The sequence below is a fragment of the Bartonella callosciuri genome, from assembly GCF_014203215.1.
Taxonomy (GTDB): domain Bacteria; phylum Pseudomonadota; class Alphaproteobacteria; order Rhizobiales; family Rhizobiaceae; genus Bartonella; species Bartonella callosciuri.
In genome coordinates this window covers 173,014-230,684 of sequence record NZ_JACHIM010000001.1, presented here as the reverse complement: position 1 = coordinate 230,684, position 57,671 = coordinate 173,014, and the positions used below count along the sequence as shown (strand labels likewise).

The following is a 57,671-nucleotide window of genomic DNA, read 5'->3' as shown; positions in this document are numbered from 1 at the left end:
TCCTTGCTGCACTCATTCCAGCATGGCGTGCTGCTAAATTGGATCCTGTACAAGCTTTGAGGTATGAATAATGACAGCTATTTTAGAGCTTGTAGAGATTGAGCGACATTTTTTTGAAAGTAATAAACCTCTTATTATTTTAGATAAAGCGAATTTTATCCTTAACCGCGGGGAACTTGTAGCACTTGTTGCCCCCTCTGGTGCTGGAAAATCAACCCTTCTTCATATTGCTGGATTATTGGAAAAACCAACCGCTGGTGATGTAATGTTACGAGGTATTTCTTGTGCGAAGCGCTCTGATAGTGAGCGAACAGCTATCAGACGAAATGATATCGGTTTTGTCTACCAATTTCATCACTTGCTTCCAGAATTTACTGCTTTGGAAAATGTCATGATACCGCAAATGATAGCAGGATTCAAAAAATCAATGGCAGAAGATCGTGCACTTAAATTATTGACATATTTGCGTGTTTCTCATCGCGCCAACCATCGCCCATCGGAATTATCGGGTGGCGAACAACAACGTGTTGCAATTGCGCGTGCAGTTGCAAATGGTCCTTCAGTTCTTTTGGCTGATGAACCTACAGGAAATCTTGATCCTGTTACTTCAGCTTATGTATTTCATGCTTTATCTGCACTTGTTCGTCAATCTGGTCTTTCTGCTCTTATTGCAACCCATAATTATGCTTTGGCTAAGCAAATGCATCGTCGAATTACGCTTAAAGAAAAAAAAATTATTGAACTTCCTTAGGTAAATATAAAATGTACTCTACAAATTGAATACTATGATTTATATCATTTTTACTTAATTCAAGGAGATTTTTATGACAGTTTTTGTCGTTGATAGAAATCAACTGGACACACGTCGTCGCCGATTGGTTTTTCGTGCATGGCACCGCGGCATTCGTGAAATGGATTTAATTTTAGGGCGCTATGTGGATGCTCATATTGCCCGGATGAGTAATAAAACGGTTTCTGAACTTGAATATATTATGTCTTTTGATGACCGTGATTTATTGACGTGGGTTACGGGAGAGGTTTCACTGCCCTCTGAAGTTGATAGTCCACTTTTTCATGACATTGTCAACTATCATGTTTGCATAAATTTAAATTGATTTCGATGCCTATATTTAAAAAAAATTCCATTCCCAAAAACATTTCTGCTCAGATAATCTTTGATGGAGTTCCTGATGGATTTGAGGCTTTTGCGCTTTCTAAATTGCGTTCAGAAATTGCACAAGATAAACCACTTATCTATGTTGTTCGTGATGGAACAGAAATCGCTCATTTACAGCAAGCTTTAAGTTTTATTGAGCCAAATTTATCTGTACTTCAATTTCCTGCATGGGATTGCTTACCCTATGATCGCGTATCACCTGGAATTGCTGTTACAGCACGCCGATTATCAACTCTGGCTCATATAGCAAATTTGCGTCAAAATCCACGCGCTGCAATTATATTAACAACAGCGAATGCAATTATGCAAAAATTGCCTCCTCGTGAAATAATTGAAGCTCAGATTATTCACGCATCTATTGGCCAACGGATTAATATGGGGCATTTCATTCAATCTTTAGAACGCAATGGTTTTGAGCGTGTTACGGTTGTCCGAGATGTTGGTGAATTTGCTGTAAGAGGCGGAATACTAGATATTTTTTCTCCCATTGATGTTGAACCTTTACGGCTTGATTTTTTTGGAGATACCCTAGAAAGCATTCGTGTATTTGATTGCGAAACACAAAGAACAACAAATAAAAGAACTGAATTTTTGTTACACGCGATGAGTGAAGTTGTTCTTACGCCTGATCATATTAGTCGCTTTAAAAACAATTATATTCGTACATTTGGTGTATCACAAAAAAATAATGTGCTTTATGAAGCCCTTTCTCAAGGGCGACGTTTTGCCGGTATGGAACATTGGCTACCATTTTTTTATGAGAAACTTGATAGTTTTTTTGACCATTGTGGTAATTTACCAGTTGTTTTCGAGCATCTCATAGAAGAAGTACTCATCGAGCGCTCTCGCCTTATTAAAGATTATTATGAAGCACGCAAAGCGCATGAAAATGATAAAGAAAGTTCTACTTCTTATCATCCGATAGAGCCTAGCCTTCTTTATTTAACACCAGAGCGTGTTTTAGAGATCGCACAACACTCCGGACAACGCATTGATTTTACGCCTTTTAATGTTCCACAAACTTTTGGACAAACTGTTGTTCATGCGAACGTTAAACCGGGATATGATTTTGTACAAGAGCGTAATGCGCAAGAGAAAAATGTTTTCTCAAGTGTCGTTCATCATATTGCTTCGTTGCGTGCTTCTGGCAAGAAGGTGCTTTTAGCTTGTTGGAGTGAGGGATCTCTCAACCGTTTGGTGCAGGTTCTTGATGAGCACGGATTGCAAAAAATAGATGTTGCAAAATCATTACAAACTGTCAGAGCCACACCACGTGATCGTCTATCAGCAGCTGTTATAATGATAGAGCACGGTTTTGAGACTGAAGATTTTGCTCTCATAACAGAGCAAGATATTCTCGGTGATCGATTAATAAGATCATCAAAACGGCGTAAACATAATACAAATTTTATTTCTGAAATTGCAGCTTTAAATTCTGGCGATATCGTTGTGCATATCGACCATGGTATTGGACAGTTTGCTGGTCTTAAAACCATCATGACAACAGGAATTTTACGAGATTGTCTTGAAATTAAATATGCTGGAGGTGATCGACTCTTTTTACCTGTTGAAAATATAGAACTTCTCTCACGTTATGGATCAGAGGGAACAGACGTAACGTTAGATAAGTTAGGTGGTCTTGCTTGGCAAGCACGTAAAACACGGCTAAAAAAACATTTATTAGAAATGGCTGGCCAATTAATCCGTATTGCTGCAGAGCGTGCTACCCGCTCTGCACCTGCTTTTATTCCACCAATTGGACCCTTTGATGAGTTCGTTGCATGCTTTCCTTATGAAGAGACAGAAGATCAAATGGATGCCATTGATGCGGTTTTAGAGGATTTGGCATCAGGGAAACCGATGGATCGCTTAATATGTGGTGATGTTGGCTTTGGAAAAACAGAAGTTGCTATTCGAAGTGCTTTTATTGCAGCATTAAGTGGATATCAGGTTGCTGTTGTTGTACCAACAACTTTACTTTCACGACAACACTACAAAACTTTTATTTCGCGTTTTCAAGGCTTGCCCATTAAAATTGGTCATGCTTCAAGGCTTGTGAAAACTAAAGAACTTACACAAGTCAAAAAGGGCCTTTCAGATGGCACGATTGATATTGTCATTGGAACGCATGCATTACTCAGCGATGCAGTTAATTTTTTACGGCTAGGACTTCTCATCATTGATGAGGAGCAGCATTTTGGTGTAAAACACAAAGAGCGTTTAAAAGAGCTTAAAAGTGATATTCATGTTCTCACACTTTCAGCGACTCCCATACCACGAACTTTAGGATTAGCATTATCAGGACTACGTGAACTTTCATTGATAACGACTCCACCCATTGATAGAATGGCGGTACGTACTTTTATTTCTCCATTTGATGCACTTGTTATACGTGAAACATTATTGCGAGAATATTATCGTGGTGGACAAAGTTTTTATGTTTGTCCTCGTATCTCTGATCTTAGCTTTGTGGAAGAATACCTCAAAACGCATGTCCCCGAACTTAAATTCATTGTAGCGCATGGGCAAATGCCAGCTGGGCAACTTGATGATATTATGAATGCATTTTATGATGGACAGTATGATGTTCTTCTATCAACAACCATTATTGAATCAGGTCTTGATATTCCAACAGCCAATACTTTAATCGTGCATCGTGCTGAGATGTTTGGTCTTTCTGCTCTTTACCAATTGCGCGGCAGGGTAGGGCGCTCAAAACAACGTGCTTATGCACTCTTTACATTTCCTTCTGGTAAAGTTTTAACGCCTGCTGCTGATCGTCGTCTTAAAGTTTTACAATCTCTTGATACGTTAGGTGCCGGTTTTCAATTGGCAAGTCACGATATGGATATTCGCGGTTCAGGAAATTTTTTAGGTGAAGAACAGTCAGGACATATCAAAGAAGTTGGATTTGAGCTCTATCAAAAAATGCTTGAAGAAGCCGTTGTTGAATTAAAAGATGGCGAACAAAATGAGGATAAACAATGGTCTCCTCAAATTTCACTTGGTGCAACAGTGCTGATACCAGAAAGCTTCGTCCCTGATTTACCATTACGTATGGGGCTTTATCGTCGTTTAACCGAACTTAATGATTTAGAACAAATCGATGAATTTGCAGCCGAGTTAATTGATCGTTTTGGTCCTTTGCCACTTGAAGTTCAACACCTTCTTAAAGTCTTTTATATCAAAACATTGTGTAGAAAAGCACATGTGGAAAAATTAGATACTGGACCAAAGGGGCTTGTTATACAATTTCGCAACAATTACTTTGTAAATAGTGTTGCTCTTGTTCAATGGATTGGAAAACAAGGTTCAATGGCAAAAATTCGACCAGATCAAAGTATTGCTCTTATTCATAATTGGTCCACCGTGGATGAAAGGCTTGTTGGAGCAGCGAATATTATGAAACAGCTTGTAGAAATGGTAGACCAACATTCTGTTTAGAATCTTTCTCCGTTTTAAAGCCACCGGGCATTGTTTAATTCAACTTTTTCTGCAAAGAGGCTATACAGTTTAAAAACCTCATCTAGGAAGCACCATCATCGTTGCGTGAATTCGTAAATAAGATAAAAAAATTTTTTATCAGAGAAAAGTTCTCTTACAGTTATTCTAAAATCACCGATAACAAAGGGATTTAATCCATTCAATATTTCAACAAACACCATAAGTAATTTTACCTATTCGATTTGCATTAGGAGATGCATAAGAAAAATGTTCAAATTCATCCGACAATCTGGATGCTCCACGCATTGCAATATCTTTTGCTAGATTTTTATGAATTAAAAGAAGAGTTATATAAAAAAACTTTTAAATTAATAAGATATGTAGAGCAATGTATTAATTTACTTTAATTATATTGCAAGAGTAAATCTTTTATCTAACATTTTATTATTATATTGCACTAAATTACTTTATATTTAAGTTTTTTAAAAGAATAATATTATAAAATAACAATACTGTATATGCGGGCATAAGAGTTTAATTTGTTATTTATAAATTTTTTCTTCGAATTTGACTTTCCTCTTTATATTGAATTAAGAAGCATAAAAGAGGGTGTCATTTCATTGGTTCAATTTAATACACTTGATTAAAATTATATTTAATATTCATAATATTTGGGTTATTATAAAAGCGCGTTGAAAGGATTAACTTAATCATGTCGCATAAAAATTTCTATTCTGTTGTTTCAGTATTAGCTGGAGCGGTTGCCCTTTTTCTTACGGTCCATACTTTTGCGAATGCACAAACTTTATCTCAAGGTTGGTACAAGGTTTGCAGCAAGCAACACGATGTTGATGTATGTAATACCATGAACACTGTTGTATCAAATACTGGACAGCCTTTGACGGCTTTTAATCTTGTTGAAATAAAAGGCAAACAAAATGAAAGCCGTATAGGCATTCAAGTCCCTACTGGCCGTTTTTTACCAGAAGGTGTTCATATTCAAATAGGAGATAATTTCTCTAAAAAAATTCCTTATATTATTTGTAACGGGCCAAGTTGTATTGCCAATGATGTCTTAGATGATAAGCTCGTTGCTGCTATGAAAAGTGGTACGAAAATGGTTGTAACGACAATTAATTTCCGTGGTGCAGCTAATCCTATTGAATTTTCTCTTAATGGATTCACCGCTGCATACACAGGGCCTGGTATGGAAGAAAAAGATTTTCAACAAGAACGAATAAAGTTGCAACAAGCCATTCAATCAAAGCAAAAAGAGATTGAAGATCGCATGCGGGCTGAACAAGAAAAAGCTAAAAAAAAGTAATAAACAGAGGGTTATAAAAAGAGTATTTTTTAATTTTTTATGTTTACTTATTTAAACCGCCACAAATATTTTGTGGCGGTTTTTTTTATATTTAATTTTTGGAAAGAGTTCTGCGTTTCCACCAACCAATACGCTCAGTTCTAGGAGCATCTTCAGGCATCGATGATATAACAACGGGTTGGTTGGCTGTTTTCTCAACTTTGGAGGAAGTTTGTTCGATAGCTTCCTCTATTACAGCTTTTTGCTCTAATGTTCTTTTAATTTGTGTTGATTTTTTAGAGGGTGATTTCTTGCGTGTTTTAGGTGTTGACTTTTTACTATTTGCAGAATTTTTCTCTACTCCTTCATGAATAGATTCATTTTCTTTTTTTGTTTCAACTTTATGTATAGAATCGGTTGCAGGCTTTTCTTCAAGAGGTTTCGGTATTGCGATATCCTTATTTTTCTCAAAGGATTCCTGATTTTTCACTGCTTTTGAAGAAGATGCTTTGCGTTTTTTAGGTTTAACAATCGCATCAATTTTTACAGTTTCGTCTTGTTGTATATTGATGGATTGTGTATCGCTTTTTGCTTCCTCAAATAGACTAGATTTGGCAGCCGGAATATGATGCTTATGATGTACTGTTTTAATTCCTTCTAAGGACTGTTTAACAAAATCTCCAACTGGTTCTGCGTAAGGAACATGAAGTTGATAAAGACCATTATCTTGATTACGACGACCACCACGACGTCCTCGACGACGCCCTCGACGACGAGAATCATCATTTAATGTATTGTCTCTTTTATGCGTAGGAGAGAGAGCGTCGTCATTAATCTTACCTTGACTATTTTTACGCCGGCGTTTCGGGTTTGTTTCAACGGATACTTTATCTTCGATAGATCTTTTGTCCATTAAAATTGTAGTCTCAATTTCTTCTTTACTTTCATCTTCAAAGTCTAGTGGAGGTTGAGAAACTGCCTCTGCTATTGTACCCTTAGAAATAATAAGATGTTGCGTTCCAATGCTATCATCTGCTTCAATACTAATATTCAGTTTAAAGCGGGCTTCTAAATTAACAAGAATATTGCGTTTGTGGTTTAATACGTAAAGCGCTGTTGCGACAGGTGTGCGTACAATAATGTTGTGTTGCGGATTATGGAGAAGATATTCTTCAATCGAGCGCATGACATGTAAAGCAATTGATGATTCAGAACGGACACTTCCTGTTCCAGCACAATGTGGGCAGGGCTGTGTTGTGCTTTCTAAAACCGATATGCGAATACGTTGACGACTCATTTCTAAAAGACCAAAGTGTGAAATGTGACCAACTTGAATACGGGCACGGTCACTTTTTAAGCAATCTTTCAATTTTTTTTCGACAAGTTTCACATTGCGCTCTTCAAGCATGTCAATGAAATCAATGACAATTAAACCAGCAAGATCACGTAAGCGTAACTGACGTGCTATTTCTTCTGCAGCTTCAAGATTAGTTTGTAGTGCTGTTTTTTCTACAGAAAATTCTTTGGTAGAGCGGCCAGAGTTTACATCAATAGCAACGAGTGCTTCTGTTTGATTAATAACAAGATAGCCACCAGATTTTAAAGAAACTTGTGGGTGCAACATTTTATCAAGTTGAAGTTCAATATTGTTGCGTGTAAAAATAGGAATAGGATCGCGATAAGGTTGTACAATTTTTGCATGACTTGGCATGAGCATACGCATGAAGTCTTTTGCTTCACGATAGCCTTGGTTACCAGAAACAAGAATTTCATTGATATTCTTATTGTACAGATCCCGTATAGAGCGCTTTATGAGATTGCTTTCTTCATGGACAAGGCATGGTGCTGTAGATTTAAGTGTCAAAGTGCGAATAGTATCCCATAACCGCGTGAGATATTCATAATCGCGTTTAATCTCAGCTTTTGTTCTATTTGCTCCAGCTGTTCGTAGAATAACTCCCATACCCTTGGGAACTGCTAATTCTTTTACAATTTCTTTAAGGCGTTTACGATCTTGTACATTGGTAATTTTTCGTGAAATACCTCCACCACGTGCTGTGTTGGGCATTAAAACAGAATAACGACCTGCTAGGGATAAATATGTTGTGAGTGCAGCACCTTTATTACCACGTTCTTCCTTAATGACTTGCACTAACAAAATTTGACGCCGTTTAATCACTTCTTGAATTTTATACTGACGCCCTGGTTTCCGCTCATAGGTAGGAAGTTCTTCACGCACATCCTCAGCTCCTACCATTTCAATATCATCATGAGAAACACTTACGCTAAACGCTTCTTCTGCATCGTCAATTACTATTTCTTCAGACGTCATATGATTTTCAACATCTGCTGCCATAGTATTTTTATGCTCGTCTTTTTTTGTTTTTCTGGAGCGCTTTTTATTTTTGTTTATTTCTTCAGGAGGGCTATCTGTATAATTTTCCCCTATAGCAGCTTTTTCTTCTTCTTCAAGAAGAGCAAGACGATCAGCAATAGGGATTTGATAGTAATCAGGATGAATTTCAGAAAATGTCAAAAAACCATGGCGGTTGCCACCATATTCGACAAAAGCTGCTTGAAGTGATGGTTCTACACGTGTAATACGTGCTAGATAAATATTCCCCTTCAGCTGTTTTTTGTGTTCTGATTCAAAATCAAGTTCTTCAATTTTGTTGCCGTGAACAACAACAACACGTGTTTCCTCTGGATGAGAGGCATCTATAAGCATTTTGTTTGACATAAGTTAAAATCCTGAAGGCGACATGCGCAATTTTATTCAAACGAACAGCATGGCTATTCACGAACATAAAAAGTTGTCTGCCATAAAAGGGAACTACCAGCAAAACAGGATGGGATACTCTGTGCAGATGCATGAGCGCATTTACAGCATTTTTAATCGTTATCTCCACTTGTTTTGTATGACTCATACTTTTTGTAAGTCTCCGATAAAAACAATCTTTAAAATAATTCGGATAATCCGAACTAGTGAACCTTAAACAACGCAATTCTAGCTTTTATGACACAAAGAATTTTCATCTATAAAAAGCCTAAATGTATAACATACAACAAATTTTCTAAAAACAACTTAATATAGACTACAGATATTTAGATGGCTACTATTAGCTAGGAAGCGTAAATTTCCTTTTATGTTGATATTATGATTTTAGCAAGTAACAATATAAATACGTACCATTATAATGTTTTTAATGCGTTAATTTAGTTTTTTGGGTGTTTAAATTTGAAAAATTTTGCATTTCTTGAAAAAGATAGAGTAAATTTGAGCATCACTTATAGAGGTTTAAGATCAGTTATTGCTAATTTAGAAGATAAAGTATTTCGCTTATGATAAGATGGTTTCCTACCAAAAAGCCGAAAGTGGCGTATGGGGGTGTTATTTTATGCATCCCATACTGTTTATTGTTTTTTTTAATCTTCCATACGAATATCAAAGCAGCAGAAGCGATGAAACTTGTTAGTTTGCGAACTATTGGTGATAGTGCACACACGCGTATTATTGCAGTTTTTAATGCTAAACCAAATGTTCGTTTGCAGATTTTGGATAAACCTGCGCGTTTGGTTATCAATTTACCTACAGTTGATTTTTCAGCGCGAAGTGTGCCTTTAAAGCAACAGAATATATTATCAGCTATGCTCTCAGATGTGCGTTACAGTTTCTCTGATATACAGACTTCACGCATTATTTTGACAAGCAAAGTTACTTTTGTTGTTGAAAAAACTATAGTACAGGAATTAGAGAATGGTTCATGGCAATTGCTGATTGATCTTAGTAAAAGTACACAAAAACAATTTGATGAGGTACTTAAAAAGCAACAATTTGAAAAAAAAGAAAATGTCAATCTCAATACAAGAACACAATCAACCCCAATGCGTAATTTTCGTGTTGTTCTTGATCCTGGTCATGGTGGAATTGATGGCGGTGCACGAGGTATTACTGGAATTTTAGAAAAAGATGTGACACTCGCCTTTGCACGTGTATTGCGAGATGAATTAAAAAAAGCGCCTCATATCACCGTTGCTTTAACACGTGATTCTGATGTTTTTCTAAGATTAAGCGAAAGAGTTAAAAAAGCACAGGAATTTTATGCGGATCTTTTTATATCTATTCATGCTGATACCATTGATGTGCATTCTCTTCGTGGTGCTACAGTGTATACTCTATCGGATAAGGCATCTGATACAATTGCAGAGTCCTTGGCTGAAAGTGAAAACAAAGTTGATTTGCTTGATGGTTTTCCCGTAGAAGAATCGGTTGAAATTACAGATATTTTGTTTGATCTTACGCGACGTGAAACGGATGCATTTTCGGTAAATTTTGCTAATAATGTTATCTCAAATTTATCAAAAAGTAATATTAATCTCATAAATAACCCTCATCGATATGCTGATTTTCAAGTTTTAAGGGCTGCAGATATACCTTCTGTTTTGATAGAAGTAGGTTATTTATCAAATAAAGAAGATGAGAAATTATTAAACAATCCTCAATGGAGAAAACAAATGGCTGTCTCAATTGTTCATTCTATTTGTCAATTCGCTGAGTATAGACAGAAAATTATGCAGCCTCTTTAAATTTTTAGGAAAATAGAGTATCAATGTAAGCCTCTAGATAAAAGAGAGAAAACATTTTTCTTTATCTCAATTTGATGATGAAAGCCGCATTACGTTGGTAGGATAATGATTTTTTCTTTAATCAATTTTGCAGAAAGCGATAGCCATTTCTATGATAATTTTTTTTAGGTATCTTCTTAGTTTTGTTATAACTCTTGGGATTGAGGGAGCAGTAGCACAAGGTGCAAGAGCAAAGGAGCAGACAACTACACTTCCTGATTATGAAGTTCTTTCGCTCTATGAACCACCCGTGATGACACGCGTCCACGCTGCTGATGGTAGTCTTATGGCGGAGTTTGCAACAAAACATCGGCTTTATTTGCCAATTCAGTCAATACCAAAAACTCTTAAAGAAGCTTTTATTTCTGCCGAAGACAAAAATTTTTATCATCATTTTGGTTTAGATCCCGAAGGGCTTTCTCGAGCTTTGATCAATAATATTCGTAATATTGGTTCTGGAAAACGTCCGGAGGGCGCGTCGACTATTACACAGCAAGTCGCTAAAAATTTCCTTTTAAGTTCAGAGGCAACACTTGAACGTAAATTAAAGGAAGCTATTCTGGCGATGCGGATTGAGAAGACCTATTCAAAAGATCATATTCTCGAACTTTATCTCAACGAAATTTATCTCGGCCGTGGTACTTATGGGATTGCGGCTGCTTCTCTGACTTATTTTAATAAGTCCGTCAATAATCTTACTTTAGAACAATGTGCGTATTTAGCTGCTCTTCCGAAAGGGCCTGCGAATTATGATCCATTTAAAAACACACAACGTGCCATTAGTCGGCGTAATTGGGTTATAGATCGAATGGTTGCAAATGGGTATGTAACGCGTGAACAGGGAGAAAAAGCTAAAACAAAACCCTTAGGAGCAACGATACGTGGTAGCGATAGCTATGTTTTTGCTGCTGACTATTTTACTGAAGAAGTACGTCGCCGTTTAATGAATCGTTATGGTACTAAAACGCTTTACGAAGGCGGCCTTTCAATTCGTACAACGCTTGATCCGCATCTACAACTTCTTGCTCGTCGGGCTTTACACAATGGGTTAGTTAAATTTGATCATTCACAAGGATGGCGTGGAGCTTATGATCATATTGATAAGAAAGATGATTGGGGAATAGAACTTGCAAATATCACAGGATTAAGTGATGTTCCTGAATGGCGTTTAGCCGTTGTTCTTTCTAGTAACGCCAATAAAGTGGAGATTGGTTTACAGCCACAGCGCGAAACTTCAGGTTTATTATCAAAAAAACGGGAAACTGCTGTTCTGTCTGAAGAAGATTCAAAGTGGGCATTACACGTTGTAAAACAAGATGGTCATCGAAGAACTGTTCAGAATTTATCTCATGTTCTGCAAATTGGAGATGTCATTTTTGTTGAAAAAATACCAAATAAAAACGGTATTTATCGTTTGCAACAGATCCCAAAAGTTGAAGGTGCAGTTGTTGCTATGGAACCTCATACAGGGCGTGTTCTCGCGATGGTGGGAGGGTTTTCTTTTGCAGCATCTGAATTTAATCGTGCAACACAGGCCTATCGTCAACCTGGCTCTGCTTTCAAGCCTTTTGTGTATGCAGCGGCACTTGATAATGGGTATACACCAGCATCGGTTATTTTAGATGGGCCCATCGAGATTCGCCAATATAATGGTGAAATTTGGCAACCTAAAAATTATGGTGGTACATTTGCGGGACCTTCAACACTGCGTTATGGTATTGAATATTCTCGTAACCTTATGACGATACGGCTTGCTTATGATATGGGGATGCCTCTTGTCGCTGAATATGCAGAGCGTTTTGGTCTTGTAGATAAATTGCAGCCTTATCTCCCTATGGCTTTAGGAGCTGGTGAAACAACAGTTTTACGAATGGTTACAGCTTATTCAGTTATTGCCAATGGAGGGCACTCGATTAACCCTTCTCTGATAGATAGAATTCAAGATCGTTATGGGAAAACGATTTACCGTCATGATGATCGTCTCTGTGAAAAATGTAATGCTCAGTTATGGGATAATCAAAGTGAACCCACACTGATTGATGAGCGAGATCAAGTTCTTGATCCTATGACGGCTTATCAGGTTACATCGATGATGGAGGGGGTTATTCAGCGTGGTACAGCTGCACGTTTACGTTACCTCAATCGACATATCGCCGCTAAAACAGGAACCACTAATGATTCTAAAGATGTGTGGTTTATGGGATTTACCCCTGATCTCGTCGTTGGGATTTTTGTTGGCTACGATCAACCAGCACCATTAGGTTATAACGGGACGGGGAGTTCATTAGCAGCACCTATTTTTGGTGAATTTATGGAAGCAGCTCTGAAAGGAAAACCAGATGTGCCATTTAAAATGCCAGAGGGTATGGTTTTAATGCCTATCAATCGTAAAACAGGTATGCTCGCGGAAAGAGGAGATCGGGATGTCATTATAGAAGCATTTAAGCCAGGGACTGGGCCTGCTGATATATATCAGGTAATTGGTAGCACGAACTCTTTTCAAGAAGGAGTCCCTTCAGGAACAATTTCTCCACAGGTCAACAAGGCTCTTGAAAGTGGTACGGAGGGACTGTATTAATTGGCTGAAATTTCTTTTGACGTGACTGATGAAGTTAAAATATTTCTATCTATATTTTTACGCAGTATTGCTACGGTAAATAAGTTGGTAAAGCTATCCCATTCACTTTCACAACTATTGTGTTTTTATAAAATACTAAGAAGTAAAAACTAAAAACAGCCCAAAAATAAAAACTATGGTGTTAAATTATGCGAGCAGAAATAGAAGCATTGGTTGATGAAATCCAGCAGGCAATAAAATTGCTAAGGGGGCATCTTTGACTGGGATCAGTCACTAAAACGTCTCGAATATCTCAATCAAAAAGCCGAGGATCCGTCACTCTGGAATGATGCACAACAAGCACAAGATATGATGCGTGAGCGTCAACGTCTTGATGATTTAATCAATGGTATTCTATTATTTACAAAAACACTTGAGGAGTGTGTTGAGTTAATCGCAATGGGTGAAGAAGAAAATGATATTGAAATTATCACTGATGCTGAAAATGCAATACGTAATCTTAAGAATGAGTTAGACAAAAGGCAAATTGATGTGCTTCTTTCAGGGGAAGCAGACCCGAATGATACTTATCTAGAAATTCATGCTGGTGCAGGAGGGACGGAGAGCCAAGATTGGGCTTCTATGCTTTTACGCATGTATACGCGCTGGGCTGAACAGCATAAAATGAAGGTTGAACTCTTAGAAATTCATGATGGAGAAGAAGCAGGTATAAAATCAGCGACTCTTCTCGTAAAAGGGCATAACGCCTATGGTATGTTGAAAACAGAATCAGGTGTTCATCGTTTGGTACGCATTTCGCCGTTTGATTCGAATGCAAAGCGTCATACTTCTTTCGCAAGCATTTGGGTTTATCCAGTCATTGATGATAATATTGAAGTTGATGTTTCAGAGGCAGATGTTCGTATTGATACATATCGTGCATCAGGAGCTGGAGGGCAACATGTCAATACAACGGATTCTGCAGTTCGCATCACTCATATAAAAACGGGGATTGTTGTCCAATGTCAAACAGAGCGTTCTCAACATAAAAATCGAGCAACAGCTTGGTCTATGTTACGTGCACGACTTTATGAAGAAGAGCTCAAAAAAAGAGAAGAAGAAACGAATGCGGTTGAAACTTCTAAAACAGAAATCGGATGGGGACACCAGATTAGGTCTTATGTTCTTCAACCCTATCAACTTGTCAAAGATTTGCGCACAGCTGTTGAAAACACTGATCCACAATCCGTGCTTAATGGCAACTTAGATACATTTATAGAAGCAGCTCTTGCCCAACGTGTTTACGGAAAAGACCAAAAAATTGAGGATATTAATTGATTATACGTAATATTTTCAAGTTGCGCGAATCTATAAGGAGCCGTAAATTTCATTTTGTTACGCTCAGATTTATCCGTTAAAAAATAAAGCCAATTAGGGAGTAGGGGCTTTTATAGATGCATTCTATCATAAAGTTTATAGATTGCCATTACGATGCAAAAGTGTAGCAGTAGCTAACACTTTATCAGCATGTCCTGACACGCTAACTTTGCGCCATTCTTCTGCTATTTTTCCAGTTGCATCAATCAAAAAAGTACTTCTTTCAACACCCATATATTTGCGCCCATACATACTTTTCTCAACCCAAACACCATAAGCTTCAAGCGTAGTTTTTTTCTCATCTGAAACAAGGATGATATCAAGCCCATGTTTTGTTTTAAATTTGTCATGTTTGGTCACATTATCTGGAGATATCCCAATAATAACAGCTCCGATTTCATCAAATTCTGTCTTCAATCGTGTAAAGTCAATCGCTTCACTTGTACATCCACTGGTATCATCCTTGGGATAAAAATATAAAACAACTAGTTTTCCTTGAAGGTCAGAAAGACATAAGCTACCCCCCCCATCGCGTGGCAAATTGAAATCCGGAGCAGAGGTGCCTTTCATCGGTATTGTCATTGTTTTTTCTTTCTTTTTTGTAAATAACGAACATTAGAATACATAGAAGAAATAATGATTCAACTCTTTGCAATATAATTATTTCATCAAATTTTTATCTGTGAGACAAGGCTCTATTATATTACAAAGATTAAATTGAGGAAACTAGGTCAGCATGAAAAGCGTAAAAGATGCACGCACAAAAAGCATAAAAAATTATAGAATGAGGTCAAAAAATATAAATAGATTATAGCGGCTTAATCAAAACATGCTTTTTCTTACCAAAGGAAAGCTTAATCATTCCGGCTACATTGACATCTTCTTCTCTAATAAGGCGTGTTTCATTCTCAACAATTTGATCATTTATACGTACCCCTCCGCCTTGAACTTGTCGACGTGCCTCACTATTAGATTTGGCGAGTCCTGCTTGTACTAAAAGAGCAAGCAACCCAGCACCTGTTTTTAATTCTGTAATGTTAATTTCAATAGTTGGAAGATTTTCTCCGTGTGTTTTTTCCTCAAAAGTTTTACGAGCGGTTTCTGCTGCTGCATCTGCAAGATGGCGCCCATGCAACATAGCTGTAATTTCTGTTGCGAGAATTTTCTTTGCTTCGTTAATTTCAGTTCCTTGTAATACAGAAAGTTTGAGAATTTCATCCATTGATAATGTGGTATAAAGCTTTAAAAAACGTGTCACATCAGCGTCTTCTGTGTTGCGCCAATATTGCCAAAATTGGTAAGGTGAAAACATATCTGCATTAAGCCATACAGCACCATTCAATGATTTACCCATTTTTGTACCTGAAGCAGTCGTAAGCAATGGTGAGGTTAAGGCGTATAATTGTGGCGTTCCTAAACGATGTCCTAATTCGATCCCATTAATAATATTGCCCCATTGATCAGAGCCACCCATTTGCATACGTAGCCCATAGCGCTTATTAAGTTCAACAAAATCATAAGCTTGTAGAATCATATAATTAAATTCTAAAAAAGATAAAGAATGTTCACGTTCAAGTCTCAGTTTGACAGAATCAAAAGACAACATGCGGTTGACGGAAAAATGTTTTCCTACATCACGCAGAAATTCTAAGTAGTTCAAATTGCATAACCATTCGGCATTATTGACAAGGCATGCATCGGTTTCTTTATCACCAAATGTTAAATAGTTAGCAAATACTTTTTTTATACTAGCAATGTTCGTAGCAATATCATCTTGTGTCAAAAGACGCCGTGCTTCATCTTTGAAGGAAGGATCACCGATCAACCCTGTTCCTCCTCCCATCAAAGCAATGGGGTGATGACCGGTTTTTTGTAACCAATAAAGCATCATAATTTGAAGGAGACTTCCGGCATGTAGACTTGATGCTGTAGGATCAAATCCAATATAGGCGCTTACAACCTCTTTTGAAAAAAGATCATCTAAACCTTTTTCATCCGAGATTTGGTGGATAAAACCACGCTCATTCATAATGTGTAAAAAATCAGATTTAAAAGCAAACACGAATTTTATTTCCAGATTAATATTGCATTCATTTATATAATGGGGCGTCAATACGTTAGCTCTAGCATAAAGAATGTGCACCTCACAAGAGAATGAGAAATATTAGCAATTGAAAAGATAAGGCGAATGTTATTCTTCTTGTATAGAGAGGAAGAGGTATTTCTCATTGAGAGGGAAGGTACCATCTTTAGTTCCAAATGCAGGGGGATGGTAGAAAGCTGTAAAACAGTATAAAAACAAACTTTACTTGTTATAAAAAGAGTTTTTGTTTATTTTTATAAATTCCTAATGCTTCTAAATAGAGTTTAACACGAAGTTTTGTATTTAGCGGGAAAAGTGGGATTAGGGAGGAATAGGTGATAATTCGTTGTTTTTATACCTATTTTTTCCCATTAAATGCGTGGTTTATCAAATCGGATTTTGATACCTAAAAATCGAAAAAAGTGGGAAAAATTGTAAAAATCAGAATTTGGCGGTAAAAGTTAGAGAAGGCTTTGAAAGGTCTTTGAAAAATTTTTAAAAGTCTGTGAAAGCCCAAAAAATTGCCTTCGAAAAACGTTTGAAAAAATCAAACGAAGAGTTCAACAAGCTCCAAAATCAGCCCAAAATGATAAACAAGCAAAAAAGATTTTTATCTATTGGTAACTATCTATTTTTTATAGGAAGTATATGATTATAAATCAAATACTTACGTAATTTTTTAAATGTAAAAAGAGTTTCATATCCATTTTTCCTTTTAAAGGAACATTAAGCCTTATCTTGTGTAGTTGCTAGATGTACTCTTTTCGCCTTGATTTGATACTTTAAATGCAGTTTCAAAAGAGGAAAAGTAAATTTCTAGCTTCTTCCATATTATTGATGTTTTGAACAAACTCTTGCAATTTTTTATAAAGCTCTGCCGCTAATTCCGCTATATCTTCAGGGATGCGTTTTATTTTTGCATCGCGATGGGTTATATAAGCTATGCTATGCGACCGAGCTTTTTCGGAAGTCCAGTAGGAATAGCTGGGGGAGAGATATTGAAAGCTTGAGTTTTCATCATGTATATGAACATTTCATCTTCACAAGTTAAAAGCCAATAATTCAGGTTAACTCCAAATTTTTCTCCATGTGATAATAAAACAGTTGCATCTGAGGTTCTATTACCGCACTCGTAATTGCCAGGCCTCTGAATACTGATCCCAATTTTAAAAGAAAATATATCACCGGATAAGCCTACAAGCTTTCTCACTTCTGTGAGCCGTGGTGTTTGGGGCTCATTTTTTGCCGTGTTATATTATACTAAGTAAGCGAAAGTATTTCAGGTGGAGGAGAGAGGAATTCATTTGTAATATGACTATCCAAATATTCTGCACATCGTTCAATAAGCTCTTGACTGCATCCACTAAAAAAATGGTTAGCGCCTTCGAGTATTTCTTGTGTAATGGTAATGCCTTTTTGCGTTTTTAATTTATCTACAAGCGTTTGGATATCTTTTGGGGGAGCAACTTTATCGATAGCACCGTGTATGATAAGCCCAGAGGAGGGGCAAGGGGCAAGAAATGAAAAATCATACACATTCGGTTGAGGCGCAACGGATATAAAGCCCTCGATTTCCGGTCGGCGCATCAAAAGCTGCATACCAATCCAGGCACCAAATGAATATCCAGCTACCCAGCAGTTTTTAGAATCAGGGTGCTGTGTTTGCACCCAATCAAGTGCAGCAGCAGCATCTAAAAGTTCTCCTATCCCATAATCAAATTCGCCTTGGCTGCGGCCGATACCACGAAAGTTAAAACGTAATGTAGTAAAGCCTCGCTGTTGGAACATGTAGAAGAGATCATAAACAATTCTATTGTTCATTGTGCCACCAAATTGGGGATGAGGATGTAAAATAATCGCAATTGGTGCATTTTTTTGTTGTGAAGGTTGATAACGTCCTTCAAGCCGACCTGCGGGACCATTAAAAATAATTTCTGGCATTAAATATTCCTTCAGTGCTACAAAAGCTCTTATTGACCTTGGTCGACTTTTACCATAAATTTCTTATTTAATTACTAGATATTCTTTTTTTAAGTGCATTTTTCAAGAAAATTGCACTATTTTTTTTAGTTAATTCGTAAGATTAATGATTGCGATGTGAAATGGTTGTAAAACGCCGATATTTTGATCATAATGCAACAACACCGCTCAAAAAAATAGCACGGACAGCCTTACTCGAATCTTTAGAGATATTTGGTAACCCATCATCCGTTCATGCGGAAGGACGTGCTGCTAAAGCTTTGTTGCAAAAAGCGCGTCGGCAAATCGCTGAAAAACTCAATACAAATCCAGATCATGTTGTATTTACGTCTGGTGCGAGTGAAGCAGCGATGACCTTATTAACACCCTTTTATAAGATGGGGAATTCTGAGGTTCGGTTTTCTCATCTTTATATTGGAGCGACAGAACATCCATCTGTTGCAGAAGGTGGACGTTTTTCTAAAGAATTCATCAGTACAATTTCTGTTGACCAAGATGGTTTAATTCAACAAGCTAAATTATTCTCTCTTTTAAGTATTCACGATAAAATAAAAGGTCTTCCTCTCGTTGCTATTCAAGCCGCAAATAATGAGACTGGTGTTATTCAACCAATAAAAGAAATAGCTGCTATCGTTCGGGATTTTGGAGGCATTCTTATTGTTGATTTGGCACAGTATGTAGATAAAAGTTTTGTTGATATTACTCAAATGGGAGGGGATTTTTTTATACTGTCTGCGCATAAAATTGGCGGGCCTAAAGGGATTGGCGCTTTTGTTTCATGTGGGAACCTTCTGATGCCACATCCTCTTATTGTGGGAGGAGGACAAGAAAAAGGTTTGCGTGGAGGAACAGAAGCATTGCCGCTTATTTCTGCTTTTGGGGCTGCGATTGCTGATTGTTTTACCCAAGAAGAGATAAAACAGTTAATGTATTTACGCAACAAATTAGAAGATGGACTGCAAAAAGTGTGTAGTGATGTTGAAATTTTGGGAAAAAGAGTTCAGCGTTTACCAAACACAACTTATTTCACTTTACCTAATATAAAAGCTGAAACTATGCAAATTTGTTTTGATTTAGCAGGGTTTTCTGTCTCCGCAGGTTCTGCTTGTTCTTCGGGGAAAGTAAAACAAAGCAACGTCTTAGAAGCAATGGGGTACAATTTTCCAAATGGCGCAATTCGTGTTTCAACAGGACGCTCTACAACTTCTCAAGATATTGATGATTTTTTATTGGTTTTTTCTCAAATGGTAGAGAGCAGCAAAAAATAAAATAAACTTGATTGAAATTGTTTTCTTTTATCTATAACTTAATAAATAGGTTTCTTCCTTTATTTTATAAAGAAAAAAATTTTAGCCACTTGTTCTTGACGCCCCCAAAATGGAGAAAATTTATGCCTGCAGTACAAGAAACAATACGCCAAGTACGTGAAATAGATGTTGATCAATATAAATATGGGTTTGAAACCACAATTGAAACGGACAAAGCCCCAAAAGGTTTAAATGAAGATATTATCAAATTTATTTCTGCTAAAAAACGTGAACCTGAGTGGATGCTGACATGGCGTTTACAAGCTTTTCGTCGCTGGTTGACAATGGAAGAACCTAATTGGGCACGAATTCAATATCCCAAAATTGATTTCCAAGAGATTTATTATTACGCTGCTCCTAAAAATCATACAGGACCAAAGTCTTTAGATGAAGTGGATCCTGAGTTGTTGGCCACTTATGAAAAACTTGGTATTCCTCTCAAAGAGCAAGAAATTTTGGCAGGAGTAAGAAAACAATCTGATCCTTCTACTATCAATGATAGTCTTTATGCATCAGGACAGGTAGCTGTTGATGCAGTTTTTGATTCTATTTCTGTTGTGACCACATTTAAAAAAGAATTGGCACGCGCAGGTGTGATTTTTTGTTCCATTTCAGAAGCAATCACTGAACACCCCACCCTTATTAAGGAATATTTGGGAACGGTTGTGCCACCAGGTGATAATTATTACGCTGCCTTAAATGCAGCTGTTTTTACAGATGGTTCATTTGTTTATATTCCAAAAGGCGTTCGTTGTCCTATGGAACTTTCAACTTATTTTAGAATTAATGAACGAAACACGGGCCAATTTGAACGAACACTAATTATTGCAGATGAAGATTCTTATGTTTCTTATCTTGAGGGGTGTACGGCACCCCAACGTGATGAAAACCAGCTTCATGCTGCTGTTGTTGAGCTTGTTGCGCTCGAAAATGCAGAGATTAAATATTCTACAGTACAAAACTGGTATCCTGGCGATAAAAATGGAAAGGGTGGTATTTATAATTTTGTGACAAAGCGTGGAGATTGTCGGGGTGATAACTCTAAAATTTCATGGACACAGGTGGAAACGGGTTCTGCCATTACTTGGAAATATCCATCTTGTTTACTGCGTGGCGACAATTCGCGTGGAGAATTTTATTCTATCGCTGTTGCAAATGGCCATCAACAAATTGATTCCGGTACAAAAATGATTCACTTAGGAAAAAATACATCAAGTCGTATTATTTCCAAAGGTATTTCCGCTGGTTTTTCAAATAACACTTATCGGGGACAAGTTACAGCACATCGAAAAGCACAGAATGCACGTAATTTTACGCAATGTGATAGTTTGTTAATTGGGAATGATTGTGGCGCCCATACAGTACCTTATATTGAGGCAAAAAATGCATCTGCTCAATTTGAACATGAGGCGACAACATCAAAAATTTCTGATGATCAGCTTTTTTATGTTATGCAGCGTGGGATTCCTGAAGAAGAAGCTATCGCATTAATTGTGAATGGTTTTGTAAAAGAGGTCATTCAAAAACTTCCAATGGAGTTTGCTGTTGAAGCACAAAAACTCATTGATATCAGCCTTGAAGGTAGCGTAGGATAATCGGTTAGGTCAACAGTAGACCTGACGTAGAGTTAACCAGAGCAGGATTAAGTTATGTTAGAGATAAAAGATTTGCGTGCCCGTATTATTGGGACCGATACAGAAATTATTCGTGGTTTAAACTTGACTGTTCAAGATGGTGAAGTTGCTGCTATCATGGGACAAAATGGAGCTGGTAAGTCGACTTTATCTTATTTGCTTGCTGGTCGTGATGATTATGAAGTGATAGAAGGTGATATTCTTTATAATGGACAATCACTTTTAGAAATGGATCCAGCTGAACGTGCCGCGTACGGTGTTTTTCTTGCATTTCAATATCCAATGGAAATACCTGGGGTGGCAACGATGGAGTTTTTAAAAGTTGCGATGAATTCTCAGCGCAAAGCACGTGGTGATGAAGAGCTTAAAATTCCTGAATTTATAAAATGTGTTAAAGAAATTTCTTCAAAGCTTGAAATAGATATGGATATGCTAAAACGTCCTTTGAATGTAGGTTTTTCAGGTGGAGAAAAAAAACGCGCTGAAATTTTACAAATGGCGCTTCTTGAACCTAAACTTTGCATTTTAGATGAAACGGATTCTGGTTTAGATATTGATGCGCTAAAAATTGTTGCAGATGGTGTAAATAAACTTCGAGATTCAAAGCGTTCATTTTTAGTTATTACCCATTACCAACGCCTGCTTGATTATATCATTCCTGATACGGTACATGTTCTTTATAAAGGACGCATCATTAAAAGCGGAGATAAATCATTAGCGCTTTATTTAGAAGAAAATGGATATGCCGATCTTATTAATGAAGCGGCTTGAGGTCATTGAATATGTATGTGAATTCACAGCAAGAATTGTTAACGGTTGAAGAAGATATACTCAGTAATTTCAATCAATATATAAACAATTTACCTGGTGATAAGACTGTCCGGGCAGTCCGCAAAAAAGCTATTGAACTATTTGAAAAAACACGGCTTCCTTCGCGTAAAATCGAAAGTTGGCACTATACTAATTTACGCACATTATTGAAATCTATTAGTGATTTTTCAGAAGTAAACGATGGACAATCTGTTAATGCGTTATTTCCAGAGAGTACTGTTTTTTCTATTGCTAATGGAAAAACATTGACGCAGCCAAAGGTAGACAATATTAAAATAAAACGTCTTGCAGATGCCTTAAAAGAAAATTCTGTAAATATAGATCAAATCATGTCTGATAAAGATTTTATTGGACAATTAAATACAGCTTTTCTGACAGATGGTTGGCTTTTTCAAATTTCTGAAAATACAAAGTTAAATATTCCGATTGAATTACAAAATATTCAAATGGGGGGGCAATCTCATATTTTTTCAGACATAAAAGTTAATAAAAACAGTCAAGCTGTGTTTATTGAACGCCAGATTGGCAATGATAAAAATACTTTTGTTAGCTCGATATTTTCATTACATGTTGCTGCTTATAGTCATGTGACATGGATCATTATTCGGAATCGTGGCTTTAATTCTACGCAGTTTGGCCGATTTCGTGCTGTTCTTGCTCGAGGGGCAAAACTATCGCTTTATGTGATTAATGTAGGCAGTCAGCTTAATCGTCAGGAAATTGACGTTGCGTTACAAGGAGAAGAATCTAACTTTCAACTACGAGTCATAAATTTATTATCAGGACAAACACATAGCGATCTTATGATGATTGTTCGTCACGTTGAAGAAAAATCAACTTCAACCGAAATTATACGCAATGTGGTCACAGATAGGGCAGTTGGTGTTTTTCAAGGCATGATACGGGTTGCTAAAGAAGCTCAAAAAACAGATGCGCGTATGACCTGTAATAGTCTTATTCTTTCAGACGATGCAGAATTTGATGCAAAACCTGAATTAGAAATTTTTGCTGATGATGTTGCATGTGGTCATGGTGCAACAGTTACCAATATTAATCATGATTATCTTTTTTATCTCATGGCACGTGGTATTCCTTTTAAAACTGCTCGTGCACTTTTGATTAAAGGATTTGTTTCCGAGCTCATTGATGACATCAAGCAAGATAATATTCGAACTGTCTTGAAGAATATTATTGGCAAATGGTTAGAAAAAAATGTTTAAGGCAAAGAAATGGAAAGTGATGCATCAACATTGAGTTATAATGTAGAAAAAATTCGTTGTGATTTTCCTATTTTACAATATAATGTCTATGGCAAGCGGTTAGCTTATCTTGACAGTGGTGCATCTGCTCAAAAACCCCAGTCTGTGCTTGATGCGATAGATAATTTCTATCGATGCCGTTATGCAAATGTGCATCGAGGAATGCATTTCTTATCAAATGCAGCTACACAATCTTATGAGAATGCTCGCGAAACAGTTCGTAGTTTTTTAAATGCCCAAACAGCGGGGGAAATTGTTTTTACAAAAAGTGCAACGGAAGCTATTAATACTGTTGCTTACGGTTGGGGTATGTCCAAATTGAATGAAGGTGATGAAATTATTCTCACTATTATGGAACATCATTCAAATATTATTCCTTGGCATTTTATTCGTGAACGCAAAGGTGTGAGACTTGTTTTCGTACCAGTTGATGACAATGGCGTTTTACATATTGAAGATTTTGAAAAGGCCTTAAGTGATAAAACAAAACTCATTGCTATTACGCATATGTCGAACATATTGGGGACGATCCCTCCTGTCAAAGAGATTATCAAGTTAGCGCATCAAAATGCCATTCCTGTTCTTGTTGATGGTTCTCAGGGGGCTGTACATTTAACAATTGATGTGCAAAATCTTGATTGTGACTGGTACGTTTTTACGGGACATAAGCTTTATGGTCCTACAGGTATTGGCGTTCTTTATGGTAAAAAACATAGGTTAGAAGAAATGCATCCTTTTCAAGGGGGAGGGGAAATGATTGAGGATGTAACTGTTGATAAGGTTTTTTATAATGCTCCCCCCCATCGCTTTGAAGCGGGCACTCCTCCTATCGCTGAAGCTATTGGATTGGCAGCTGCTATTGATTATATGCAAAAAAAAGACAGAAATGCTATTCATGCTCATGAAGCAGCACTTTTATCTTATGCACATGAAAGGCTTGAAACGATTAAATCATTGCATATTTATGGTCGTTCTCCTCATAAAGGTGCTATTATATCGTTTGACATGGAAGGCATCCATGCGCATGATATAGCTATGTTTATTGATCGGCAAGGTGTTGCTATACGTGCAGGAACACATTGTGCGCAACCTTTATTACAACATTTTGGTTTAACATCTGCGTGTCGTGCCTCATTGGCTATGTACAATAATTATGAAGACATTGATCAGTTAGTAGAAGCATTAGAAAAAGCAAGGACATTTTTTAATGGCTAAAACAATTAAAGAGCATCATTCTATAGAATCTGTTGAAACTATAAGTGAAAATGAAGAATCTTATACATCAACAATTCCAGCAGATGAAATTGATCGTATGACGAATGATATTATTGCTGCTCTCAAAACAGTTTATGATCCGGAGATTCCTGCTGATATTTATGAGCTAGGATTGATTTATCGTATTGATATTGAAGATGATCGTTCAGTAAAAATTGAAATGACACTTACAGCACCAGGGTGTCCTGTTGCAGGTGAAATGCCAGGTTGGGTAGAAAATGCGGTAAGCGCAGTTGAAGGAGTTCTCAGTGTTGAAGTTACAATGACTTTTGATCCACCATGGACACCTGATTGTATGTCAGAAGAAGCACAAGTTGCTATCGGATGGTACTAAGATGTTATTCAAGCAGTCTAATCTCATTATTCATGAATGCATTTTTTTATTTTCTGTAAGCTTTTTATTTAAAAACGATCACATGAGTTTATAATAAAAAAAAGGAGAACTGACTTGGATTGAAAAAGAAAAACACCTAAAATTAAAAAAAATCTGTGTATTTTATTGTAAGATCTTGAAAAATTTTATCATGCTTTGCATCAAACGCCCGTTCGCGCTTAAAGCAGCTGAACGAAAGTTCCAGATAAGATGAAATGTATCTATTATATATAATATAGACAATGTATTGTATTTGAATATTATAAAGATGATTTAGAGTTTTGCATATGGTTAAGGCTTATAAAAGATAAGCCAATGTTATTTTATACATTGTTGGCAGAAAGTGCTGCGCTTTTTATATAGTTTGACTTTAATCAAACACATTATAGTTAAAACGCTATGCAATGAGTTGTTTGGCCACAACAGTTCTATTGCTTAATCTCATAGGACATAAAAAAGAGAAAAGGATAGTCTTTCTTATTATTTTAGTCTTTACAATCCCATAGTTTAGTTCATAAAAAGAATTCCTCAAAATTATATATTAATCAACTTGAATTATGTGATATAATAAAAAAGCCTATTCAAATCTAGGTAATAATCTAAGAGGCGCAGACCTTATTTTCAGGGTATGACGAGACAAAAAAGTGGATTTGAATTTGAATATGTTGCAAAAACAAGAATATTTTTATTAATTTTGTTTATAAAAAGTTCAGATTAAGCATACTTTAAGAAAAACTTTGTTTTTATAAGTGATGCTTTGCATTTCATTGTTTTGATATCATTCTCTCTAGCCACCGCATGCATCATCACGCATAAAATAAGTGATAAAATACGATTTTATTTGTTATATAAATATCTAGAATAGTTACAAACCATTACACATACTGAAAATCTTTCTCAACGAGAGTTTTTTTTAATGCTATAGATTTTGTCAGTTTATTTTTGTATCTATTAAAATTTTGCTAAAGGATGTTACGGTATAAATTCTAAAAAATCTATATTGATACTACAACCTATAAATACAACTAATACTCTATCTTTTAAAGGTTTTTAGAATTTTGATAGTTCCTATTTTTATGAATTTTCTACAAAAGTGAGTAGGCAAAAAATTAAAGTGATTTGATATATAAAGCTTTCTTTCAACACAGCTTTTGAAAGGTATCATTTTGCCTTATGATATAATTTAAAAAGACAGTCTAAAAAAGTCTTTTCTATTGAAGTACCGGATTTCTTAAAAATCTAAAAACACTCCAAATTAAAAAGTTGTAAAGTTTCGAATTCTTTTTTAGCATATCACATGATAGGTAATTCTTTTAACAAGACAATGATAGGCTGTAGCTTTAAATCAATATTCAAAAGAAATGGAGTTCATATGCTTTAATTTTATTTCTTATCGTTAACTTCTAATTCAGAGAGGCTTCCAATAATTTTTCTTGGTTATGAAAAGTAAAATAAGTTGGTTTTCATGCCTAAATCCTGTTCCAATGATATTCCTCTGGCTGTAATAGCTATAACCATTATATGAAAAGAATTAATTTAAGTTTTTTTATCATAAAGATGTCTTAATTATGCTTTTTTTCATTCGGCTGATGAAAAATTGATTTGGAACGAAAAAATATAAATTTATCCTTTGGAGCTTTTCTGATTGATTTAAGATAGGAATTTTTTTAGATTTTTATATAGTTGTTATTGATCAAAAATAAAGATATAATTTTATATAATTAAAATGTTTATTCTATATCGATATAATATAATAATTATATTATATTTTATATATTAATTTAAAATTATCTATAAATTGTTTTTTTATTATTAATATTTATTTAAAGAGACAAAAATATTAATTTATTTTTATATTACTATTATTTTTATTTAACATTTTTTTGATTCCATAAAAAGCATGTTTTCGTTTTTTTGCTATAAATCTGCTTTTATGGTAAGATGTAGAAGAATGAGCTATTGGACGAGGCTCTGTGAGTAGCTCAAGGGATAAAGTGCCAGCAAAAGGCTGTACGGTTATAAGCTTTACCTCTACTTTATCACTTAGTTGATAACCTTTATGGCTACGCTTTCCTACAAGAATATGTTGTAGTTCATCAAAATGATAATAATCATTTTTAAGTGTAGAAATATGGACAAAACCATCTGTATTGAGTTTGTCGAGCGAGATAAAAAGACCTGCTTTTGTAACTCCAGAAACGCGGCCTGTAAAAATACAACCAATTTTGTTGGTTAAATAGTGTGCGACAAGCCGGTCAACGGTCTCTCTTTCAGCCATCATTGCACGACGTTCATATAAGGAGATTTGCGTGGCGATTTCTGCAAGATTTTGTTCTTGTGTCTCTGTTAATTGATCATTCCCTAATTTTAGAGCTTTAATAAGTGCGCGATGAATAATAAGATCAGCATAACGACGGATTGGTGAGGTAAAATGTGTATAGTTGTGTAGGTTCAAACCAAAATGACCAATATTTTTAGGATTATATTCAGCCTGAGATTGCGCGCGCAAAATAACCTGATTGACCAACTCTTGTTGTTGGGTATTCATGAATTTTGCCAAAATGCCATTAAGGCGTGCTGAGGTAAGCTCTGCACCTCGAGAGAGTGATATCCCCAGACTTTGAAGAAAACTTCGCAGTACTTCCTGTTTTACAAGAGAGGGTTTATCATGAATACGATATATGAGGGGCTGATGATGTTCTTTTAATGTTTCAGAAGCTGCAATATTCGCTTGTATCATGAACTCTTCAATTAAACGATGTGCTTCTAAGTGTGGTTCACTCACAATATCTTTAATGCATCCATTTTGATTAAGAATAATCTTTTTTTCTGCTATTTCTAGTTCTAGTGGTTGTCGACGATCCCGTGCGATTTTCAAGCATCCATAAGCTCCCCATAAGGGTTGCAAGATGCTCTCAAACAGGGGAGCCGTTTTTTTATTTGTGTTTCCTTCAATTGCCAACTGTACTTCTTGATAAGTGAGTTTTGCTACCACACGCATCATAATACGATGAAAACTATGTTTTCGTTTGTTACCATGTGCATCAAAGACCATACGAACCGCTAAAGCTGGTCTTTCTTTTCCCTCACGCAGAGAACATAAATTATTAGAAATGCGTTCTGGTAGCATTGGCACAACGTGATCAGGAAAATAAACAGAATTCCCTCGTTTCAATGCTTCTTTGTCTAAAGCACTTCCTGTTTTGATATAGTAAGAAACATCTGCAATTGCGACGATAATAACCCAACCACCGCTGTTTGTAGGGTCTTTATCCTTTGTTGCATAAACGGCATCATCATGGTCTTTGGCATCTGGTGGATCAATTGTAACAAGCGGTAATTGCCGCCAATCTTCGCGATTATCTATGCTGGCAGTTTTTATATTTTTCACTTGTTTAAGAACATCTTCAGGAAAAATATAAGGAATCCCTTTTGAAAGAAGAGCAATCATTGACAATGTTTTTTCACTCTCAATATGTCCTAAAACATTTTTTATTTGTGCGCTTTTCAGTCCATAATCAGTATTTTTTTTAATTTCGACTTCAACAAGATCGCCAGATTCTATCTTCATTTCTAGGGATGTTTCAACAATCAATTCGTCCGTTTGGCGATCTATAGGGACAAGTCGCCACTGGCCAGTCTCTAATTTTCGTACAATACCAAATGTACTCTTCGGAGTTATATCAATTTTACGAATAATTCGTCCTGTATAAGGAGAGCTTTGAGGCGTTTTATTTCGAAAAATTTTTACAAGAATATGATCTCCAACACCAATGCCTGCTCCTTTTATGCGATGAAAAGGGCGTATTTCAATTTTTGGTTTCTGCTCACCTTCCCACACAAGAGGCTGTGCAATAAAACTGCCGACTTCATCGCGCCCAGTAATTTTGACTAAAGTAACCGGTGGTAATTTTCCTTTTTTTATTACCCTTTTACGTTTTTTTGATAAGAGGTCTTCATCCTTCAACTCACGTAATATATCTTTTAACCAGATACGAGCATTGCTTTTTAAGTTAAAAGCTTTGGCAATTTCACGTTTATTTGACAGATCAGGATTCTCATGAATAAAGGAAAGAATTTCTGCTTTTTTGGGCAGCTGTCCCATATTAAGTGATTGGAAATATTTTATTTCTTTTTTGCTTTTAGCCAAAATTTATATCTCTTTTCTTTTGGAAGGAGCTCTTTTTGTGGTTACTTTTTTTCTGGAAGCTTGACCTGTTACCTTTTTACGAGATGCTTTAGCTGATATAAGTTCTAATGCTTCTGCAAGTGTTACACTAATTGGTTCTTGATCTTTTGGCAATGTTGCATTAATTTTGCCCCAATTAACATAGGGACCATAACGACCATTACGGACAGTGACAGCTCCTCCATCGGGGTGGTCTCCTAAGGTTGCAAGTGCTGCAGATACTGTTCTGCTTCGTGTAGTTTTACTTTCTTGTTTTTCGGCAAGTACTGTAACAGCACGGTTTATACCAATATAAAAAACTTCATTTGGATCAAGAAGGGGAGCAGACTTACCATCATGGGTAAGGTAGGGGCCATAGCGTCCAATGGTGGCTGTAATTATTTTTCCTGTTTCAGGATGAGTGCCAATTTCACGGGGCAGGGAAAGGAGGGCAAAGGCTTGATCAAGAGTTATGTTTTCCGCATGCCATTCTTTTGGTATTCCTACGCGTTTGGCTTCTTTGCTTTCACCAAGTTGAATATAGGGTCCAAAACGACCATTGCGACGAGAGATATCTTTTCCTGTTTTAGGATCGACACCAAGAATCACAGGTTCATCATTGCGCATGGCTTCACTCTCTTCTCCTGTGTCTGTGCCAAGTTGGCGTGTATATTTGCAGTCTGGATAATTGGAACAGCCAACAAATGCACCATAACGCCCTAGCTTTAATGATAACTGGCCGTTTGTACAAAGAGGACAGGAACGGACATCACTTCCATCTTCACGTGCAGGAAAGATGAGAGGTGCTAATGCAACGTTTAAAACGTCAAGAACATTGGTTATACGCAGTTCTTTGATGTTGGTAATAGATGCGTTAAATTCATCCCAAAAATCACGCATCACATCTTTCCAAGAAAGTTTTCCATCCGATATAAGATCCAGTTTTTCCTCAAGATCTGCTGTGAAACCATATTCTACATAGTGACTAAAGAAATTTTCAAGAAAAGCCGTAACGATGCGTCCTTTAGCATCAGGAATAAACTTTCGTTTATCAATGACAATATATCCACGATCGCATAGTGTGGACAATGTAGATGCATAGGTTGAAGGCCGACCAATTCCTAACTCTTCAAGCTTTTTAATTAAGGAAGCTTCAGAATAACGAGGAGGTGGTTCTGTGGTATGTTGTGTAGCTTCAACTTTTTCTTTTGTAAGCGCTTCATCAGTGTTTATTTGCGGCAAATGTATTGTTTCATTTTCTTCGTTGTTTTCTTCTTCTCGTTGATCAATGTAGACAGAAATAAAGCCATCAAAACGGATAACAGAACCTGTTGCACGTAGATTTGCATGGTTTTCTCCTTGTAGCGCTTCAATTTCAACAGTTGTGCGCTCAATTTCAGCAGAACGCATTTGACTAGCAATAGCACGCTTCCATATCAGCTCATAGAGCTTTGCTTGATCATTGTCGAGAAAATTGCGGACTTGATTGGGAGTGCGTTGAAAATCTGTTGGGCGGATAGCTTCATGTGCTTCCTGCGCGTTCTTTGCTTTTGTTGAATAAAAACGTGGTTTTTCAGGAATATAGTTATTGCCAAAGGTTTCATGAATTACTTTTCGTGCTGAATCAATGGCCTCAGAAGCTATTTGCACGCCATCTGTACGCATATAGGTAATAAGTCCTGCCATTTCACCATTAATTTCAACACCTTCATAAAGCTTTTGAGCAATTTGCATGGTACGAGAGGCTGAAAATCCTAATTTTGAAGAAGCTGCTTGCTGTAAAGTAGATGTTGTAAAAGGAGGAGAAGGATTCCTCTTTGTAGGCTTTGCTTCAACACTAACTGTACGATATTTTGCTTCCTCCAACATAAGGCGAATTTGATCTGCTTGTTCTTGCGATTGAATGTCAAGTTTGCCAATCTTTTTATGATTAAAAACTGTTAATCTGGCTTGGAAAACATCATTTCGGATGGTTTTTAAATTTGCTGTAATAGACCAATAATCTTCTTTGATAAAATGTTCTATTTCTGATTCACGGTCACAAATAATACGCAAAGCAACGGATTGAACGCGACCAGCCGAACGTGCACCAGGAAGTTTGCGCCATAAAACAGGTGAGAGTGTAAAACCAACGAGATAATCAAGAGCGCGACGTGCAAGGTAGGCATCCACGAGAGATGTATCAATATCACGTGGATTGTTCATAGCATCAAGTACAGACTTTTTGGTAATGGCATTGAACACAACGCGTTTTACAGGTTTGTCTTTTAAAACTTTTTTTTGACGAAGGACATCCAAAATGTGCCATGAAATGGCTTCTCCTTCACGATCAGGGTCCGTTGCTAAGATGAGGCTATCGGCTTCTTTAACTGCTTTTGCTATTTCATTTAAACGCTTAGCATCGGCAGAATCTATCTCCCATTTCATAGAAAAATCTTGATCGGGTAAAACAGAGCCATCTTTTGCAGGCAAATCACGAACATGTCCAAATGATGCCACGACCTTATATTGAGATCCAAGATATTTATTAATTGTTTTTGCTTTTGCTGGAGATTCAACGATAACAATATTCATAATTTTACCCGAATGTTGAAATAAAAACGCTTTTATAAACTCCTTTCACGAGAATAGCTAATGGCAATTGGTTAAGAGTATATAAAAAACATTAATATTGTACAACTTGTGATTGTTATTATTAAAATAAACCCTATATGGAATTACACGGTTTATTTTCCACTGTTAATACGAAAACATACGTCAAAATACTTAAGATAACATCTATTGAGAGGTAGGAGGGGAAATGCTCAAGGATAGAGAATTATGTTTATAAATCATTTAAACGTTATCCAATATATTACAGATATGTCAAAACAAATGAATCAGATGGCGCGTCAGGCAGAAAGTCCACTTTTAGCCTTGCTTTTGGATATGGTCGCTAAAGAAGGGCAAAGCATTATTAATAGTGCTGAGGCTCTTGGGGACGATCCAAACTCGACAATGACACATAACCACCAGCGTGTCGAATAAGCTTTCCAGCAAGCTCGAGTTCCACCAACAAGAGGTAGAGCTTTTGTAGGGAAACGCCTGAATGGATGCTGAGTGTGTCTAAATCTATCGGAGTTGTTGAGAGAGCGGAGAGAACAGCCATACGTTCTGCATCGTCTCCAAGGGAAAGAGGGTTGCTGTTTTTTGTATCAGCTGCACTCAGACTATCCTCTTCAAATTGTAGAGAGACCGGTCCTTCCTCTTCGAAAAAATTGAGTTGGGAATTTGTGGTCGTCGCGGTTAATGGTGTAAGCGTTTCTATGATATCAGAAGGATGTGTGGTGAGCAGGGCACCATCCTTGATGAGGTTGTTTGTACCAACGGACCTTGGATCAAGTGGAGAGCCGGGGATGGCAAAAGTCAATCGTCCCATTTCAGCAGCTTGACGTGCGGTAATTAAGGATCCTGATCGCAGCGCAGCCTCTACAACTAAGAGACCAAGTGATAGCCCTGCAATAATACGGTTTCTTCTCGGAAAGTCGATAGCACGGGGTTTCCAAGAAATGGGCATTTCGCTGATAATTGCTCCACCGTTACTGATAATATCTTCATGCAGTTTTTTGTTTTCAGGAGGATAAACGTGATCAATTCCACCAGCCATTACTGCGACAGTGCCTGTTAACAAGCTTGCTTGATGCACAATGCTATCAATCCCACGAGCGAGTCCAGAAATTGTTATAAAGCCAGCATCACCAAGAAAATGAGCAAATTGAGCCGCAAGTTTTTTACCAGCCGCTGAAGCATTTCGAGATCCCACAATTCCAACAGAAGGTTTCTGGAAAACTGAAACATTGCCTTTTATGGCAATAAGTGGCGGTGAGGATTCCATGATCTTGAGAAAGGCTGGATAATCGGGTTCTCCTATTCCGATAAAGCGAATACCTAACTTTTCGGCTTCTTGCATTTCTCTTTCAGCATCTTCTATCGTCGTTATTCGAATAGAGGTAGAAAGACCGCCTTTTCTACTAAGTTCAGGAAGTGCTGCTAAAGCGTTTTCTGCTGTTTTGTAATGGTCAATGAGATTGCGAAAACTCACTGCTCCAATATTTTCGCTACGCAACAACCGTAACCAGTTCAGACGTTGACGATCAGTGAGCAGAATTCCTTTATTTATCCCCGTTTTAAGTACCAATCTTTCTTTCTTTCCCAACTAATAATCTACCAATATTTGCGTAATGTTTTACAATTACCAAGAAGCTCATCGCAATCAGCATAAATTGCACATAGAGATAAGGATAGGAAAAGTAAACAAATATCGGAGTGATAACAACAGCAATGAGTGCGGATAATGAAGAATACCGTGTAAGAAGAAAAAGCGCTATCCATACAACCATGAAAACAATTGCTGCCGGCCAATAAAATCCTAAGCATACACCTAGATAGGTAGCAACACCTTTACCGCCTTTAAATTTAAGCCATATGGGAAAAAGATGCCCCAAGAAGGCAAAAAAACCAGCTAAAAAGATAATGATACTATTTTCTATCGGGTAAATTAAAAATTTTATAACAAGAACAGCAACAGTTCCTTTTAATATATCGCAAAGAAGTGTAAGAGCAGCAATTTTTTTATTTCCTGTTCGTAAAACATTTGTAGCTCCAATATTTCCAGAACCAATTGTTCTCACATCGCCAAGTTTGGCTAATCGCGTAAAAAGCAAGCCAAATGGGATAGAACCCATAAGATAAGAGATCAGAAAAATAAACCATGGTGTGAACTGAAAAAGTGTTTCAATTTCATTCATTAAATATCTCATTCAATTTATTGATCAAGTTTAAAAATTGATTGTCCTTTAACAAAAGTTTGAACAACACGTCCTTCAAAGCGTGCCTTCTCAAAGGGTGTATTTTTTGAACGTGAATAAAGCTTTTCTTTAGAGACAATCCATGGTTCCTCAAGATCAACTAAAATAAGGTCTGCAGGAGCACCTTTTTTGAGTGTTCCGGCATTAAGTCCAAAGAGTTTTGCAGGTGCTGTTGACAAAAGTTCAGTTAATCGTAGAAGAGATATGGTTTCATTATGATAAAGCCGTAAAGCCGCACTCAATAAGGTTTCCATACCAATGGCGCCTGCAGCTGCGTCATTAAATGGTAAATGTTTTGTATCAATACTCTGAGGATCATGGGAAGAGACGATAATATCTACTGTTCCATCTTTTATTGCTTCAACCATTGCTACACGATCTTCTTCTGCACGCAATGGAGGCATGAAACGGAAAAAGGTATGATATTCACCAATGTCATTTTCATTAAGAGACAAGTGATTAATGGATACACCGGCTGAAATCTTCGAATGACGTTGCTTACCTAAGCGAAGTGCGTCAACAGAGAGTGCTGTTGATATTTGTGCAGCATGATAGCGTGTTTGTGTTAATGCAGCTAAGCGTAAGTCTCTTTCAAGCGGGATGACTTCTGCTTCACGGGGGATCCCAGAAAGACCAAGCCAACTCGCTCGTAGTCCTTCATTCATAACACCTTTTCCTGTGAGGTCTTTATCTTGTGTTTCGTGTATCAATGGAATATCAAAGTCGCGGGCATAAGTCATTGCACGCCGCATAACAGACGAACTTTGAAGCGTTTTTTTTCCTTCACTAAAAGCAACTACTCCTGCATCCTTCAGCAAGCCCAATTCTGTTATTTCTTGTCCGTTAAAACCTTGCGTAATCGCAGCAACGGGATAAATATTAACCGATGACATTTCTTGGGCTGTGCGTACAATGAATTTAACAAGCGCTACATTATCAATGACGGGATTCGTGTCTGGCATTATAAGGAAGGAAGTAATACCACCCGCTGCTGCAGATTGGCTTGCTGATGCAATTGTTTCACAGCATTCATTTCCTGGTTCTCCAACAAAGACACGGGCATCAACCAGTCCAGGGAGAATTGCTTTGTTTTGTGCATTAATAATCTCTGCCCCTTCGGGGATTCCTTGGTTCAGGGCTTCGTTTCCAGCAACTGTAATCCGTCCATTTTCAATAATGACTATCCCTATTTCATCCATTGTGCGGGAGGGGTCAATAATACGAGCATTTTGAAAGACAATTGGCTTTGTCATTTTTTTTCTCCACTTGCTTTAAGGCGTGAATCCAATAAAGCCTCCATGACAGCCATACGCACAGCAATCCCCATTTCTACTTGTGTATGAATCATACTTTGTGGTCCATCTGCTATGTCAGATGCGATTTCTATACCACGGTTTATTGGGCCAGGATGTAGAATAATGCAATCGTTTTTGGCGTAAGCCAAATTTTCTTTATGTAAGCCGAAATAATGAAAATATTCACGAATGGAGGGAATAAAAGAACCTGTCATACGTTCATGTTGTAAACGTAGCATCATAATGACATCAGCATCTTTAAGTCCTTCTTTCATCGTGTTAAAAACCTCAACGCTCATATCGGCAATTCCTGTGGGTAAGAGTGTAGAAGGAGCGACAGCACGAACTCGGGCTCCCAAAGTATTGAGACTGATGATATTAGAACGCGCAACACGTGAATGTAAAATATCTCCACAAATTGCAACAGTTAACCCTTGAATCCGGCCTTTTGCTCTTTTAATGGTCAGAGCGTCTAGTAATGCCTGTGTTGGATGTTCATGGGCACCATCACCTGCATTAATGACACAACAAGCAACTTTTTGTGCTAACAAAGCAGCTGCTCCTGCACTACTATGGCGAATGACGAGTAGATCTGGTTTCATCGCATTAAGGGTTGTGGCTGTATCAATTAATGTCTCTCCTTTTTTTACAGATGAATTGTCAATAGCCATACTCATCACGTTTGCTCCTAGTCGTTTACCGGCTAACTCGAAAGACGATTGTGTACGCGTGGAAGCTTCAAAGAAGAGATTAATTTGAGTACGCCCATATAATACAGATTTTGTTTTATCAACTTTTTCAGAAAGGATAACATTTGCCTCTGCACGATCAAGCAATATCGTTAGATCTTGTACACTCAAACCTTTAATACCTAAAAGATGTTGGTGGGGGAAAAGGGGGAAAAAAGTATTTTGAGTCATAGTATTCTTTTCTATCTCTCGCTAAACAAATTAAGCAAGCATTTGGTTGAATATGATATTGGTTGAATATGATAAATGTTTTTTAACTGCAAAAAGACAAATAGTCTATGATATGAATAATTTGAATAATGGAATATGCTTATGAGTGCTGTATCTGCGCAAAATAACCGCCGAAAAAATGCGTTTCTTAGTGATACGCTTATGTTTCGTATTGCTTCTACTTTGCCTAAGTTTTTACTCGCAAGTTTTGAAGAAATAGGAGATTTTGTAGCGAGTCCTGAAGCATGGGAGCTTTCTTCTTTGGCGAATCGTCATCAACCAGTCTTGCTTTATAACGACAACTGGGGGCAGCCAATAGAAAAATTAGAGATACATTCCTCTTATCAAGCTCTTCAACAATATTCTAGACAGGCAGGTTTGGTCACTTCTCTTTGGGAAAATACCCCTTCGGAAAACGGAGTACGCTATCAAGCGCGTGCTATTCGCTTGGCTTTATCTGCTGGTTTGGAAACAGGGCATTTGAATGAGGTTATTACAACAAGTGCAGCTATTGCAGCTTTAATTAGTGATGTTGAGCTCTTCAGAAAATGGCAAAATGTGCTCTTATCACGTCAATATGATGTATCGTCCAAGCCTGTTAATAGCAAAAAAGCGGCTTCACTTACCTGTGCTTTTGATGATGTTGAACAACGCGAAAAATACTCTTTCAATTCTCCAAGTGTTAGGAAAGTTTCTTTTGATGAAAAAATGGGACGTGATCTCTATCGTTTAAATGTTGTAAAAACCAATGTTATTAATCCTATAGTGGATGGATATCTTGTTAGTGCAGAGTTAGATGGTCATTTAAGCTGTTTTCTAGTCCCACGTCTCCAAGAAAATGGTGCCTTTAATGGTACTATATCAATTCGTCATTTAGTGCAGCGTTCTGGAGAATCTGTAACGCCGGAGGGTGTTGTTGATTTCCAGGGGAGTTATGGTTGGCTCTTAGGAAATATTGGAGAAGGACTTAAAGTCATTAAAGATATCGAAACAATGATGCGTTTTGATCAATCTGTTATATCAGCAGGTGTTCTAAGGTCTGCGCTTCAATTTGGTATAGATTTTTTTCGGCAAAAAACGCCAGATCAGCCTTTACCACCACTGACAGAACGTATTTTTGCAGACATTGCGCTAGATGTTTCTGCCGCACAAGCATTGGTTTTGCGTTTAGCGCAGGCATTTGATAATGCTGCAAGTGATCGCTCTGAAGCTGCTTTTGCACGAATCATGACACCTATTATTGCTTATCATGTGAGCCAATTAGTTGTGCCTATTATTGGTGAAATTATTGCACAGCTTGGTATCGAAAGTTTTATAGAGGGCAATCCATTATCGCAAATGCTAAACAATGGGCCTGCACGTATTGTGAGAAATATTTCTGCTAATCAATTGGTAAAGGATGCAATTCTTATCGCTGAAAAAGCACCGGGACTGTTTCAGAAATTGTTAGAAAAAATTGCTTTTGATATTGGGCCAGCAGGGCCACGGACAATTGAAATTATTAAATCTGCTGTAGAAATGGCATTGGCGAATGAGGGAGCAGGAAGATTTTTTGTGGAACAAGTGGCGTATGCAGCAGCAGCAGCAGCATTACGCTCTACAGATATAGAGCATGTTACAAATGCCTATATGGAAAGCAGGCTTGGGGGACAATGGAGATCTTCCTACGGAATGCTTATTGCACGATATAATGCAGGACATTTGTTAAATATTCTTTATCCTTCTATATGATGAAGATTTTGAATTCTGTTGAGAGCGCCTTGCAATATAAAAGCGGCAGCAGCCGAATCAATGCGGATTGCTTTTTTAGCGCGTGATACATTCATTTCTAAAAGGGAGCGTTCCGCAGCAATTGTTGATAGGCGTTCATCCCAAAAAATAAATGGAATTTTTGTATATGCTTTCATATTACTGACAAAAGTTTTGGTTGCTTGAGCACGAGGGCCGTTACTCCCGTTCATATTAAGAGGTAGGCCAATGACAATAGCTCCCACGTTTTCATGATCAAAGATTTTCATAAGTTTGTGAACATCTTCCATAAATTTTTTTCGTTGAAGGACAGGACGCGGATTTGACAGAGTTAGTCCCAGGTCAGAAACCGCAATTCCGATAGTTTTTGTGCCCAAATCTAAACCTGCTATTGTTTGCCCAGGCAAGAGATGTGACATAACTTCATTTATGTTAATAATGGCCATGGGGTTTGTAATTTAGCTCTTTTAGTGTTGTAGGTTAACCGTTATATATTTTATTTGTTTATCAATATTCTTGCACTTGCAAACGTAGCCTTGTATAGCCGATAAATAAATACCAAAATAAAAAAGCAGAAAGGTATAGTATGTCTGTTGATCAAGAAACAGTCAAGCGGGTAGCACATTTAGCGCGTATTGCTGTCCATGACGATGAAGCAGAACGTATAACAAAAGAACTCAATGTCATTTTAGGTTTTGTGGAACAATTGAGTGAAGTTGATGTCAGTTGTGTTGAACCATTAACGTCAGTGGTGCCAATGACTTTACGAATGCGTGAAGATAAGGTCACAGATGGTGATAAAGCAGCAGATATTGTAGCAAATGCGCCTATTACAGAAGAAGATTTTTTTCTGGTCGCAAAAGTCGTTGAGTAACTTTTTAGATTTTAAAAACTTGAGAACCAATATGACTGATTTAACAATCTTCACACTTGCACAAGCCCGTGATGCCTTAGTAAAAAAAGAATTCAAAGCGACTGAATTAACGGAAGCTTATTTAAAAGCAATTGAATTGGCTAATCCAACTTTGAATGCGTATGTGACAATAACAGCAGAACAAGCAAGAAAAATGGCTGCTGAATCAGATAGCCGTTTGGCTAGAGGGCAGGGTAAAGCTTTAGAGGGAATTCCATTGGGAATTAAGGATCTTTTTGCGACGCATGGTGTTCATACGCAAGCCTGTTCACATATCCTTGATGGTTTTAAACCGCATTATGAATCAACAGTAACCGCTAATTTATGGCAAGATGGAGCTGTTATGTTAGGTAAACTTAACATGGATGAGTTTGCTATGGGATCCTCTAACGAAACGTCATATTATGGTCCAGTTATGAATCCATGGCGAAAAAAAGATTCCAATGAAAAACTCGTTCCAGGTGGTTCTTCGGGTGGTTCTGCAGCCGCTGTTGCAGCGCGGATTTGTGCTGGTGCAACGGCGACGGATACAGGCGGCTCAATACGTCAGCCAGCAGCATTTACTGGTACAGTAGGAATTAAACCAACTTATGGACGTTGTTCACGGTGGGGCGTTATAGCTTTTGCCTCATCACTTGATCAAGCAGGACCTATTGCTAGAGATGTTCGTGATTGTGCCATTTTGCTTAAATCAATGGCTTCCTTTGATGAAAAAGATTCTACTTCTGTGAATTTGCCAGTGCCTGACTATGAGAGTTATCTTGGTCAATCAATCAAAGGAATGAAGATTGGTATTCCAAAAGAGTACCATATGGAAGGGATGTCTTCTGAAATTATCGAGCTCTGGCAAAAAGGAATAAATTGGCTAAAAGATGCAGGTGCTGAAATAAAGGATATTTCATTGCCTCATACAAAATATGCTTTGCCTGCTTACTATATTGTAGCTCCTGCAGAAGCGTCTTCTAACTTAGCACGTTATGATGGCGTTCGTTTTGGTCTCCGTGTTCCGGGAAAAGACGTCATTGAAATGTATGAAAATACGCGTGCAGTTGGTTTTGGTGATGAGGTTAAACGGCGTATTTTGGTTGGCACTTATGTTCTCTCATCAGGTTATTATGATAATTATTATTTGAAAGCCCAAAAAGTACGAACATTAGTGAAACGTGATTTTGATCAATGTTTTGCTTCTGGCATTGATGCTATCCTCACACCTGCAACGCCAAATCCCGCTTTTGGAATCGCTGATGAAAAAATAAAAAATGATGCTGTAGCAATGTATCTCAATGACATATTCACTGTACCAGTGAATATGGCTGGTTTACCAGGAATTTCTATTCCTGCGGGTCTTACAACAAGTGGTTTACCGCTAGGATTGCAATTGATTGGCAAGCCTTTTGCCGAAGAAGTTATTTTTCAAATAGCGTATATTATAGAACAAGCGGTCGGGACATTTAGTGCAGAGAGATGGTGGGCATGATTATGAAAAGCACGGCTTTTTATAAAAAAAATCATTTTTAAAAGCATTATTCTTCCTTAACTTAGCAAGAGACTAATTTATAAAAATCATTTACCTTTTCGCAACTTGAATAAAAGTTCTGCAGACAAATAGGGTCTCTTATTTTAAATTTGTCCATGTGCATGAGAAAAAAACATTCGCTTGCGGATTACAAGAGCAGTCACTGCATTGGGAGCTAGCAAATTCAATGTACGCTGCATTATAATTTTTTATTTTATTCCATATAGATTGGAAGAATTGATCGAACTTTTTTAAAAAATAACAATAATGCTAAATTTCATCTCTATAAGTGTAAAGATAGTGGTGCACAAGAGTTTTTGGTTTTATCTTTCACAGGCTCCATCGTGAGATAGAATTGAACGAAATGAAAGATGGTTCTTAAACAGAAGTACAAACGCGCTGCCAATAGCTTACCATTATTGCACAGCGCGTGTGTTTCCATTAAAGAACTGAACAAATGAAATTATGAGATGAAGCTATGAAAAGACTGAACACTTGTTTCCATCTTTACGTCTTTATAATTCTTCTATAATCAGGCTGTATGCTTACTTTATAGATCAGCGAAACAGAGATATGCAATATTCTTTCCCTAATATGGAAAAATATTTTTGGAAGGGTGAGCTATTTTGAATTCCCAAACCTTGCGTTATAGTTCTTTAACCGCCAATATATGCTTCTTTAACACGTGGATCAGAAAGCATAGCTTTACCCTCACCATGAAATAAGAGACGCCCTACCTCTAGAATATAGGCATAGTCAGCAATGGAAAGTGCTGCAAAAGCGTTTTGTTCAATAAGTAGAACAGTTTTTCCCATATCATTAATTTTTCGGATAATGGAAAAAATTTCTCGAACAAGAAGTGGCGCTAAACCCAGAGAGGGTTCATCTAATATTACCATCTCAGGATTACTCATGAGTGCGCGGCCCACAGAAAGCATTTGCTGCTCACCACCTGACATTGTTCCCCCCAACTGTTTTGCTCTTTCACGTAAGCGTGGAAAAAGTTCAAATATCCATTCAATATCACGAGTAATCCCCGACTTATCGTGACGGATATAAGCACCTAAATGAAGATTTTCTAAAACAGTGAGATGAGGCATAATGCGCCGTCCTTCAGGACTGAGAGCAATACCTAATCGTAAAATTTCTTCCGGTGATTTTTTAATAATTGATTTGCCTTTATACGTAATCTCTCCACAAACAGATCGATTCAGTCCTGTAATAGAGCGTACAATGCTACTTTTTCCTGCTCCATTAGCCCCGATTAAAGTGACTATACTTCCCTTTTTTATAGAGATAGACAGATTTTGGATAGCCTTAATGGCACCATAATGAACGTGAAGATTTTTAATTTCAAGAATATTCATAGAAATCTCCGCCAAGATAAGCTTCAATCACTCTAGGGTTATTACGAATTTCGTCTGGTGTGCCATTGGCAATGCAACAGCCATATTCCATTACCCAAATATATTGGCAAAGACCCATAACAACTTTCATATCGTGCTCGATAAGAAGAATTGTAAGATCAAAATCTTTTTGCACTTTTGCTATGAATTTTCTAAGATCTTCACTCTCCTGTGGATTCATACCAGCAACAGGTTCGTCAAGAAGGAGTAATTTTGGCTTTGTTGCGAGTGCGCGCGCGATTTCTAAACGTCTTTGCACTCCATAGGGCAGAGCCGTTGCCGATTGATTGGCAAGGTGATCAAGTTGTAGCCGCTCAAGAAGTTCCATTGAATTTTGATGGATTTCTTTTTTCTCTTTCACAGCTTTTGGCAAAAACAGAGCTGAAGAAAACCATGGGTGTTTTTGACGGACATGAGCCCCCACCATAACATTTTGCAAAACCGTTAACCCTGAAAAAAGGCGAATATTTTGAAATGTTCGTGCAATATGACGTCTACAAATAATATAAGGAGGAAAACCAGAAACTTTTTGCCCATCAAAAAGAATGGTTCCACTGGTGGGAGCATAAAATCCGGAAATCATATTAAAAACAGTTGTTTTTCCAGCACCATTAGGACCAATTAATCCAGTAATTGTTCCTCGTTTTATAGTCATATTGATGTTATTTACAGCAATCAATCCGCCAAAACGCATCACAATATCATTGAGTGAAAGAAGGGTATCATTCATAGCTTTCCCTCGCTATTAGAAAGCTTCTGACGCGTCAAAAAATTGTAAATCCCATTCCACGAGAATTCACGTTGCCCTAACAAACCTTTTCTCCAAAATAGGATAATTACGAGCAATAAAAGAGAAAAAATAACCATACGGAGTCCTGGTGTTTCTGGAATATGCATAAAACCTAAGTCCCATGGACTTTCAATAATACGCAGCCACTCAAGCATAACTGTAATAATAATACTCCCAATAATACTCCCTGTAATTGAACCAAGACCACCCGCAACAACAACCATCAAAATATTAAAAGTTAGAAGGAAGTTAAACATTTTTGGGTCGATTGTTGAAATAAGAGCAGCCATCAATGCTCCTCCGATACCTGCAAAAAATGCCCCAACAGTAAAAGAAAAGCTACGATAGAAAAAAGCGTTCACTCCCATTGTTTTCGCGGCAATTTCATCATCACGAATAGCACGCAACACATTACCAGTATTGCTTCGTAGTAAAAGAACAATAAAGATAACTGTAAATGCTAACCAACCATAGTTCCACCATAATGTCGCATTTTGAGGTATCCCTTTGATTCCTAAAGAACCATTTGTTAAGGATGTAGTGTTCGTAATGACAATACGAATGATTTCTGCAAACCCTAATGTTGCAATTCCAAGATAATCACCCCCAAGACGTAAGATAGGCAGAGCAATCAATAAACCAACAACTGCAGCACACAGACCACTTACAACAACAGCCACAAAAAAAGGTAATTGCAGATGATTTAACGGTTCAGCTATAGGTTCGAGGATCCACATCATTTCTTTTTGTTCAGGGGAAAGGAGTAAAATCGCACAGACATAAGCACCAATGGCCATGAAGCCAGCATGTCCAAGAGAAAACATACCTGTAAAACCATAAATCAAATTAAGAGAAATTGCCAAGATCGCATTGATAGCAATCAGGTTGATAACACGGAGTGTGTAATCATTAAAATGGTTATCAGCATAAAATAAAAAACCGATAAGAATTAAAATGCTGATACAGGATAGAAAAACTGTTACTGATTTTGCCATTAGATTTTCTCCTGGTTTTTTTTGCCCATTAGCCCGGTGGGCATTAGCAATAAAATCAGAATTAATAAAATAAAAGCGAAAGCATCTCGATATCCAGAGAGAGCAGGAAAAAATGCAATAATCATAACTTCAATAAACCCTAGTAACAATCCTCCTAACATTGCTCCTGGAATTGAACCAATCCCTCCAATAACGGCAGCGATAAATGCTTTGAGGCCAGGAAGAACACCCATATAAGGATGAATTTGAGGATAGCGTAAAGACCACATAATGCCCGCTATAGCAGCCAACGCTGAACCCACGCCAAATGTAGATGCAATAACTTTATTGACAGAAACTCCCATCAAACGCGTGGTTTCAATATCATATGAGATTGCACGCATAGCAAGTCCAGGTTTTGTCTTATGGATAATCCAAAGCAGTAAAACAATAAGAATAAACGAAACAGTGGGAACAATCAGAGACATAGGAGCAATTCTAATCAATCCATCGGAGTTTTCCCGCAAATGCCATAAAATTGGAGTTACAATAAAATCGGGTTGTTTCACACCTTTTGGAACACCACTGAAGAGTACAGTAGCAAGATTTTCAATAAAAAAAGAAACTCCTATTGCACCGATGAGCGCTGAGATGCGCGGAGCATGACGCAGAGGTTTATAAGCAAACTGATCAACAGTAATTCCTACTGCACTTGTGATAAAAATTGAAAAACAAAGGGCTAGTACCCAAATTGGTGTAAAGTTTTGTGGAGCAATTTTAACATAATAAATCAATCCTAAAAAAAGAATAAAAAAAACAGCAATCCAAAAAGTTGGAGGGCGTTTTTTGAATCCTATAAACACCAAATAATAAATAAGAACAGCCAGGAACAAAAGAAGAATCGCAGCCCAAGCAGGTATAAAGCTAATTGTGGAAAAAAAAACAAAATATGCTCCTAGCATAAAGATATCACCGTGAGCAAAATTAATGAGTCTCAATATACCATAGACCATTGTGTAACCAATAGCGATAAGCCCATAAAGAGATCCCAATGCCAGTGCATTAAAAAAATACTGGATGAACATTTCAGTGCTCATCTCTCGTCCTTCCACATTTATTAATCATACAGGATAAATTTATTAATCATACAGGATAAAATAAGGAGATTCAGATTTCGGTTAAGAAGAAATCTTAACCAATTCTTGTATTTAGATTAGCAAAAATTACGACTTTCTAAAAAGCGGGTTTAACGTTATCTAAATAGACACGTTTTCCATCTTTTATTTGAATTACACCAATAGGAATTTTAGGGTTATGATTTTCGTCCATAGACATATCACCAAAGGGTGTTTGAAAATCTTTTAACTTATTAAGTGCGGTAGTAATCTTTTCACGATCAGCACTGCCAGCGTTTTCGATAGCTTTCATGAACATCATATAACTCGTATATCCCAAAACAGAATTGATGTTTGGCTCCTGATCAGGATAAGTTGCTCTCCATTCATCTGTAAACTCCTGTGCAGCTGCTGACATATTCGGCATACTTTCACTGTAGGGAAGTGTTGTATGTAAAAAGCCTTCTGCAGCTTTTCCTGCAATTTTAACGGTTTCTGGATTATCCATAGCATCCCCACCCATAATTTGAAACTTTGCACCTAGTTCACGCGCTTGTTTCATAATAATAGCGCCTTCAGAAAAATAGGATGGAATAAACAAAATATCAGGTTTTTGTGCGATAATTTGTGTGAGAACAGCTGAAAAATCCTGATCCCCAGAATTATAGTTGAAATTTGAGACAACCTCACCACCTAGTTTTTTAAAAGCACGCGTGAAATAATTTGCGAGACCGATTGCGTAATCGCTGGATATATCCTTGAGTACAGCTGCTTTTTTTACGTGTAAATTTTGAATTGCATAAATTGCGATTCCTTTACCTTGATAGGAATCAATGAAGCAAGGGCGAAAATAATATTTTTTTCCCTGTGTAACAAGCGGGTTTGTTGAGGAAGTTGCAACAGTTGGAGTCTTTTCCTTTTCCGATATTTCTCCACCAGCTAACGAGAGTGAAGAACCATAACTACCGATGATTCCATTAACTTTTTCACGGGCAGTTAAACGCATAACAGCATTAGCAGCTTCTACTTTATCAGACTTGTTATCGATAATGATAAGCTCCACTTTACGCCCCAATATTTCTGGGATTTTTTTATGTGCTAATTCTATGCCTCTAAGTTCAAGCTGACCTCCAAATGCATTTTGACCACTTAATGGAAGGTAAACGCCAATTTTGATAGGTTCATCTGCATGGACATTCGCAACAAATGCCATGATAGCTGCAAGCGTAGTAAAGATTTTTTTTAATTGCATTGCGCACTTTCTCTCATCTAGTTGTGGTTTCTCTACCTTATCTTGAACTTCTTTATCATGCAAGTTTCACATCAATGAAAAAATGAAAATCATTGTGTAAAAATTTTATATTAACTTTTTTTGTGAAGCAGCTGTTGTAAGATACGTGAGGCATACTCAAACAACTGTGTATGTAAATATTCGTGTTAATATTAACATAGGAGGTACGACAATATGGGGAAATCTTATCTTCAGGCTTGCGCGTTGATGCAAGAGCAATGTCTACTTAGCATAGAGAATCAATATCGTATAATTTAGACTACAGGATCACGTTTTATTATGACGAGTAAGGATGCATTAAAGGATTGTTCCCTATCTAAGGACAGTATAAGTGCTTGTGGTGAGATTATTGAAATTAGTGGGGTCATTAAGTGGTTTGATGGTAGTAAGGGATATGGATTTATTGTACCTGACTTGCCTAATTTTCCCGATATATTATTGCATGTTACAGTAATGCGTAGGGATGGTTTTCAAACAGCTTTGGAGGGTGCTAAAGTTATTTGTGCTGTGGAAAAAACTGAACGAGGATTAAAGTGCGTTCAAGTGAAATCCATAGATTGTTCTTCAGCGATTCATCCGTCAGAAATTCCAGCTCGTACGCATGTTGTTGTTACTCCAGAAAGTGGTTTAGAGCGCGCAATTGTTAAATGGTTTAATCGCGATAAAGGGTTTGGTTTTCTTAGCCGTGGGCAGGGAACAGAGGATATTTTTATTCACATGGAGACATTGCGTCGTTTTGGTTTGGCAGAGCTTCGTTCTGGTCAAGTTGTTCTTGTGCGTTTTGGCAAAGGAGAAAAAGGCTTGATGACAGCAGAAATTTATCCGGATATCGGAATTCCGTTCGCTACACATTGAATTGCACTTTTGAAGTTAGGATCCCTTTTACTCTTTAGAAAAGAGTATTATTGCCTAACTATAGGCAGAATAGCTATGAAGCGAGCATTGCTCAAGAAGAGCAAAAATAGCTGTTCTGTAAAGCTTTATTAAATGAATTGGATTGCCAATAACATTGCGTTAAGAGCAAGAAGATGAAGATTCTCTTATTTTTATTTTAAGTTCTGTTTTTATTTAGGCAACAAAAAAAAAGAATTGTTTGTGATGGAAATCAAAGTGTTAAAGCCTTTTAAACGAGGACGCATCGTTATATTGGCGTTGTTTTTTATGTTAATCGTCAGTATAGCTGTAGCAAAGAAGCCCATAGAAATTCCTGTTCATCCGGTTCCTTTAGAAATCCAGACAAAAAAAGGTGTGTTTTTTTACAATGTAGAGATTGCTTTTACACCATCTCAGGCGGCAGCTGGTTTGATGTATCGCACTGATTTTCCACGTGATCGCGCAATGCTCTTTAGAAACCAAATAAGCAATCGATTAAAGGATAAGCAGAAATTTTTTATGTGGATGGCAAATACACCTTTACCCTTAGATATGATTTTTTTGAACGCTGAAGGAATCATTGTGTCAATTGTCGAAAACACTTCTCCATTTTCAACGGATACTATTTCATCAGAAGTTCCTGCAACTTTTGCACTTGAGGTTAACGCTGGTGAAGTTTCTGAAAAGCAGATAAAAAAAGGACAACGTGTGATACATCCGGCACTTTACGGAGAGTGTGAAAGTAATAAAATGTGAAAGTAATAAAAAATGACAGCTGAAGATACTCGTTTTTTTGAATATGATGGTTTGCGTTTTGCTTATCGAGAAGAAGGGCAGGGGGAGCCTATTTTGTTAATACATGGTTTTGGATCTTCTGCACGTGTAAATTGGTATGCAACGAGTTGGTTTCGTACCCTTACGGAAACGGGGTATCGTGTTATTGCTCTTGATAATCGTGGACATGGAGATTCAGTTAAAAGTTACGATCCTTCTTTTTATACACCTCAAGCTATGGCTGGCGATGCTATGAGATTATTACAGCACTTGGAATTACCTCAAGCGCATGTCATGGGATATTCTATGGGTGCTCGAATTAGTGCATTTATGGCTCTTTTGTATCCGACATATGTACATAGCGTTATTTTTGGTGGCTTAGGTATTGGTATGGTAACAGGAGCAGGAAATTGGGAACCTGTTGCTGAAGCTCTTTTAGCAGAAGATGTTTCTACCATTACCAATCCGCGAGGTTTGATGTTTCGTAAATTTGCAGATCAAACTAAAAGTGATAGGCGTGCTCTCGCTGCTTGTATTATCACATCAAAACAAGAGTTAACAGCATCTGAGGTTTATAAAATTAAGCAACCTGCACTTGTTGCCGTTGGTTCATTAGATGAGATTGGCGGTGAAGCAGAACCGTTAGCAGCTTTATTGCCTCATGGTGAGGCGCTAACAATTCTTGGTCGAGATCATATGCTTACTGTGGGAGATAAGGTTTATAAAAAAGGCGTTATCGATTTTCTTTCTCGCTATCCTATTGCATAAGAATTATACGTACTTCTAGTGTTCCTCCAGATATCCAATATTTTTGTTTTGGATAAGATGCAAAGCTTATTCAGAGATTCAGCTATTGTGTTAAAAATTTTTTATGAAAAGGAGGGAGGAATAACAATAAGTTGTAGTGAGAGCTTATTTTTTATATTTGTGTAAAAGTGAAGTTTTTTCTTACAGATTAAATGGATATTTTCTGAAAGTAGTTAAAGAGAATTATTTTTATTATCAATAGGAATTGACAGTAAAAAAACAGCTGTGAAAAAGAGAAATGTTTTTATTTTATAAAACTCTGTTTTGGATAGAAAAGAAAAAAAATATAAATTATTGCTCCATATTTTGTCAGAATATGCAAGTTCTAAAATTCGGGATAAGGCAAAAATTATTAAATTTACGGTTTTCTACACGTTTTTTTACTTTTAAATCTATACGAGTATATTTAATAATGATAGAGTCTTTTAACCTTTTTATAAAGGTATTTCAGTAAATTTGTAAAGATAGTGCTGTTTTGAGTATAGGTAATACAAGTGAAGGTTGATACTAGCTTTATAGAATCAATCGGAGAACTGCTTTATTTGCCAAACAGGAATTAATTTAAGAGTCTCAAAAGACAGGAGAGCATGGTGAATGCTGATGAAATAAAAAAACTTGATAGTTATTTTAAAAATATATTCCAAAATTCATCATTGCAAGTGAGAGCGCGGCCTAAAAAAGATGATTCTTGTGAGGTTTATATTGGGGATGAGTTTTTAGGTGTCATCTATCGAGATGAAGACGAGGATGAACTATCGTACAATTTTTCAATGGCCATATTAGATATTGATTTAGAAAATTGATTCGTTATAAATAGCCAAAGGGAATTCTTTTCATTTCATGATGATTTATATGAGTTTTAATGCTTTAAAGCTCGTATGTTCGTTTCGTGCGATAATAAGATGGTCATGAAGAATAATGCCTAATGCGTTCGCTGCGTCTTTTAATCTATATGTCATTGTTACATCTGCTTGAGAAGGTCGAGCATCACCGGAAGGGTGGTTGTGAACTAGAATAAGTCCTGATGCAGATAATTCCAGAGCGCGAGAAATGACTTCACGCGGGTAGACAGGGGTATGATCAATGGTTCCGGTTTGTTGCACTTCATCAGCAAGTAAACCATTCTTTTTATCAAGAAATAAAACACGAAATTGTTCGCGTGTTTCGTGAGCCATGACAGCTTTACAATAAGCCAATACTTTATCCCATGATGAAAAAATATCGCGTTTAAACAATTCTGCACGAGCAAGGCGTCCAGAAACATCTGCAATAATTTTTAAGTCGATCGCAGTTGCTGGACCACAACCTTGAACTTCTTGAAGTCGATGAATATCAGCTCCCAATACATCAGCTAACGAACCAAAATGTGCTATTAAGTTTTTTGCTATTGGTTTTGTATTTGCTCGAGGAATAGTGCGAAAAAGCAATAATTCAAGATATTCATAATCTTCAAGCGCATTTCCTTTTGATTTTAAATAACGTTTACGCAGACGTTCACGGTGCCCTTGATAATGCTTATGTATCTGTGAATTTTTCTGAAGCTTTTCATTTTTTTTGTCTGGTATAGAATTAAGTGAAGAGCTTGATGTTAATGCAAAATGGTTGCTTTGAATATCTCCTTTTTTATTTGTTTTTTTTACCATGACGCTTCTACATTTATTTAGGCATATAAACTTGGAATATAAAAAATATTTTTAGGAGATTGCGTAAAAATTTCACATCCTTCATTTGTTACACCAATTGTATGCTCGTATTGTGCGGTAAGAGATCGGTCACGTGTAACAGCAGTCCAGCCATCAGACAAAATCTTAACTTGTGGTTTCCCAAGGTTGATCATCGGCTCAATTGTAAACATCATACCTTGTTTGAGTTCTATTCCTTCTCCAGGATTTCCATAATGAAGAATATTGGGTGCATCATGAAAAAGTTGACCGATTCCATGTCCACAAAAATCTCTCACAATTGAACACCGTTCAGATTCTGCATAGTGTTGAATGGCTGCACCAATATCGCCTGTGGTTGCACCAGGTTTAACTACGGCAATTCCTCTCATAAGACTTTCATGTGTTATTTTTAGGAGACGTTCCGCAGCACGCTTGATCTTTCCAACAGGATACATACGGCTTGAATCTCCATGCCAACCATCGAGAATAAAAGTTACATCGACATTAACAATATCGCCTTCTTGTAAAAGTCTTTTATTGGGAATGCCATGGCAAACAACGTGATTGATGGATGTACAGCATGAATGGCTGTATCCATGATAATTTAGGTCTGCAGGAAGAGCCCCTCGCTTGGCACCAAAAGTAAAAACGAAATCATCAATTTCTTGTGTGGTAACATTAGGTTTAATAATATCTGTAAGTGCATCAAGACATTCTGCGGCAATGCGGCCAACTTCACGCATTTTAGCAAAAGCATAGTCATCAAAAATGCGGATTTGTCCGTTAAACTTTAGGGGTACTTTATTATATTCAATATAATTTGTCATTGCTCTTTCTATTTTCTATTTTTACTCGATGAATCGGAAAAATACCTTCTACACTTACGTGACATTTTACAGCATAAAATTCTACCCCTGATTTTAATGCCAAATCAAATTTCCGTCCATAGATTGGATCAAGGTCATGGCAGATTGTAAAAGCTGAGCAATCTTCCCGTTGAATTACATAAAGCATAGCAGCTCTTTTTCCTTGTTGCACGATTTTTATGAGCTCTTCAAGATGACGTGTACCGCGTTTTGTTTCTGTATCAGGAAATTCTGCTAATCCTTTTTGGCGAATAAAATGGACATTTTTGACTTCTAGATAACAATCAGGGAGGCCATTATCGCGCAGGAGAAAGTCAATTCGTGATTTTTGTCCATAGGATTGTTCCTTCAAGATTGTTTTGTACCCGCTTAGTTCCGGTAATAATCCATTTTGAAGCGCTTCTAATGCAAGTTTATTGGGCAAAGTCGTATTAATACCAACCAAAGTATTATTTGCTTCGACAATTTCTAATTGATATGCATATTTTCGCTTGGAACTATTATTATATGAAAGCCAAATATTGGAATTGGGAGCCACCAATCCACGCATCGATCCTGTATTGGGGACTGATACGGTGAAGATGTGTTGATCATCTCGTGTAACATCAGCAAGAAAACGTTTATAACGACGGATAAGTTTTGCAGGAAAAAGTTTGGGACTAAAAAGCATATTCCTTTCTTAGAATTTATGATTTTAGAATTCAACTCAGGTTGTGATTTATTATAAATATTATAGAGCGTGTTAAATAATGCAGCATTAATGTTAAGGGCAGCTTAATAACAGATCTAAGGCCTAAAAACAAAGTTCATTTTTTGCTTTCATAATCCATTGTTAATCCTTTTTATCATTAAACTCTGAATAAAAAAGAAATATGGACAGTAATTTTTTATTAAAAAGGTTATTTCTTGCAATATATGAATCTTATTATAAAAAAGGTCGCGTTCAAAAAAATCAGCTATAGGAGCGTAATACATGAAATTAGGTAGGATTGATGGCTGGAACCAATAAGAATCGCAAAAATTTGACAAATGGTCCCATTATTATTTTGGTCGAACCGCAATTGCCTGAGAATATTGGTATGGTAGCAAGGGCAATGGCAAATTTTGGGCTCTCTAAGCTTCGATTAGTCAAACCTCGAGAAACCTTTCCAAATGAAAAAGCCAGAGCTGCCGCTAGTAAAGCTGATCATGTCATCAACGATGCAGTAATTTTTAATACATTGCGTGATGCAGTTGCAGATTTACATTATGTTTTTGCTACAACGGCACGTGAAAGATGTGGTTTTAAAACTGTAAAAAGTGCTGTCGAGGCGGCGAGTATCTTGCGTCAGCGTGAAAATATTGGACATCGAACAGGTATTTTATTTGGAAGGGAAAGGTGGGGGTTAGAAAATGACGAAATCAGTCTTGTTGATGAAATCATCACTTTTCCAGTCAATCCTGCTTTTGCGTCGCTCAATATTGCACAAGCGGTTTTGCTTATATCTTATGAATGGATGAAATCAGGTTTGGAGGATGTGAGCGATACGGCTTTTCGAGCAGTAGAGATGGAGCCAGCAAATAAAGCAACGTTTCATGGTTTTTTATCTCAGTTAGAAGATGCTTTAGATATCCGTGGGTATTTTAGACCCCGAGAACGTAAAGAGGTGATGCTCGCAAATCTGCGCTCTGTTTTTACGCGCGCTAATTTTAGCGCATCTGAGGTTCGTTTACTCAGGGGAATTATTTCTTCATTGGAGCATTTTTCGCCTAAGTTTCCACGGGGAAGCGGTGCACCCGCAGATCGTGATCGTAAAAAATTAAAAACAAGTGTGAAAACTGATGGATGAACGGCCTATTCTTTTTTTTGATAGTGGCATTGGCGGTTTAACAGTGTTGAGGGAAGTACGCATTCTGATTCCTGAAACACAATTTATTTATGTTGCTGACGATGCGGGATTCCCTTATGGCCTTTGGGAAGAAAATGTTTTGAAGAAGCGTATTTTAAAGATTTTTACAAATCTTTTAACTCTCTATAATCCTATTTTATGTGTGATTGCTTGCAATACTGTTTCTACACTGATGATGGCAGATTTACGACAAAAATTTCCCCATATTCTTTTTGTAGGAACGGTTCCTGCAATTAAATCAGCAGCAGAACAAACAAAATCTGGTTTTATTTCAGTATTAGCGACTCCTGGAACAGTTAAACGTGCGTATACACATGAATTAATCAATTCATTTGCTGCTCAGTGTCATGTGCAGCTTGTTGGAAGTGAAAAACTTGCTGGGTTTGCTGAAGATTATTTACGTGGAAAAGCCATAGATCTAAAAGCATTACATTACGAAATTCTTCCGTGCTTTGTTGAAAGAAATGGAAAATATACTGACATTATTGTTTTAGCTTGTACACATTATCCTTTTTTAATTAACTTTTTTCGTGAACAAGCTTTATGGCCCGTTGAATGGATTGATCCAGCAAAAGCTATAGCTAAACATACAAAATCATTGTTACCGGAAAGAGTACATACAAAAGCCATGAAGAAGCGGAAAGATTTTGCATTGTTTACATCGCAAAATATAATGTCTTCAACGGAGTCTTTGTTAAAAGGATTTGGCTTAAATCTTATGAAAGGAGTTGACTTTAGAATACAAGAGCAATAAAGCTATTTTAGCTTTTTCTTTCGAGGAAATGGCATTAATTAACGTGTCCCGTGAATAATTTTGCACATGCTGTGTTAAAGTATTCTGTCAGTCTTTAATATTTAAAGGCAGAGGAGGGCGCGTTTCCTTGAGATCTCGCTATGAGATTTTGTATTTTATTTTATAAGGAAATGCGATGAGTAAACGCGAAACAACAAAATATAAAATTGATCGCCGTATGGGAGAAAATATTTGGGGTCGGCCGAAATCTCCTGTTAATCGCCGTGATTATGGTCCAGGTCAGCATGGACAACGCCGTAAAGGAAAACTTTCTGATTATGGGGTGCAATTACGCGCTAAGCAGAAATTAAAAGGGTTTTATGGTGATATTTCAGAAAAGCAATTCCATAGAACTTATGAAGAAGCTGCTCGTCGGCGTGGTGATACTGGTGAAAATCTTATTGGACTTTTGGAATCGCGTTTGGATGCTGTTGTTTACCGTGCGAAATTTGTGCCTACAATCTTCGCTTCTCGCCAATTTATCAATCACGGTCATGTTAATGTAAATGGTCGGCGTACGAATATTCAGTCATATCGTTGTAAACCAGGTGATGTTATTGAGGTTCGTGAAAAGTCAAAAAAGCTTGTTTTGGTCTTAGAATCTGTGCAGTTAGCCGAACGTGATGTGCCTGAATATATTGAAGCGGATCATAATCAGATGAAAGCAACATTTACCCGAATCCCTTCTTTTGCAGATGTTCCTTATGCTGTGCAAATGGAACCTAATTTGGTTGTTGAATTTTATTCTCGCTGAATTTTCTGTAGGAAAGAGTATTGCTCTCTTTCCTTTTTTATATGTTCAGAAGTATTGTGTTGCTTTATAGCCTTTGAAGCAGATAAATGTTTTTTGTGAGTGGTGCTATCTAAAGTTTGTTGTTGTATTTTATAACAACATGACTTATGTAGCTCCATTTCTTTTTTGCTATTTCATCTTATAGGGCAACAAAACATCATTTAAGCTATATTACGTCTATTGTTGTCTCTGTCATTCTCGCAGAACAAGCTATTTATTATGCAGGATTATGGTATTATGGATAATATTTCAGCTGAATATAAAGCAATGGAAAAAAATGTAGAGAAAACCGGTTCTTTTGTAAGGAAAGCTGATGATTGTCATCTAATATTTAGGGGTGCTCCTTCAACTGTAGAGTTTAATAAACTGCGGAAACGGCTTTTACGTCATATGCGGCAAGCATTAGATGATTTTTCTATGCTTTCTTCAGGAAAAAAATGGCTTATTGCTTTATCAGGTGGAAAGGATTCTTACAGTTTACTTGCACTTCTTTTAGATCTAAAATGGCGTGGTCTTTTACCTGTTGAAATTCTGGCATGTAATCTTGATCAAGGACAACCGGGATTCCCAAAACACGTTCTTCCAGATTTTTTAAACTCTTATCAAATTCCATATCGCATTGAATATCAGGATACTTATTCCGTCGTTACAGATAAATTGTCACATACACAAACATATTGTTCGCTTTGTTCTCGATTGCGACGTGGTAACTTATACCGTATCGCACGTGAAGAGGGATGTTCTGCCTTAGTTCTCGGACATCATCGTGATGATGTTTTAGAAACGTTTTTTATGAATTTGTTTCATGGTGGGCGATTAGCAGCCATGCCGGGAAAGCTTATAAATGACGAAAGAGATCTTTTTGTTTTACGCCCTCTTATTTACGCTGCTGAAGAAGATCTGAAAAAATTTTCACAAGCAATGCGTTTTCCTATTATTCCTTGCAATCTTTGTGGCAGTCAGGATGGGTTACAACGCAATGTAATGAAAGAAATGCTAAAAAATATTGAGCGGAAAATGCCAGGACGTAAAGACACTATGATTCGTTCTTTAACAAATGTTCGTCCAAGTCACTTACTCGATAAAAAAATTTTTGATTTTAAAAATTTATTATAAAACTTAATTGTTAAGTATATAATAAGTTTAAGCCTTTCTCTTCAAACTGCGATACCATAAAGATCATAAGCATCCGATTTTTCAATTTTTACGGTGACAAATTCACCGACACGTAGCGGTCGCCGTGATGATATATGCACAACACCATCTACTTCTGGAGCATCATATTGACTACGGCCTTTAGCAATTTTCCCTTGACTTTCATCGATCAAAACTTGGAGTCTCTTTCCAATTTTTTTCTTTAAAAGATGGGTAGAAATTTGTTGTTGTTTTGCCATAAAGCGATGCAAGCGGTTTTCTTTTACTTCTTCAGAGATGTTTTTTAATCCCAAATCATTTGCGGCAGCACCTTTTACTTCTTCATATTTAAAGCATCCAGCTCGTTCAATTTTTGCTTCCTCTAACCATTCAAGAAGTATATTAAAATCTTCATTTGTTTCGCCTGGAAATCCGACAATAAATGTTGATCGTAGGGTGAGGTCTGGACAAATTTTTCTCCATTTTTCAATTCTACGGTTTGTTTTTTCCATGAGAGCTGGACGTTTCATGTTGCGCAAAACAGTTGGGGACGCATGCTGAAAAGGAATATCCAGATAGGGAAGAATTTTTTTTGTAGCCATAAGCTCAATAACGTCATCAACATGAGGATAAGGATAGACATAATGCATGCGTATCCAAATGCCCATATCACCTAATTCGCGACAAAGATCGAAAAATTTAGTTTTTACTGTGCGGTCTTTCCAAGGGCTTTCAAGATATTTAATATCAATACCATAAGCACTCGTATCTTGTGAAATAACCAAAAGCTCTTTTACACCGGCCTGTACAAGTTTTTCAGCTTCGCGAAGAACATCATTGATAGGACGTGAAGTAAGATTCCCACGTAAAGTAGGGATAATACAAAAACTACACCGATTAGAACATCCTTCAGAAATCTTTAAATAAGCATAATGGCGAGGTGTTAAGCGAATGCCTTGTGGAGGAACCAAATCAATAAAAGGGTCATGAATTGGGGGAATTGCTATATGAACTGCTTGTATAACGCTTTCGTAGGCTTGTGGTCCTGTAATAGCTAATACATTAGGATGTGCTTGACGGATAACATCAGGGTCAGCACCAAGACATCCAGTTACAATAACTTTTCCATTTTCTTTAAGGGCTTCATCAATATGGGCTAACGATTCATTTCGAGCAGAATCAAGAAAACCACAGGTATTCACAACAACGAGATCAGCACCTTGATGATTACGTGAAATTTCATAACCTTCAGATCGGAGTCTTGTGATAATCCGCTCAGAATCCACCAGAGCTTTGGGACATCCGAGAGAGACAAAACTAATACGAGGTGCTGCCATGATAAACCCTGCGACTTTATGATAATTAAATTTTATTTGCTGTTTTCACGTCATTGACAATAAAAAAAGCTCTTTATCTTTGATAGATATGCAATACACTTTTTTACAAAGTTATTTGTTCTCTTGCTAAAATGTTTTACGAGAGCATACGCTTTTACGCATGAGTGTGGCATAATACGAAAAAAATACCAAACAATTTTTTACTAAATGGATGAACACTCTAAGAAGATTTTTAAATTTTTAATATTTGCGAATAAGTCCGATAAGCTTACCTCTTATCTGTACACGCTCAGATTCATATATGCGTGTTTCGTAGTGAGGATTTGCAGCTTCTAATGCAATAAAGGCTCCTTTGCGTCGATAACGTTTTAAAGTTGCTTTTTCTTTATCAATGAATGCGACAACAATTTCACCTGACGTTGCTATACTTTGGCTTTTAACAATTATAGTATCTTTATCAAGAATACCAGCTTCAATCATAGAATCATCTCT

47 protein-coding genes (2 of these 47 only partly in view) are annotated in these 57,671 nt (G+C 37.0%); 26 read left to right on the top strand and 21 right to left on the bottom strand.

The features are described from left to right. From HNQ69_RS01010 to HNQ69_RS00990, 5 genes are all read left to right on the top strand, one after another. Positions 1-71, top strand: partial view of a lipoprotein-releasing ABC transporter permease subunit gene (locus HNQ69_RS01010; RefSeq protein WP_183228256.1) — the 3' end only. It extends 1,198 nt beyond the left edge of the window; 71 of the gene's 1,269 nt are visible here — the last part of the coding sequence; its start codon lies beyond the left edge, outside the window; the stop codon is at positions 69-71. Continuing rightward, positions 71-751: an ABC transporter ATP-binding protein gene (locus HNQ69_RS01005; RefSeq protein ID WP_183228255.1), complete on the top strand. Its 681-nt coding sequence runs from the start codon at positions 71-73 to the stop codon at positions 749-751. The genes HNQ69_RS01010 and HNQ69_RS01005 overlap by 1 nt, the downstream gene beginning before the upstream one ends. A 73-nt stretch (positions 752-824) precedes the next feature. Then, positions 825-1,115, top strand: coding sequence for an FAD assembly factor SdhE (locus tag HNQ69_RS01000; RefSeq protein WP_183228254.1), 291 nt, complete (start codon positions 825-827; stop codon positions 1,113-1,115). Between the two features lie 5 nt (positions 1,116-1,120). Next, complete coding sequence (gene mfd / locus HNQ69_RS00995) at positions 1,121-4,621, top strand: transcription-repair coupling factor (RefSeq protein WP_183228253.1); 3,501 nt, start codon at positions 1,121-1,123, stop codon at positions 4,619-4,621. Between the two features lie 712 nt (positions 4,622-5,333). Further along, positions 5,334-5,945, top strand: coding sequence for an invasion associated locus B family protein (locus tag HNQ69_RS00990; protein ID WP_183228252.1), 612 nt, complete (start codon positions 5,334-5,336; stop codon positions 5,943-5,945). A 91-nt stretch (positions 5,946-6,036) separates the two neighbouring features. Here HNQ69_RS00990 and HNQ69_RS00985 read toward each other — a convergent pair whose 3' ends face one another. After that, positions 6,037-8,664: an Rne/Rng family ribonuclease gene (locus HNQ69_RS00985; protein ID WP_183228251.1), complete on the bottom strand. Its 2,628-nt coding sequence runs from the start codon at positions 8,662-8,664 to the stop codon at positions 6,037-6,039. 602 nt (positions 8,665-9,266) lie between these two features. Here HNQ69_RS00985 and HNQ69_RS00980 point away from each other — a divergent pair. The 3 genes from HNQ69_RS00980 to prfB all read left to right on the top strand — a co-directional run bounded on the left by HNQ69_RS00980 (position 9,267) and on the right by prfB (position 14,445). Next, positions 9,267-10,511 (top strand): N-acetylmuramoyl-L-alanine amidase, encoded by a 1,245-nt coding sequence (locus HNQ69_RS00980; RefSeq protein WP_183228250.1) that lies wholly within the window; start codon positions 9,267-9,269, stop codon positions 10,509-10,511. A gap of 151 nt (positions 10,512-10,662) precedes the next feature. Further along, complete coding sequence (locus tag HNQ69_RS00975) at positions 10,663-13,128, top strand: penicillin-binding protein 1A (protein WP_183228249.1); 2,466 nt, start codon at positions 10,663-10,665, stop codon at positions 13,126-13,128. 188 nt (positions 13,129-13,316) lie between these two features. Continuing rightward, positions 13,317-14,445, top strand: a protein-coding gene (gene prfB, locus HNQ69_RS00970; RefSeq protein WP_183228248.1) for a peptide chain release factor 2 whose coding sequence is annotated in 2 segments (ribosomal slippage) — positions 13,317-13,385 and positions 13,387-14,445 — 1,128 coding nt in all. Because the reading frame shifts where the segments join, the coding sequence is not laid out codon by codon here. A gap of 135 nt (positions 14,446-14,580) precedes the next feature. On the opposite strand, the gene HNQ69_RS00965 is transcribed toward prfB, so the two are convergent. The 3 genes from HNQ69_RS00965 to HNQ69_RS00955 all read right to left on the bottom strand — a co-directional run bounded on the left by HNQ69_RS00965 (position 14,581) and on the right by HNQ69_RS00955 (position 18,508). Then, on the bottom strand, positions 14,581-15,066 hold the full coding sequence (locus HNQ69_RS00965) for a peroxiredoxin (protein WP_183228247.1): 486 nt from the start codon (positions 15,064-15,066) through the stop codon (positions 14,581-14,583). A 226-nt stretch (positions 15,067-15,292) separates the two neighbouring features. Beyond that, a complete protein-coding gene (gene tyrS, locus HNQ69_RS00960; protein WP_183228246.1) occupies positions 15,293-16,546 on the bottom strand; it encodes a tyrosine--tRNA ligase in 1,254 nt (417 codons plus the stop codon). Positions 16,547-17,827: 1,281 nt separating this feature from the next. Beyond that, entirely contained in the window at positions 17,828-18,508 is a 681-nt protein-coding gene (locus HNQ69_RS00955) for an alpha/beta hydrolase (RefSeq protein WP_183228245.1), read from the bottom strand. 161 nt (positions 18,509-18,669) lie between these two features. On the opposite strand from HNQ69_RS00955, the gene HNQ69_RS00950 reads away from it, so the two are divergent. From HNQ69_RS00950 to HNQ69_RS00925, 6 genes are all read left to right on the top strand, one after another. Next, a complete protein-coding gene (locus HNQ69_RS00950) occupies positions 18,670-19,815 on the top strand; it encodes a cysteine desulfurase family protein (protein ID WP_183228244.1) in 1,146 nt (381 codons plus the stop codon). 122 nt (positions 19,816-19,937) lie between these two features. Beyond that, positions 19,938-21,449 carry a Fe-S cluster assembly protein SufB gene (gene sufB, locus HNQ69_RS00945; RefSeq protein ID WP_183228243.1) on the top strand — a complete coding sequence of 504 codons (1,512 nt, stop codon included), beginning with the start codon at positions 19,938-19,940 and terminating at the stop codon, positions 21,447-21,449. Between the two features lie 54 nt (positions 21,450-21,503). Continuing rightward, the gene (gene sufC / locus HNQ69_RS00940) at positions 21,504-22,259 is read left to right on the top strand and encodes a Fe-S cluster assembly ATPase SufC (RefSeq protein WP_183228242.1); all 756 of its coding nucleotides are present in this window, start codon (positions 21,504-21,506) and stop codon (positions 22,257-22,259) included. 11 nt (positions 22,260-22,270) lie between these two features. Further along, positions 22,271-23,539 (top strand): Fe-S cluster assembly protein SufD, encoded by a 1,269-nt coding sequence (sufD, locus tag HNQ69_RS00935; RefSeq protein WP_183228241.1) that lies wholly within the window; start codon positions 22,271-22,273, stop codon positions 23,537-23,539. Positions 23,540-23,548: 9 nt separating this feature from the next. After that, complete coding sequence (locus HNQ69_RS00930) at positions 23,549-24,793, top strand: aminotransferase class V-fold PLP-dependent enzyme (protein WP_183228240.1); 1,245 nt, start codon at positions 23,549-23,551, stop codon at positions 24,791-24,793. Continuing rightward, entirely contained in the window at positions 24,786-25,187 is a 402-nt protein-coding gene (locus HNQ69_RS00925; protein ID WP_183228239.1) for an SUF system Fe-S cluster assembly protein, read from the top strand. The genes HNQ69_RS00930 and HNQ69_RS00925 overlap by 8 nt, the downstream gene beginning before the upstream one ends. A gap of 1,879 nt (positions 25,188-27,066) precedes the next feature. On the opposite strand, the gene rnr is transcribed toward HNQ69_RS00925, so the two are convergent. After that, positions 27,067-29,376 carry a ribonuclease R gene (gene rnr / locus HNQ69_RS00920; RefSeq protein ID WP_183228238.1) on the bottom strand — a complete coding sequence of 770 codons (2,310 nt, stop codon included), beginning with the start codon at positions 29,374-29,376 and terminating at the stop codon, positions 27,067-27,069. A 3-nt stretch (positions 29,377-29,379) separates the two neighbouring features. After that, the gene (gene topA, locus HNQ69_RS00915; RefSeq protein ID WP_183228237.1) at positions 29,380-31,968 is read right to left on the bottom strand and encodes a type I DNA topoisomerase; all 2,589 of its coding nucleotides are present in this window, start codon (positions 31,966-31,968) and stop codon (positions 29,380-29,382) included. A gap of 246 nt (positions 31,969-32,214) precedes the next feature. Between topA and HNQ69_RS00910 the strand changes: the two genes are divergently transcribed. Continuing rightward, a complete protein-coding gene (locus HNQ69_RS00910; protein ID WP_183228236.1) occupies positions 32,215-32,421 on the top strand; it encodes a hypothetical protein in 207 nt (68 codons plus the stop codon). Here the strand turns inward: HNQ69_RS00910 and dprA are convergent. From dprA to HNQ69_RS00890, 4 genes are read right to left on the bottom strand one after another with little or no spacing between them, the layout of a single operon-like run. Continuing rightward, a complete protein-coding gene (dprA, locus tag HNQ69_RS00905) occupies positions 32,351-33,571 on the bottom strand; it encodes a DNA-processing protein DprA (protein ID WP_183228235.1) in 1,221 nt (406 codons plus the stop codon). The genes HNQ69_RS00910 and dprA overlap by 71 nt on opposite strands. Beyond that, positions 33,561-34,181 (bottom strand): glycerol-3-phosphate 1-O-acyltransferase PlsY, encoded by a 621-nt coding sequence (plsY, locus tag HNQ69_RS00900; protein ID WP_183228234.1) that lies wholly within the window; start codon positions 34,179-34,181, stop codon positions 33,561-33,563. The genes dprA and plsY overlap by 11 nt, the downstream gene beginning before the upstream one ends. Before the next feature lie 17 nt (positions 34,182-34,198). Next, complete coding sequence (locus HNQ69_RS00895) at positions 34,199-35,494, bottom strand: dihydroorotase (protein ID WP_183228233.1); 1,296 nt, start codon at positions 35,492-35,494, stop codon at positions 34,199-34,201. Next, positions 35,491-36,456, bottom strand: a complete 966-nt coding sequence (locus HNQ69_RS00890; protein WP_183228232.1) for an aspartate carbamoyltransferase catalytic subunit — start codon at positions 36,454-36,456, stop codon at positions 35,491-35,493. The genes HNQ69_RS00895 and HNQ69_RS00890 overlap by 4 nt, the downstream gene beginning before the upstream one ends. Before the next feature lie 141 nt (positions 36,457-36,597). Between HNQ69_RS00890 and HNQ69_RS00885 the strand changes: the two genes are divergently transcribed. Next, positions 36,598-38,226 (top strand): acyl-CoA dehydrogenase family protein, encoded by a 1,629-nt coding sequence (locus HNQ69_RS00885; protein ID WP_183228231.1) that lies wholly within the window; start codon positions 36,598-36,600, stop codon positions 38,224-38,226. Here the strand turns inward: HNQ69_RS00885 and ruvX are convergent. After that, complete coding sequence (ruvX, locus tag HNQ69_RS00880) at positions 38,211-38,690, bottom strand: Holliday junction resolvase RuvX (RefSeq protein WP_183228230.1); 480 nt, start codon at positions 38,688-38,690, stop codon at positions 38,211-38,213. The two genes, HNQ69_RS00885 and ruvX, sit on opposite strands and share 16 nt — an antisense overlap. Positions 38,691-38,830: 140 nt before the next feature. On the opposite strand from ruvX, the gene gatC reads away from it, so the two are divergent. Together gatC and gatA are read left to right on the top strand one after the other, a co-directional pair. Next, positions 38,831-39,118: an Asp-tRNA(Asn)/Glu-tRNA(Gln) amidotransferase subunit GatC gene (gene gatC, locus HNQ69_RS00875; protein WP_183228229.1), complete on the top strand. Its 288-nt coding sequence runs from the start codon at positions 38,831-38,833 to the stop codon at positions 39,116-39,118. Positions 39,119-39,149: 31 nt separating this feature from the next. After that, positions 39,150-40,634: an Asp-tRNA(Asn)/Glu-tRNA(Gln) amidotransferase subunit GatA gene (gene gatA / locus HNQ69_RS00870; RefSeq protein WP_183228228.1), complete on the top strand. Its 1,485-nt coding sequence runs from the start codon at positions 39,150-39,152 to the stop codon at positions 40,632-40,634. Between the two features lie 695 nt (positions 40,635-41,329). Here gatA and HNQ69_RS00865 read toward each other — a convergent pair. From HNQ69_RS00865 to HNQ69_RS00845, 5 genes are all read right to left on the bottom strand, one after another. Further along, the gene (locus HNQ69_RS00865; protein ID WP_183228227.1) at positions 41,330-42,040 is read right to left on the bottom strand and encodes an ABC transporter ATP-binding protein; all 711 of its coding nucleotides are present in this window, start codon (positions 42,038-42,040) and stop codon (positions 41,330-41,332) included. Continuing rightward, positions 42,027-42,809 carry an ABC transporter ATP-binding protein gene (locus tag HNQ69_RS00860; RefSeq protein WP_183228226.1) on the bottom strand — a complete coding sequence of 261 codons (783 nt, stop codon included), beginning with the start codon at positions 42,807-42,809 and terminating at the stop codon, positions 42,027-42,029. The genes HNQ69_RS00865 and HNQ69_RS00860 overlap by 14 nt, the downstream gene beginning before the upstream one ends. Continuing rightward, positions 42,806-43,864: a branched-chain amino acid ABC transporter permease gene (locus HNQ69_RS00855; protein ID WP_183228225.1), complete on the bottom strand. Its 1,059-nt coding sequence runs from the start codon at positions 43,862-43,864 to the stop codon at positions 42,806-42,808. Before HNQ69_RS00855 ends, HNQ69_RS00860 begins: the two co-directional genes overlap by 4 nt. After that, positions 43,864-44,940 (bottom strand): branched-chain amino acid ABC transporter permease, encoded by a 1,077-nt coding sequence (locus tag HNQ69_RS00850; RefSeq protein WP_183228224.1) that lies wholly within the window; start codon positions 44,938-44,940, stop codon positions 43,864-43,866. The genes HNQ69_RS00855 and HNQ69_RS00850 overlap by 1 nt, the downstream gene beginning before the upstream one ends. 136 nt (positions 44,941-45,076) lie before the next feature. Further along, entirely contained in the window at positions 45,077-46,210 is a 1,134-nt protein-coding gene (locus HNQ69_RS00845; RefSeq protein ID WP_183228223.1) for an ABC transporter substrate-binding protein, read from the bottom strand. Between the two features lie 318 nt (positions 46,211-46,528). On the opposite strand from HNQ69_RS00845, the gene HNQ69_RS00840 reads away from it, so the two are divergent. From HNQ69_RS00840 to HNQ69_RS00825, 4 genes are all read left to right on the top strand, one after another. Further along, positions 46,529-47,104, top strand: a complete 576-nt coding sequence (locus HNQ69_RS00840; RefSeq protein ID WP_183228222.1) for a cold-shock protein — start codon at positions 46,529-46,531, stop codon at positions 47,102-47,104. 255 nt (positions 47,105-47,359) lie between these two features. Continuing rightward, entirely contained in the window at positions 47,360-47,878 is a 519-nt protein-coding gene (locus HNQ69_RS00835; RefSeq protein ID WP_183228410.1) for a DUF192 domain-containing protein, read from the top strand. A 12-nt stretch (positions 47,879-47,890) separates the two neighbouring features. Beyond that, positions 47,891-48,664, top strand: coding sequence for an alpha/beta fold hydrolase (locus tag HNQ69_RS00830; RefSeq protein WP_183228221.1), 774 nt, complete (start codon positions 47,891-47,893; stop codon positions 48,662-48,664). A 629-nt stretch (positions 48,665-49,293) separates the two neighbouring features. Then, complete coding sequence (locus tag HNQ69_RS00825; RefSeq protein ID WP_183228220.1) at positions 49,294-49,506, top strand: DUF3126 family protein; 213 nt, start codon at positions 49,294-49,296, stop codon at positions 49,504-49,506. Positions 49,507-49,551: 45 nt separating this feature from the next. On the opposite strand, the gene radC is transcribed toward HNQ69_RS00825, so the two are convergent. The 3 genes from radC to sfsA are packed head-to-tail and all read right to left on the bottom strand — an operon-like array spanning position 49,552 to position 51,903. Then, positions 49,552-50,346 (bottom strand): RadC family protein, encoded by a 795-nt coding sequence (gene radC / locus HNQ69_RS00820; RefSeq protein ID WP_183228219.1) that lies wholly within the window; start codon positions 50,344-50,346, stop codon positions 49,552-49,554. Between the two features lie 17 nt (positions 50,347-50,363). Then, positions 50,364-51,194: a type I methionyl aminopeptidase gene (map, locus tag HNQ69_RS00815; RefSeq protein ID WP_183228218.1), complete on the bottom strand. Its 831-nt coding sequence runs from the start codon at positions 51,192-51,194 to the stop codon at positions 50,364-50,366. Beyond that, entirely contained in the window at positions 51,178-51,903 is a 726-nt protein-coding gene (gene sfsA / locus HNQ69_RS00810) for a DNA/RNA nuclease SfsA (RefSeq protein WP_183228217.1), read from the bottom strand. Before sfsA ends, map begins: the two co-directional genes overlap by 17 nt. A 322-nt stretch (positions 51,904-52,225) precedes the next feature. Here sfsA and HNQ69_RS00805 point away from each other — a divergent pair, with 322 nt between their 5' ends. The 4 genes from HNQ69_RS00805 to ttcA all read left to right on the top strand — a co-directional run bounded on the left by HNQ69_RS00805 (position 52,226) and on the right by ttcA (position 55,824). Then, the gene (locus tag HNQ69_RS00805; protein WP_183228216.1) at positions 52,226-53,062 is read left to right on the top strand and encodes an RNA methyltransferase; all 837 of its coding nucleotides are present in this window, start codon (positions 52,226-52,228) and stop codon (positions 53,060-53,062) included. Then, positions 53,055-53,876 carry a glutamate racemase gene (gene murI, locus HNQ69_RS00800; protein ID WP_183228215.1) on the top strand — a complete coding sequence of 274 codons (822 nt, stop codon included), beginning with the start codon at positions 53,055-53,057 and terminating at the stop codon, positions 53,874-53,876. The genes HNQ69_RS00805 and murI overlap by 8 nt, the downstream gene beginning before the upstream one ends. A 175-nt stretch (positions 53,877-54,051) precedes the next feature. After that, positions 54,052-54,669 (top strand): 30S ribosomal protein S4, encoded by a 618-nt coding sequence (rpsD, locus tag HNQ69_RS00795; RefSeq protein ID WP_183228214.1) that lies wholly within the window; start codon positions 54,052-54,054, stop codon positions 54,667-54,669. Positions 54,670-54,945: 276 nt separating this feature from the next. After that, the gene (gene ttcA, locus HNQ69_RS00790) at positions 54,946-55,824 is read left to right on the top strand and encodes a tRNA 2-thiocytidine(32) synthetase TtcA (protein ID WP_246348449.1); all 879 of its coding nucleotides are present in this window, start codon (positions 54,946-54,948) and stop codon (positions 55,822-55,824) included. Between the two features lie 41 nt (positions 55,825-55,865). Here ttcA and rimO read toward each other — a convergent pair whose 3' ends face one another. Together rimO and lexA are read right to left on the bottom strand one after the other, a co-directional pair. After that, a complete protein-coding gene (gene rimO / locus HNQ69_RS00785; RefSeq protein ID WP_183228212.1) occupies positions 55,866-57,179 on the bottom strand; it encodes a 30S ribosomal protein S12 methylthiotransferase RimO in 1,314 nt (437 codons plus the stop codon). Between the two features lie 240 nt (positions 57,180-57,419). After that, positions 57,420-57,671: the end of a transcriptional repressor LexA gene (gene lexA / locus HNQ69_RS00780; protein ID WP_183228211.1), read on the bottom strand. 462 nt of this gene lie beyond the right edge of the window; the window shows 252 of its 714 coding nt (coding positions 463-714); the start codon falls outside the window, past its right edge; it ends in the stop codon at positions 57,420-57,422.

Coding starts and splice junctions, on each gene's coding strand:
- HNQ69_RS00950 (WP_183228244.1), top strand. CDS start 18,670: ATGGTTGTAAAACGCCGATATTTTGATCATAATGCAACAACACCGCTC.
- gatA (WP_183228228.1), top strand. CDS start 39,150: ATGACTGATTTAACAATCTTCACACTTGCACAAGCCCGTGATGCCTTA.
- HNQ69_RS00990 (WP_183228252.1), top strand. CDS start 5,334: ATGTCGCATAAAAATTTCTATTCTGTTGTTTCAGTATTAGCTGGAGCG.
- HNQ69_RS00980 (WP_183228250.1), top strand. CDS start 9,267: ATGATAAGATGGTTTCCTACCAAAAAGCCGAAAGTGGCGTATGGGGGT.
- murI (WP_183228215.1), top strand. CDS start 53,055: ATGGATGAACGGCCTATTCTTTTTTTTGATAGTGGCATTGGCGGTTTA.
- HNQ69_RS00890 (WP_183228232.1), bottom strand. CDS start 36,456: ATGACTCAAAATACTTTTTTCCCCCTTTTCCCCCACCAACATCTTTTA.
- HNQ69_RS00985 (WP_183228251.1), bottom strand. CDS start 8,664: ATGTCAAACAAAATGCTTATAGATGCCTCTCATCCAGAGGAAACACGT.
- sufB (WP_183228243.1), top strand. CDS start 19,938: ATGCCTGCAGTACAAGAAACAATACGCCAAGTACGTGAAATAGATGTT.
- HNQ69_RS01000 (WP_183228254.1), top strand. CDS start 825: ATGACAGTTTTTGTCGTTGATAGAAATCAACTGGACACACGTCGTCGC.
- gatC (WP_183228229.1), top strand. CDS start 38,831: ATGTCTGTTGATCAAGAAACAGTCAAGCGGGTAGCACATTTAGCGCGT.
- sfsA (WP_183228217.1), bottom strand. CDS start 51,903: ATGCTTTTTAGTCCCAAACTTTTTCCTGCAAAACTTATCCGTCGTTAT.
- mfd (WP_183228253.1), top strand. CDS start 1,121: ATGCCTATATTTAAAAAAAATTCCATTCCCAAAAACATTTCTGCTCAG.
- HNQ69_RS00845 (WP_183228223.1), bottom strand. CDS start 46,210: ATGCAATTAAAAAAAATCTTTACTACGCTTGCAGCTATCATGGCATTT.
- HNQ69_RS00925 (WP_183228239.1), top strand. CDS start 24,786: ATGGCTAAAACAATTAAAGAGCATCATTCTATAGAATCTGTTGAAACT.
- HNQ69_RS00895 (WP_183228233.1), bottom strand. CDS start 35,494: ATGACAAAGCCAATTGTCTTTCAAAATGCTCGTATTATTGACCCCTCC.
- HNQ69_RS00865 (WP_183228227.1), bottom strand. CDS start 42,040: ATGAATATTCTTGAAATTAAAAATCTTCACGTTCATTATGGTGCCATT.
- ttcA (WP_246348449.1), top strand. CDS start 54,946: ATGGATAATATTTCAGCTGAATATAAAGCAATGGAAAAAAATGTAGAG.
- rpsD (WP_183228214.1), top strand. CDS start 54,052: ATGAGTAAACGCGAAACAACAAAATATAAAATTGATCGCCGTATGGGA.
- HNQ69_RS00930 (WP_183228240.1), top strand. CDS start 23,549: ATGGAAAGTGATGCATCAACATTGAGTTATAATGTAGAAAAAATTCGT.
- HNQ69_RS00885 (WP_183228231.1), top strand. CDS start 36,598: ATGAGTGCTGTATCTGCGCAAAATAACCGCCGAAAAAATGCGTTTCTT.
- HNQ69_RS01005 (WP_183228255.1), top strand. CDS start 71: ATGACAGCTATTTTAGAGCTTGTAGAGATTGAGCGACATTTTTTTGAA.
- HNQ69_RS00830 (WP_183228221.1), top strand. CDS start 47,891: ATGACAGCTGAAGATACTCGTTTTTTTGAATATGATGGTTTGCGTTTT.
- HNQ69_RS00860 (WP_183228226.1), bottom strand. CDS start 42,809: ATGAATGATACCCTTCTTTCACTCAATGATATTGTGATGCGTTTTGGC.
- radC (WP_183228219.1), bottom strand. CDS start 50,346: ATGGTAAAAAAAACAAATAAAAAAGGAGATATTCAAAGCAACCATTTT.
- HNQ69_RS00840 (WP_183228222.1), top strand. CDS start 46,529: ATGACGAGTAAGGATGCATTAAAGGATTGTTCCCTATCTAAGGACAGT.
- plsY (WP_183228234.1), bottom strand. CDS start 34,181: ATGAATGAAATTGAAACACTTTTTCAGTTCACACCATGGTTTATTTTT.
- map (WP_183228218.1), bottom strand. CDS start 51,194: ATGACAAATTATATTGAATATAATAAAGTACCCCTAAAGTTTAACGGA.
- HNQ69_RS00910 (WP_183228236.1), top strand. CDS start 32,215: ATGTTTATAAATCATTTAAACGTTATCCAATATATTACAGATATGTCA.
- HNQ69_RS00965 (WP_183228247.1), bottom strand. CDS start 15,066: ATGACAATACCGATGAAAGGCACCTCTGCTCCGGATTTCAATTTGCCA.
- HNQ69_RS00850 (WP_183228224.1), bottom strand. CDS start 44,940: ATGAGCACTGAAATGTTCATCCAGTATTTTTTTAATGCACTGGCATTG.
- ruvX (WP_183228230.1), bottom strand. CDS start 38,690: ATGGCCATTATTAACATAAATGAAGTTATGTCACATCTCTTGCCTGGG.
- sufC (WP_183228242.1), top strand. CDS start 21,504: ATGTTAGAGATAAAAGATTTGCGTGCCCGTATTATTGGGACCGATACA.
- HNQ69_RS00855 (WP_183228225.1), bottom strand. CDS start 43,864: ATGGCAAAATCAGTAACAGTTTTTCTATCCTGTATCAGCATTTTAATT.
- topA (WP_183228237.1), bottom strand. CDS start 31,968: ATGAATATTGTTATCGTTGAATCTCCAGCAAAAGCAAAAACAATTAAT.
- HNQ69_RS00955 (WP_183228245.1), bottom strand. CDS start 18,508: ATGCCAGAAATTATTTTTAATGGTCCCGCAGGTCGGCTTGAAGGACGT.
- HNQ69_RS00975 (WP_183228249.1), top strand. CDS start 10,663: ATGATAATTTTTTTTAGGTATCTTCTTAGTTTTGTTATAACTCTTGGG.
- HNQ69_RS00805 (WP_183228216.1), top strand. CDS start 52,226: ATGGCTGGAACCAATAAGAATCGCAAAAATTTGACAAATGGTCCCATT.
- sufD (WP_183228241.1), top strand. CDS start 22,271: ATGTATGTGAATTCACAGCAAGAATTGTTAACGGTTGAAGAAGATATA.
- rimO (WP_183228212.1), bottom strand. CDS start 57,179: ATGGCAGCACCTCGTATTAGTTTTGTCTCTCTCGGATGTCCCAAAGCT.